Genomic DNA, 57,671 nt, shown 5'->3' with positions numbered 1-57,671 from the left:
CTTTTTTTTATTCAGGAATACTTTTCGATTCTATAAATCAGTTCACGTACAATTCCATCATTATTTGTCTTTTTGACTTTTGAAAGTTTTTGCTGATATTTTGGAAGTCTTTTTAAGAAATTAGATACTCTTTTAGCACTCATAACTTCATGATATTCTCCATAACCTAATTTTTGCACATAAAATCCGTTCAATGTTTGCTCAAAGTTTCCAATTGCCGGAACGGAATATATTGGTTTTTTAAGATGAATTGCTTCGGATATAAAAGTAAATCCTCCGTTGCAGATTACTGCTTTTGCAGAGGCTAAATCGTCATAAAATTCATCTTCATTAAAGTGTTTAAAAGACAAATTGCCATCAGTTTCATCTTTGTCGAATCCGTAAACAATAAATTTCTCATTTTTAAGAGCTTTAAGCCTACCAACAAGTTTTTCACTTTCACGACTTGTCTGGTATACAATGATATGATCTCCATCTTTAGGTTCCAATTTCAATATCTCTTCACGGATGATTGGTGGGTATATCACGGCATTTTTATTGGATCTGACTTTTGGATAAAAGAAGCTTGTTAAAATGTGGAATCTAGGATTTACAACATATGTTTTAATGACTCCTTTTGCCTTAAGCATTTCAATATAATGGCTTTTCGGATAGTCAATTTTGGTCTGTGTAATCATGTGGATATTGTCTAAGCTGATTAATGGAATATTGCGTATTTTGGAAAGCATTGTGGCATATATTTCAAAATCAGTTACTATGATATCTGGTTTTAGTTGCGCCGCTTTTTTATATAAGTTTTCATATCCTACCTTGATATTGGTAGGATTTCTTTTTAAGGCGTCTGATAATGTTTTTAAGTTGTTTACTTTATTGTTGATATAGACTGTGTTAAATCCTCCTATTTCGTAAACATTATCGAATTTGGATTTTAAGTATTCATATGCTCTGTCGCTTGAGAAAAGGTACACATCATATTTTTCTTTGATTTTATCTACGATTACGCCGGTCCTTATTGCATGACCCATTCCTTCGCCGCAAACACAGTAAAATACTACTTTCCTATCTCTTTTTCTGTGGCGTGATTTAATTTGGGAGCGGGTATTGTTAATGCGTTCAATGGATTTGTCGTAACCTTCTTTTATGTCATTAATCTGTTCCACTCTTTTTTCCAGATTTTCAAATCTTTTAGGCGTGATTCTTTCATGGCCGTGATCAAAATTATAGTCAAGTTCACTGGCATCTGTCCTTATTCCTAAAAAGTCATTGACGGTACTTTTACCGTATTGCCTAATCAATGTTGCAATACCTTCCTCTTCAAGCCGCCTAGTTGAAACACCGATTTTTGCATTTCTTAGGACTTTAAACCTTTCCTTTTTGGCCAGTCTTTCAATATAGTCGGTATCTTCACCGAAGGTTAAAGATTCGTCAAAGCCTCCGCATTCATCGTGCAGTTCTTTCCTGGAGATTATTCCATAACAACCGGCACCGTGAGGCTTTATATTTTCAACGCTAATCATGAAGTAATTGGCGAAATCGTGGAACAGTTTGTCTTCAACTTTATTTGACATCGGAAGCATTTGGGTAATGGCTATTCCGAGATGTTCCATTCTGAATTCGTATAAGACATCCCTCAGGTAATCATCAGTAAGTTCCAAATCAGAATCCAGAAACAGCAAATATTCTCCTTTGGCAACTCTGGCACCATTGTTCCTACCTACGCCCGGAAGACCGCCATCAACAACAATACAGCCATATTCTTCAGCGATTTCTCTGGTGTTGTCGGTTGAGTTAGCATCGGCTACAATAACTTCATAGTCAGTAAAACTTTGTTTTTGAATACTATCTAAAAGAACTGGCAGGTATTCTTCCTCATTATAGGTGGGTATGATAATGCTTAAAATCATATGTTAAAATTTAATTTTAGAATTAATAAGTTTTTGTAAAATTTTAAAAAAAGAAAAAATTGGTTAAAATAAAATATTTTAACCTTATTTTGCCATGTTATATGCATCATAAGCAGCATATAAATCGTAAATAAGAGCAACAATGTATGTAATGATTCCCATTCCGAATATCCATCCTAAAATGAAACCTAATACTATTGCAATTACGAAGAATATTACACCTTTTTTAATGTCTCCAGCTAAAGCTTGACCTAAACCTGGGATAAAAAAGGACAATATTGCTGCAAGTATAGCGTTTACCATATTGTTTACCTCCATTTAACTAGTTGTTATTAATTATAATAGAAGTTAGTAATAAATACTTTGGTAGTTTTAGATAATTTTAATGAATTTCGTGTATAATTTGTTGTATTAGGTATTTGTTTTGCTGAGAAATATCATTGCGATTATTGATAACAATAATCCAAAAAACATCAGAATTGATGGAATTTCAGAGTATAATATTAATCCAAAAATTAATGCTGCAAGAGGTTCTGAACCTGATAAGAATATTGATGAAACCCCAGAATCAATATAGTTCAAACTTACTGTTGAGAGGATGTAGGGTAGTGCGAATGAAAATGTGGAGTGTATTGTTAAAAATATTATTGTTAAAATTGGATTAATTGAAACAAAACTTGTAATCTGGCCAAAATTAGTAAATGGAATCAATGAAATTGAAATAAAGATTATTGAGTAAAATAAAATGGTATATGTATGTTTTCCAGTTTCAATTGATTTTTTGGAAGCCATTAGGTAAATTGCCCAAAATAAGCCTGCACCGATGCCCAATAGGATTCCGAATAATGGGATGGATGTCATAATATCTTCTAAAATTCCAGTCATTAATAAACATCCAAAAATGGCCAAAAACATACAAACTAACTTTTTTGAGGTAATTTTTTCTCCAAATAATATATATGCAAAAATTAATACATAAATCGGGGCTAGAGACAGCAATACTGCTGCAAGAGATAATGGTATCATATTCATGGATTCGTTATAGCATAAGTTAAGCCCAATAATGCAAATTGCACATACTAAAAATAGCGGAAAATCCGATAAATCTATTTTAAACAATTCTTTATCGGTCAATATGATGGCCAGCAGGATTGGGATGGTGGCTATTGAAAACCTTAAAAACAGGAGGGTTGTCGAATCAATTCCATTTTGAGTCAATGTGCGCACAAATATTCCGGTTGACCCAAACATGATTCCTGCAAGGATTGGTAAAATTAGGTAGATTTTTTTCATTAGTTAAAGTTTGGTTTAAAAAAATATAATGATTTCTATAAAAATCTATTTTTCACAAATAAGAATAGGCATTCCAGCTTACAGTATAGTACTCGCACGAATTGTTTAAAGGAACTTTCAAATCATTTAACAATGTCATCTCATTGTACTGTGAGTTGACATGATATGTGGTGATGTTATTGTTTTGACTGATTTTTTCCATTGGAATGTTGCCAAAATCAATGTCATCAGCGGAATTTGCGATATTTACAGTATAGTAATCCGGTTCGGCTCCAGCAAATGCGATGGTGAATCTTAAAATTATCATAACAATCACGACAAAGTAAATTAAAAATCGATTAAATAAATATCTGATTTTGCTAAAGTCACGATTCCTATAAACCGGTTGGATAGCTTCATTTTCATTAAGTAATGTTTCATCGCCCAATGCTTTTCCGACAATGTAGTTTAGATAATAACCATTTCTATAAACTAAATATAATCCTAATAATCCTACGTATGATGGTGTTGCAAACATTCCTCCGTCAATGGCTCCAATTATTAGACAGCTTGAAAAGAATGCAATCAAAAGATTTGTAAGCCATGGACATTTTTGCATTGCTAGAACAAGTGTTACAAACAATATTGGGATTAGCAAGATTACTAAAAAACTAAAATCTGGAAGATATTTGTATAGACCAACTCCTGTGTTGATGTCACTTTGAATGAATGGCCCAATAATCTGGGTCAAAACTGCTCCTAAAATGGACTTTAACAGGTGAGTATGCAAGATGCTTGTAGTACTCATTGTGTTTGACATGGATGCAAAAATGGTGTTGAGTTTGATTCCCATTTGCAATCTAAACACAACTTCCAAAAGAATTCCCAATACCAATGTGGCAAAACCGATAATCATTGAGATTTTCAAATATTTGGTGGTGTCAATATCTCTGTCAATTACCTGAGACAATATTAAGAATAATCCTAAAAGACCAAAAAATATTATGTCTTTCCCTTTAGATGATCCCATTAAGAATTGATAAGTAATTGGTCTTATAATTGGGTTAAGAATGTCGCTTACAAATATCACTCCCGCAAGGAGCATAAATATTAATCCAATTATGATAGTTTTATTAACTCTCATTAACAATAATTTAAGTATTAATAGTTTAAATAAATGATGATTATGTTTCCAATTGAATATTTCATAGGCTTGATTTTAATAGGTATCTGCGCCGGTTTTGCATCTGGACTTTTGGGTGTAGGCGGTGGGTTTTTAATAGTTCCTTTACAGTATTTCCTGTTAAAATACATTGGAGTTGAACCTAATCTTGCAATGCTCATATCAATAGGAACAAGTCTGGCCATTATTATTCCGACCGCATTTAGCGGAGCATACAGACACACAAAATCTTTAGATGGAATTGTAAAACCAGGTTTGCAGTTGGGGATATTCGGAATAGTTGGTGGTGCTGTTGGAGGTTTTGTAGCTTCAGGACTTCCGTCACGAACTTTGGAAATAATATTCGGGTGTTTGCTGTTATTTGTTGCAATTAAGAATATTGTTGATTTGAACAAGGAAAGGGAAGAAGCAAAAATTCCATTCAATCTGATTTCCTGTGCTGTCATCGGAATTTTGGTTGGATTCGCATCTGGTCTTTTAGGCATCGGAGGCGGAGTATTCCTAATAGTTATTTTAACAGCGCTTTTAGGTTTTTCATTAATAGAAGCTATTGGAACATCCTCAATATTCATTAGTCTAACTGCCATCGGAGGATTTTTGTCATATATAGTATCCGGTTGGGGCGTTAGCACATTCCCATATTCAATTGGATATGTAAGCATTATTAATTTTATTTTGATAGCTTGTTTTTCAGTACCGTTCGCATCATTTGGAGCTAAAATGGCTCATAAAGTTCCTCAAAAGAAATTAAAAATAGTATTTTCTGTTTTAGTGGTGTACATGGCATTAAAGATGTTGGGTATTCTACCTTAATTCAGTTCAGAATTTTTTAAGGGATATAAAGTCCGATTCCAGTAGCGCTTATATGGAAGTCATCTCCACCAAGTCCAACAAGGCTATAATGAATTTCCAAATTCAGAATCCCGTTTCCACCATGGGATTTAATCTTTTCAGATAGTTTTATTAAACATTCGTCTTTTCCCTGTTTAATATAATTTAGTGTTTTAAGCTCAAATTCTCCAATGTCCGCATGAACCAAATGTGTATCCCTTTTTAAAATCACCTGACTTTGGAAAACTCCAATAATTTCATGTTTTCTATCGACTATATCTGTACTGGTTATAAAGTAAAAATCAAGGCTATTCAGTTTATTGTTACTTTCAACTTCGTCAAATAAAGTTATTTCTTCATCTTCGATTTTTTCAGGAGGACTGTCCCAAAAAAACAGGTGTCGGTTTGCATATGCATCTTCAATTTTTTTAACAAAGTTTTTCAAGCCTTTTAGGAAATTTGAAAAAATTCCTCCAAGTACAACTAGAAGAATATAGTTTATCAATGTTGGAAATGCCGCTTGTAAGATAACAATTATTGATCCGGCAGTTATTAAATTAACTCCTAATGTTGGATTTTTTAGGATAAAACTGTAAAATGTTGTATCTATAAAAAGAATGAATGCACTTATTGCACCTGTATTTTCACCGATAATCCTATTTGCAAGAACAGTTTCAACATAACCTGCAGCCAATGGGGCGAAAATCAAACCTAGATTCCAACCGAAAATGTCGATATGGAAATATAAAAAAATACCATAAACTAAAAGTCCTATTGCAGTACCTGCGCCGATACAGAAAAGTACTCTCAGAGCATGTCTGATGTCAATTTCAGTATTTCTAATTTTCATGTTATTCAAAATGAACGGCAGTACCATAAGCCGTTACAAGGATTGTATTTCCCATAGTGCCGCCAAGATTGTCATAAGATATTTTAAGTCCGATAATTGCATTTGCACCTAAAGCTTCAGCTTTTTCTTCCATACTCTCTAAAGCAATGTCTCTTGCTTTTTTAAGCTCTTCTTCATATTTGGAGGTTCTTCCGCCTACAACATCACGAACTCCTGAAAATAAATCTTTGTAGATATTGGCGCCGATGAGTGACTCTCCGGTAACCAATCCTTTATAATCGATTATCTTTTTATCAGCCAAGGTATTTGATGAGGTTAGAATCATTAATATCACTATTTCATAAAAGTCATTATTGCCCAGATAATTAGGAATATTGCTATAACCACATATAATATTAATCTGGTTCTTTTAGTTTGTGCTAATCTTGCATCCCAGACTTTTTGGCAATCTGGTGAGCATACAAGTTCGTTTAAAGGTATTGGGGTTCCACATATTGGGCAATGTTTGTGAGGTTCTACTGCCATTTTTTCATCTCCTATATTTTAAAAAATTCTTTAGTATTTTTAGTAACCTGAACTGCAAGTTCTTCCTTATCAAGACCCATGCAGAGTGCAATTGTTTCGAGGATATGAGGTAAATATTTCGGTTCGTTCCTATTTTTTTTAGGTTTTACATCAAAGTTTTTTGGTATCAAGAATGGTGCATCAGTTTCAATCATTAATTTTTCGGGCGGAATCGCACTCACAGCTTCTTGCAAGTCTCTTCCTCTTTTCATATCACAAATCCATCCGGTAACTCCAATGTAACATCCTAAATCAACATAATTTTCAGCTTCACTTTTGGTTCCGGTAAAGCAATGGACAACGGATTTCTCGCCTACATCATATTTTTCAAGTATGTTGTACAAATCTTTGTGTGCTTCCCTTTCATGCAAAAACAACGGCATATCTAGTCTTTGTGCAAGTTCTACCTGTGCTTCAAACCATTTTCTTTGCAAATCCTGCGGTGAAAAGTTTCGGTTATAGTCAAGACCACATTCTCCAATTGCTACCACGGAGCCGTTTTTAGACATTTTTTCCAATTCATTAATGGTATGGCCATTGCATGTCTTTGCATCATGGGGATGCACTCCTGATGTTGAAAATAGTGTTTCGGGATATTTTGATGCATATTCCGCTGCCATTTGGCTTGAATGCACATTGGTTCCTGTGATGATGAATTGATTGACTCCAACTTTTTTCGCTTCTTCGATAATTTCTACTCGGTCCTTTCTAAATGATTTGTGCATTAGGTTTAAACCGATATCGATGAGATTATCCACCAAACCACCTATTCGTTTATGATTTTAGTACCTATTTTTTCGCCATTGACGGCTTTAATTAGGTTTTCAGGTTCAAAACCGTTAGTTATAACAGTTTCCAAGTTGGATCTTTTTATCATTTGAACTGCTGTTGTGTCAAAGAATTCATAGGTTCCGGCTTTGACATCCTTACCGCTTAAAAAGTCAAGCAAATCAGTCGCTGTGATTTCAGGGACAAGTTCAGCATCTTCAAATTTGTTAGGGTCTTTTGTATACATTCCGTCAACGGAAGTCAAGTTGATTAATTTATCAGCATTGATATATTCTGCGAGAATCGCTGAAACGGCATCAGTACTGTGTGCAGGTTCAGTTCCTCCCATAACTATTATTTTTCCACTGGCTGAGAATTCTAAAGCTTCCTGGAAATTATGAGGGACCCTTTGATATGCTGTATCACCAAGAGCAGACAACATTAATTTTGCATTGATTCTTGTAACTTCAATTCCAATATCGTCGCATTGTGCCTCTCCAGCGCCCAAGTCACGTACTACTCCAATGTATTCTCTTGCTGGTTTTCCGCCGCCGATTACAACAAACAAATCATGTTCTTTGGATAAATCTTTTAAGATGGCACTGTATTCTTGGAATTTTTTACAGTCATATTCTTTCAATAAAATTGATCCTCCAATTGCTACAACAATTTTCATATATTCACCTTATATATAAATATCCTTTCAATATTATTTATATTTTATATAATCGAAAAATAAATCTAGTATTCATATGGTGGTTTTCAATGAATTTGGCTAATCAGATATATGTTAGAAAATCTTGTCGCAAGTATGTTGAGGATACGATGGATATGACTCCAGTTCATGAATTCATTTCAAATGCAAAGTCTTTAAATGATGGTATAAATTATAGATATGAGATTTTAACAAAAGATAGATTAAATTTAAAAACCCGTTGGAGTGCACCTTACTATCTGGCATTATATAGTGAGAAAAAAGAAAATTATCTTGAAAATATTGGGTTTATTTTTCAGCAAGTTTCTCTTTTTTTACAAAGCAGGGGTATTGGCAGTTGTTGGGTTGGTATGGCTTCAGTTAAAAATAAAGACCCTGAATTTATAATTGCAATCGCTTTTGGAAAATCTAATGATTTAACAAGGGACATATCCAAGTTTAAAAGAAAAAGTCTGGCAAACATTAGTGATTTTGAAGATGATAGATTAAAACCGGCACAGCTTGCGCCTTCAGCTATTAATTCACAGCCTTGGTTTTATAAACATTCTAGCGACGGATTTGATGTTTATCAAATAAAACAAAACATCATTAAGCGCCAAATTCTTAAAAAATGGAATCCGATTGATATTGGAATCAGTTTAGCCCATATGTATGTTGCCAATGAGAAAACATTTGAATTTGAAATAAATGACGATTTTGAAGATATTAGAGGTTATAATTACGTTGGAAGCATTAAAATTTAAAAATAAAAAAAGTTAGAGGATTTAAATATCCTCTGAAGCTAAAGCTTTGAACAATAAACCTGCAATTACAGCACCGACGATTGGGGCCAATATAAATACCCAAACTTGTTGGAGGGCTTGTCCTCCCATGAATAATGCAGGTGCTAAACTACGAGCAGGGTTAACTGAAGTACCGGTTAATGGGATTCCCATTATGTGTACGAATGCTAAAGTTAAACCGATTACAATTCCTGCGATTGTTGCATTTTCTGTTTTTTTGGTAACTCCTAGAACGGTGAATACAAATACAAAAGTTAAGATAATTTCTACAATTATTGCACCTACAACATCAAGGCCAACACTTGATGCAGATCCAAATCCGTTTTGACCTAATCCTGTTGCCAAGTATCCGCCAAGATCAGGAGCAGAGTTGATGATTGCTACAAGCAATGCAATACCTATAATTGCACCGATGCATTGGAATATGATGTACATTATTAAGTCTTTTTCTTCCATTCTCCCATCAATCCACATGCCTATTGAAACAGCCGGATTGATGTGGCATCCTGAGATGTCACCAATTACATAAGCCATTGCCACAATTGATAAGCCGAAGGCCATTGCAATGCCGAGGTTGCCTAAGGCCGCACCGGCTATTGCAGCACTTCCGCATCCGAATAGAACTAAAACCATAGTTCCTATTAATTCTGAAATATATCTCTTCATAATTTTCCTTCCATATCTATTCAGTTAAATAGTAAACAATACATTATTTAAAATACTTAAAATCTTTTTATTTTCTTATATCCCCAATATGCAACAAATAATACGAAAAATATTAAAACAAATGGGAATACGTGCAGTAATACTGAGTCATTCACCTTATCGAAATGATATTCATTTTCAAAGTTCATATGTTTGGCATCAGTATGGTTTTGAGTTATTTTTGCAAAGTTGTACAATAAATCATAATATCCGATATGAGCTCCTTCATATTCAATTGAATCCGGCGCACGTCCGTTCTCATCCATATACTCTTTAACAATTCCAGCCATTTTGAAATAATCATAAATTGAATAAGAATCTCTTGTCATAAATGAAATGCCCATAGGATCTTCAGGTTCGCCATATTTCTTTGGAATGTCAATTCCATCACCATTTAGATATGCGCTTGTTTGGTATAATAATTCGGGACCGGTGTAAGCACCGTATTTTCCGGTAAATTCAGTATCATTGCTGTTTATTAGAGCTTTACTTGCATTTGCCATTCCTTCTGGAGAAATGTGATTTTTAACAACTAACTCATCACTATATACTCTTGTATCGTTTCCATGGGTATTAATGATATCAACAATTTCCTGAGCAATATTTTTACACATTTCATCATCGTAGTGGCTTAAAATGCCATCATGGTAGTTGTCGGGATATTCCTTTGCAGGCTGGATGTAATATATTCCCGCATTTTTCAGGAATGTTCCTGGCGCGCGTAAACCTGCCAGACTTTCATTGGAATAATTGTCGTCCCATGCTCTTCTAAGATAGTCTGAATGATTGTCTAAATCATAATCACCTATATTAACAAAAATAATCTGTTTATCATTATTTGTACTATAATTACTTAATAATTGGAAGTTTCCAGCATCAGCTGCCGCCAAATTTATGCTCACATCACTTGTTACCTGCATTGACCGTGAACCTTCTCCAGGTGCAGGGGCCTGATTATCGATGATGACTTGAAGTTCCCCTCCGCTAATTTCCTGTATATATTTTTTAATGGAATTTAATAAATTCACATCAAAATCATGGTCTACAATATTGTCTGTTGTAATGAAAACAGTTTTGGTTGCAGATACATCCTGGATAACTGGTGCAATTATTAATAATGCCATAATTAGTATCGCAATTTGTTTTTTCATATATCTTACCTTAACTTTTATTAATATTACTTTATTATTTCATGATTAAAATATTTTATTCATTTCAATTAATTAATTTTATTTTTAAATAGAATATTTTTTGATAATATTAAATTTTAGTTATATATAAGAAAAAATTTAAATAAATTGAGGCTAAATACTGATTTTGAGGATTTAAAAAGGTTATCTTTTATTTTAAGTTAAATTTAGCAAGAATTTAAGAAAGTTTAGTTTATGTTGTAAAATTAAAATAACCTACGAATTTGTGCAGTATTTGTTAAAAATATCTTGTGGTAGAAGGCTAAAAAATAGCATTTCTGATGATTCGAAAGTTATTTTTTAAATTTTATAATTATAATCTATTCTTTTTAAAGTTTTAACTAAAGTAAAAAGTTTAATTGCTAGTTAATAGCTTTTGCTAATTAATAGTGGTTATCATCGTCCTCAAAAGGTGATTAAATGTTAAATAAAACTCAAAAGATAGCAATTAGCAAAAATTTCATTATTTCCATGCTATTTATTTGTTTAATATTTGCAGCAGTTGGATTAAATATTGAAGATTCTTATGCGGCAGAGTTAAATGAAAAAGGCAATGGGCCAATAATGGAATTGGATATTAAAGATAAACTAGGAAATTCTCAAGCAAATGAAATTCTGGAGGTAGATAAGAGTAGTGGGAATATTTTGGCTACAGATTATTCTGTTAATGGAAGAACATTTCAGGATATTCAAAATGTAATAAATAATGCACGGGCTGGAGATACAATATATTTAACTGGTGATTATAGTGCAAATGGAAATGAATCAACAATAAATATTGATAAAAGGCTAACAATCACATCCGCATCTTCTGCGACTTTGGATGGTGAAGATGTATCCAGTATTTTTAACATTACGGGTGATGCCCATGGAAGTGTAATATCCAATTTAAGATTTATACATGCTGAAGGGGATGTTGGATCGGCAGTTTATATATTGACGAAAAATGTCATTGTTGACAATTGTATTTTCGAGAATAATCATGCCAATCACGGTGGCGTATTATCATCATTATATGACTTATACACTGCTGAAAATTTAACAATTCAGAATTGCGAATTCAGGAACAATTCGGGATACTTCAAAAGTCTTCAAAACTTCTCCACAGCAGGTGCCGTTGGAGTTTACGGAATGAATTCGAAAGTAATTAATTGTCTTTTTGACTCAAATTGGGTTAAAGGCAGTGGTTCAGTATATGGCGGTGCAATACAGATTGGTTTGGATGTAAATAACTATAAAGCTTTAGTTTATAATTGTACTTTCAACAATAATTATGCAATCAGCATCAATAGAAATTCCCATGGCGGTGCAGGTTGTGTTCGTAATGGAGTAGAATATGTGAATTGCGTATTCACCAATAACCATGCTGACCAAGGCGGAGCTTTAACATTCCATGCATCCGGTAAACTTGAGAACTGTACTTTTAGGGATAACTATGCAAATAAGCTGTATGGAGGTGCGGTTTCCACAGGATATCAATATGATATTATGGATTTTGAAATAGTTAACTGTTATTTTGAATGCAATATTGCCCCTAAAGGAGGAGCTATTCAGGTAGCAGGTGTGAATATAAATATTTTCAATTCTACTTTCTATGATAATTATGCGGATGTTTATGGTGGTGCTTTAAATATTGAAGCACAAAATGTTGAAATCCACAATTCAAATTTTACTTTGAATCTTGCTGAAGTGGATGGCGGAGCAATTTATTCCAAAGGGGAAAATACTCTTGTAGATAATTCATTATTTATCTCTAATGAGGCTCGCCCGGATTATAATAAATTAAACGACGGATTAGGTGGTGCAATTTATATAAACAGTACCAAAGCTAATGTGTGTAATTCAGAGTTCTATTATAATACTGCCAGAAACGGCAGTGCAATTTATTATGACAAATATGGAAATGAATTAATCCTAAATAATAATACATTATTTGAAAATCAGGCTTGGGTTTATTTATTGCCGATTTATGCAAATGACATCTTCTATGGACAAACAGAAGAGTTAAAATCTGTCATTCATGGTGGAAACAACATTGCCAGATATAATAATCTTGCGGTTTCAAATGCAATCTACAATGCTGCGGATTATTCCCATTTGTCAATTGACGGCGAATCCCCTTTAGATGGTGCCACAAATAATGGCAGGTTATATCAGGATGACCGTGAATATAACATGAAAATCTTACTCACTGTCGAAAGGGAGGATGGTCTTTTAATTTATAATGAAACATTAACTTCCAACTATCTTGGTGAGGTTTCAGACGAATTGGATGGTTTGCAGCCGGGAAAATATTATGTGACTGCAAGACATACAGAAGATACCTACTACAAAGCTATTATTAACACTACAACATTCAATGTTATTCCAAAAATTGACAGTCAGGTTAGAAAATTGTCCGCTTCAGAATCTTACAACTATGATGATGTCGTTGTATGGACATTGAATATTACAAACCATGGTCCTAACAAAGCAACAAATGTCACAGTTCATGATATTCTTCCTATCGGATTGGTTTATATTAATGATGATAGTAACGGTTCATATAATCATCAGACAGGCAGTTTGTATATTGGGGATGTTGAAGTCAATCAGACTATAATTGTCAATATCTATGCCAGAATCAATAAAACCGGTGATATAGTTAATGAAGCAAATGTCACCTCCAATGAATTTGATGTAAATTTGTCTAACAACCATGATGAGGCATCGATTACAGTTCCGAAAACCTGTGATTTGGAAGTCGTTAAATTAGTCAACAATTCTAATCCAAGTTATCGCGACTATATTAAATGGACAATTGTCGTTCGGAATAATGGTCCTGATCCGGCACATAATGTTGTAATGACTGATATCCTTCCAAAATCTATGATTTACATTAGCAACAGTGCAAATTACAATAAAAATAATGGAAAATGGGTCATTGGGACTTTAGGTGTTAATGAAGAAGTCACATTGGACATATTCTGCCAGGTAAATGCAACAGGAACCATCAAAAATGACGTTTCCGTTAAAGGAGATGAACGTGACAGGAATGAATCAAATAATTATGACTCCTGCAGTATAAAAGTCAATAACTCTGCAGATTTGGCTATTGAAAAGTCAATAAATGTCTCATCTGCTAATTTCGGTGATGAAATCACTTGGAAAATAGTTATTTCCAATAACGGTCCAAGCAATGCATATGGTGTTAAAGTATCTGATGTATTGCCTGATGGACTAATTCTTGTTCGCCCAATTTTACCAAGGGGAACATACTCAAATGGGGTCATTAATGTAGGGTCTTTAGGAATTGGTGAAAATTTGACCTATGAATTTATTTGCAAAATTAACAAAACAGGATTATTCACTAATGTAGCTAATGTCAGTGGAAAGCAATACGATCCTGATAAATCCAACAATAGGGATGAAGCGTCAATCACTGTTCCGAAAACCTGTGATTTGGAAGTCGTTAAATCAGTTAACAATTCTAATCCGAATTATCGTGACTATATTAAATGGACAATCGTCGTTCGAAATAATGGTCCTGACCCGGCGCATAATGTTGTAATGACTGATATCCTTCCAAAATCTATGATTTACATTGATAACAGTGCAAATTACAATAAAAATACTGGAAAATGGGTCATTGGAACTTTAGATGTTAATGAAGAAGTCACATTGGACATATTCTGCCAGGTAAATGGAACTGGAACCATTAAAAACGATGTTTCCGTTAAAGGAGATGAACGTGACAGGAATGAATCAAATAATAAGGACTCTTGCAGTATTAAAGTCAATAACTCTGCAGATCTGGTTATTGAAAAGTCAATAAATGTTTCATCTGCTAATTTCGGTGATGAAATCACTTGGAAAATAGTTATTTCCAATAACGGTCCGAGCAATGCATATGGTGTTAAAGTATCCGATAAATTGCCTGATGGACTTATTTTGGTTCGCTCAATTTTACCAAGGGGATCATACTCAAATGGGGTCATTAATGTAGGATCTTTAGGAATTGGTGAAAATTTGACCTATGAATTTATTTGCAAAGTCAACAAAACAGGATTATTCACTAATGTAGCTAATGTCAGTGGAAAGCAATATGACCCTGATAAATCCAACAATAGGGATGAAGCGTCAGTTTTCATTAATTCTGCTGCTGATTTGGAAGTTATAAAAACAGTGAATGTTACCAATCCTAATTACGGTGAGGAAATATGTTGGACTATCACTGTTCGAAACAATGGGCCTGATGAAGCAAGTGGTGTTGTAGTTTCCGATTTACTTCCGGATTCACTGGCTTGGGTTAGTGATGATGGCCGTGGAAAATATAACCGTGCTAACGGCAGATGGACAATAGGCAACTTAATTCCTAATGCATCTGTCCGGTTAAATATCATTACTCGTGTAGTTGCTACCGGTTTCACTCAGAATAATGTTTCTGTAAACGGAAGCAAATTCGATCCTGATTTATCCAACAATAAGGATGATTCCTATATAAACGTTTCAAAAACAGCCGATGTAAGTGTATCCAAATTGGTCAATAATTCAAAACCAAAATATGGTGATATCATTAAATGGACAGTAATCGCTAAAAACAATGGTCCCGATAAGGCCACATCCGTTTTTGTAGATGATGTTTTGCCTGATGGATTGATAGTGATGAATGTTACTCTAAGCAAAGGTCTTTATGATAACGGCGTCTGGGGATTGTGTTGTTTGGAAAATGGTGAAGAGCAAATATTGGAAATCACTTGTAAAGTCAATAAGACAGGTACAATTACCAATTTCGCTTCAATTTCTGCTGATGAAGTTGACTTAAACAAATCCAACAACAAGGATAATGAATCAATCAAAGTCCCATCAACCGTTGACTTGGAGGTAACCAAACAGGTATCCGATAAAACACCTTATTTCGGAGATAATATCACATGGTTTATATCCATTAGAAACAACGGTCCGGATAGGGCTACCAATGTTGTAGTTTCTGATGTGTTGGATAGCGGTTTAATTTTAAGGGGTTATTCAAGTACTGTCGGAACATTCAAGAATAACAAATGGAGCATTCCTAGATTGGATAATGGTGATATTGCATACATTAATATCACTTGCAGTGTGAATAAATTGGGTGAGATTCTAAATGAGGCAATAGCCAGATGTTCACAGGTTGACCGGAATGAATCCAACAATAAAGCTAGTGAAAAAATCAATGTTAGTCCAGTGACTGATTTGTCAGTTGAAAAAATTGTCAATAATTCAAATCCTAATTACGGTGATTTAATCAAATGGAGCATCATCGCTCGCAATAACGGTCCTAATGATGCAACAAATGTCACTGTCAGGGACATAATGCCTAACGGTGTTGAATTCGTCAGCTCAAGCGACAACATAACTGCTGATGGTACCTGGCATATTGGTGATTTGGCCTTAAATGAAGTTAAACAGTTAGATATTATTTGCAAAGTGATATCCACTGGTGTTTTTGAAAATATTGCTATAATTTCAGGTGATGAACATGATCCAAATCCGGTTAACAATAGGGATGTTGAAGAGATTGATGTTCCACCGGCCTGCGATTTGTCAATAACAAAAACGGTCTCAAAATATTATTATAAAGTTGGTGATATTGTAGATTATTCCATTAAAATTGTCAATAACGGACCTGATGAAGCCAGAAACGTTAAAGTTAATGAAATTCCGGATAAATCATTGACTTTTAAATCAGCAAGGGCTTCAAAAGGAAGTTATGATGATTCAAACCAGGTATGGAATATCGATTGTCTGGATAATGGGGAGCATGCCGAACTCTACATAAAAGCAATGGCTGCAGGTGCGGACATTGCCAAAAACATGGTTGTTGCAATAAGCGATACATTTGATTATGACAGCGATAACAATCAGGATGAAGTTTTGGTCAATGTCAGTGAAAATGATGAAATTCCCGAAAAACATCTAGATAAAGCAAATTCAACTCCAAATTCATCTGCACTTGATGTTTTAATTGATGAAAATCACATTACTGCCAATCCGTTTGCAGTTTTGCTGATTTCAATAGTGTTCTTGATGATATTTTTGGGTCGCAATTTCTCAAAGAAAAGATAATTTAAAGTAGCTTCAATGCTACTATTTTTTATTTTTTAAAACGATTTTTCAAAATTTTACAAGTATCAAAATTATTAATTTTCCGATTGATTATTTTATATGTTGGCATGAAAACTACTCGAATACTGCTTCAATTCTCTAATTAAATCAATACATTTATATATAACTTTCAATAAATGTTTACTTAGATATTGATGTACCGCCAATTTTTTCTAAAAGATTGCAGGTATGGTCAATATTATTAAAAAATCGAATGAGATGTTATTATGCCTGAAGATGAAATTTTTGATGAAGAAGAAATCGTAGACGAAGATGATGAAAAGTTACCTTTCGCTAAGGCTGAAGTTGTTCGTTTGATGAAAGAAAATCTAGACGATGACAAAATGATTAGGGAAAGAGTAAAAGTCGAAATGAACAAATTTTTAGGTGATGTTTTAAAAAATGTATGTAAACAATTGAATGATTATCCTTACACTACAATAGAATACGAAATGCTTAAGGAATCCACTTACCCATACACTAACATCGAAAGGATTAATCAAGAAAAAGAAAGAATTTTATTACATTTAGAAGCTATTAAAGCTGATTGTAATGCATTAGCTATGGATGTTCAAAAAACCTTAAAATTAAAAGATGTTGTTGAAGAAGATACTTTCACCAATTTCTCAGCAAGTCTTGATGATGAAGAGGAAGGAGAATAATTCTTCCTTCTAATTATCTTCAATATGTGTAAAACCTGTTTTTAAATTTTTTAATTCCTCTTCTGGAATTTCCAGAATTTCTGCTTTTTCACTAACGATATTGCTTTGTCCGAATGGATCCAAAATTATTAATGTAGCAGTTCCGTTTCCTTTTTTTAGCTCATGAATTTCATCTAAAGTTTTTTTAGCATTAGTTTGTGATTCAACATCATCAAACAGATTCAACGCTTTTTTTACAGCGTCTTCAAATCGTGTCAGCATGCCTTCCACATTGGTTACATAACCTTCTGATTTTGGACCTGGTTCCACTTTAACACCGATTTCGGGGATTGAAACGGTTGCGGATTGTGATCTAACAACACGGATGGACAAGTTGTTTCTATTTATTTCAAGAACATATTTTGCAGGGTCGTTCTGTTCAAGTGCTATAATGTCATTATGTTTAAATCCGCATGATGGGCATTGTATGCTTGTCTCTAATACATTTCCAAAATGGGGAATTTCGATTTCCTTCATTATGGATTTGGCGACACCTTCAATTCCGCATGCTGGGCATTTAATAATCATTTCAGTAAGAGTTTCATCATTCATTTAAAACATATCCTTTATCTTTTAATTCAGTTATAATCTTATCCAATTTTTCCTGGTTTGAAGCACAGATTGTTGTATTCCTGTAATCTGACAGGCCATATAATTTATTCAGGTATTCCTTTTTGTCTTCACTTTCATTGATATTTCTTATAAATTTTTCGGCGGAGTTCACATCTGAAACGTTAATGTTTCGAACCAGCGGCTCCTTAAAGCCAGGAATATTGTATGTCACTTTTTCAAGTGATCCGTTGTTTTGCTTAATGATGATGTTTATCACATCCTCAAGCTCTTCAACAGAATTAGTTAACTTAATTGTGCTGCAAGCCTTATTGATAATTGATAAAATCTTATCCAGAGTCTTTTCAATGGTTTCGGCTTTTACGATTTCCACATCATTTTTTTCAGCTTGCCTTAATAAGTGGTCATGGATAATCCTATTCTCTTTAAAGAAATCAAGCTGTTTTCCGCCACGTTGAATTTGAATGGCCCTTTTGACAAATCTTTCTTTGTGGGATTCCTCATCTGAACTTAAAACAAAGAAGTAGATGTTTGCATATTCTCTGAACTGTTCAATATCGATTAATCCCGGAACTAGGTGAACCCCTTCAATAACGATATCGTCATAGTCGGTTATGGCTCGCTGAATTATTTTTTCCAAAGCCGGAATTACATAGGATGCATGTTCATCAAACCCTGCTGAAACCAAATCAGCATAATCTTCATATCGATTTTTGTTTCTCAGATGTTTATAGGCATCATAGGATGAGCTATGGAGTGCTGGCGCATATTCCTTACCAATAATTCCTCGGACAACAGCTCTAATGAAGTCACTTTCAATTAAATGTTTAATGTTGAGTTGTTTGGCAAGTTCTGCGGCTATTGTTGATTTTCCAATTCCGGATGCACTTCCTATCAATATAACATAGGGTTTTCTCATGCTTGATTCTCCTTTTAATTTTTTTTAATTAATATTATATTTATTAATTATTAGTCTTTAAACATTTACATTTATTAATATGAAAAATTATATTTAATAATATAATATTATTTTTATGATTTTTTTCAAAAATGGTAGGATAATAAATTACAGGGATAATTATAAATTATAAGTTATAGGGGTGAAATTGTTGTATTCAATAAAATCAGTTAAAGAGATTCAAGAGTTAAATCCATTCATTGTAGTTGGTTGTGGCGGCGGTGGAGAAAAATTCTCCAACCTTGAAGGTGTTGAAGCTATAGGATTCATTGATGATAATGTTAACAAACAAGGAAAAGAGTTTTGTAAATATAAAGTTACAGGCAGTCTTGAGGAATGTTTAAAAGATGCGCCTGAAGCAAAATCTCTTGTCATAATGCTGCCGATTGGCGCTGAAGGTGCTGCGCTAAAATATGCGGTCCAAGCTATTGATGCTGGATTGAATGTTGTTACTTCATTTAGATCATTGTCAATAAGTGAAAACTTGTCTCTAAAGAAATTTGCAGACTCAAAAAATGTTGTAATAAAAGAAATTGGCCCTAGATTGGACGTTGTTGAAATGATAGCTGGCATAGCTCCTGAAAAATCTTGCGAAGTTTTGCCGAAAATATCTTATGTTCCTAAAGCTCCTGTAATTTTCGTTGGAGGAACTTCCCAGGAATGCGGTAAAAGAACCACAACAAAAAAATTAGGCCTGGCCTGTATGGAAAGAGATTTGACCCCTGCAATAATTTCAACTGATGAAATGGGATTGGAAGAACCGACTGATTTTAATTTTAGGGCTGGAAGTTTATCCGCAATGGATGTTCCGGCAGCCGTATTATCTGCTATTAAATACGTGGAAGAAACAAAAAACCCTGATATTATTTTTATTGAAGGTCAGTCTAGCTTAACTGAAGATGGAAATCCTCACCCAAGAGGATTGTCTGCAGCTATTTTAATTGGTGCCGCTCCTGATGCGGTTATTGTTGGACACAGACCAAATCACCCTTACAGAGAACCAAAAGGCATCGAAGAAGAAATTAAAGCTATTGAGGCTGTTGAACCTACAAAAGTTGTTGGTTTATCTATCAATCTTAAAAATGCTGACGACGATATGACAATTGAATCTTTCGAATCTGAATTTGGATTGCCTGTTGAAGATGTTTATAATAATGGAGCAGCTAAACTGTTGGATGCTATTATTGAATATTTAGAGGAGTAATTTAAATGAGCTTTATGGACACATTAAAAAGAAGTTTAGGCTTCGAAGAAACAAATACAAGTAACGATAAGACAAATGATGAGTCAAGCTTTTATGAAATATTGGATGAGTTGACTAATGATGTGAAGGCTGGAGTCAGCAATTTGCGAGGAATGATACAACAAGATGATTCCCAATCTTCCAGACCTACTCAAAATCCTAATCCTACCTACAATACTAATCCTACTTTTAATCCTAATCCTACTCAAAGTTCTGAGCAAATGCCAAGACCTACTCCGATTCAAGATGATTATGATGATTATGTAATCACTCCTGAACAGTCATATTATGAGATTGTTCTCATTAGGCCGAAATCAATCGATGACGTTAACTATGTTATTGACCAAATTGTTGAAGAGAGAAATCCTGTGATATTGGATTTATCTTTCTTAGAAAAGGATAGTCCCGCTAACTTCAAATTGGCTGGAGAAAAAATTAAACAGATGAGGGCAAAATACGGTGCTCAAGCTTTATTGCTTGCACGCTCTGAAGAAAAGAATCTGATTATCATCTCTCCTAATAAAGTTAGATTAATCAATAAAAGTTAAGTAGATTCATTTCTACTTAAAAATTTTATATATTTTGTTAGAACATACAATACAATAGCTGTAGCTATGACAGTTTCAATGCTTAAAACACCATTTAAAATGATCTTTGATCCTATTTTTGAAATCACTCCTTTTGTTGCAAGTGTGCTTATTACAAATGGAAATGTAAATGCTGAAAAGCTTGGATAAAAGTCTAAGTTTCTATATTCTATGAATTTAGCTAGTGCAAATATGTAGAATATGCATGCAAATAAATACATTATTCCTAAAAACCCAAGGGATATGTGGTTATATGAATTGATGTATCCCACAATCAATATGCTTAAGACTGCATTGAAGATACATATCAATGGCTTGTTTGCATCCGGAATATCACTATATTTCAAGTATCTGTATACTACAAGAGGCAGGGTTATAATCATAGCAATGAATCCGACTAAAAAGAATATGAAACCTAGTCCATCAAGACCATGTGCATTAGCTGTAATTGCTCCCATTGTAATTCCGATAAACACTATCCAGTAGCTTGGATAGACTGTCGAAATATCAAAGTTACGTATGATGAAATGATGGGTGAAGTAAATCATTAGTAAAATATGCAAAGCTACACCAAATATCCACACACCATATGCAATATTTGGCATGAATGGTTGGAGGTATGTAGATAAAAGCATCAAACTCATCGAAAAAGTACCTGAATTACTTGCAATAATCGGATTTTTAAAATCTTCTTTAATATTTTTTGGGTATAAAATAAGTTTTAAAATTATTGAAATCATTAATATTATACCTATTGCAGCACAAATCACTCTTAAATGAGGATGCACATCATTTAAAAGATTTCCAAGTGATAATAATGCAAGAATTAAACCACAAATTGGAATAGGTATTTTTTCAATCATGGTTTTATATTGGTTTTTAAAAATAAAAAAAGCTATGGTTTAACCGCCATAGCCGTAAGTAATTACATATCCGTTTGAATCAACAATCCTAAAGTAACCGTCATCATATTGAATTCTCTGGTTTCCATCACTCAGGGACTGGCGAGATTGTTCGTGTTCACTAGGATTCCACCCGTTAACAACTTCACTTTCATGATTTGGTGTGTACCCTTTGTAATTCGGATCATTTTTAGGCCTGTTTGCTTCAATTGAATTTTCAGAACTACTTGATGAACTTGAAGTTGTTTCGGCGGCACTTTTTACAGTAATTTCCTTTGTAGCGGAAGCCGCATTGTATGTATCATCACCTTCAAAACTGCATGTCAGATTATGGGTTCCGTTGTTTTCTTCAGTTAATGTTAAAGTTGCAATTCCGTTAGAATCTGTTTTAATCACATATTCCTGTGTGTTATTGGGACTTTTAAGGACAACTTTAATGTTTTTATCAGAAATAGGGTTATTTTTTGAATCAGATAGTTTGACGGTGATATTGTCGCCTTCATTTAGAGATTCTGGGTTTGTTATTTCTAACTGGCAATTTTCTTTCATCATTGTTGGAAAAACGGTAGCTCCAATCAAAATAAGTAAAATGGCAATGATTGCAATTAATGCCACTATAATTAATTTGTTGTTTTCCATAGTATTATTTAGTAATTAATAGTATTTAAAATGTGTTTAATCTGAAAAACTTCTCTCCATTTTCATGGGATACTTTGTTAATATTGTTCTTGTCATATCCTAACCTTTCAAGTTCACGCACGGTTTTTGGCACTGAAAGGGGATCGGATGCTTTGTTGCTTATGTCACTGTTTAATAAGAATCTTTCAAACCCGTATTCATCCAAAATTGCTATTGCATCTTCCTTTTCCATTTTTTGAGGTTGCACAGTTAAGCCCAGCATGCAATCGGTATTGACTGCATCTTCAATAACGTGGGGATTAATGTGGTCGATAACTGCTTGAGATTCATCCAAATGTTGGGGTATTATTTCAATTATCTCTTTTAGAACCTCTTTTTTGTTTTTTCGAGGGGTGTGTATTATCACTTTTGATTTTGTCTCATCGGCAATATCCAATTGCTTTTTGAAGATGGCAATTTCATTTTCAGTTAAGTCTTCAAGACCAATTTCGCCAATAGCAACAATCTGTTTAGTTTCAATCCATTCGTATAGATTTTCAAAGATTATTTCCGGATTTATATTGGAATTTGCAGGATGAATGCCTAAGGCTACTTTCAAATCAAGTCCGTATTCGTTTGCTCTTGCGGTGTCCAGCTCCAATATCCTATTTAAATGATTTAAAAGAATCATTTCATGTTCTATTTTATAAGGATAGAAACTGCATGTAATTGCAGTGTTTATTCCTGCAAGATACATTTCCTTAAAGTCTTCACCACTTCTTGAATCTGCATGTATATGTGTATCAATCATATTTATCCCGTTAAATTTTATTTCTTCATGTTTAGTTTGTTTATCTTATTTTAAAAAATTATCTAAAATGTTTAGCTACTTTTATACTTTTTGCAAGTGTTATTTTCTGCGGTTGTTCACTTCAAGAGATTTTATATTTTTAGTAATAAAAATAATAGAATAAGTAATACTAATAGGTGGTCTACTGTGGTTGAAGAAAAAGAAAACTATTTAAAAAGTTATGAATCTATTTCAAAGGATTTAAAATATGTAACAAACTCATTGTCTAGGTTGAAAATTATAGCGACACTATATGATGGTCCTAAAAGCATGAAAGGTTTAACTGAAGATACTGGATTAAGTTACAGCTCTGTATCAAGCACCATGCATAAATTGGAATTGGAAAATTTTGTTTACAGACAATCAAGCAAATATCATTTAACCAATTCCATGAGGATGCAAATAGAAAATGTTTTGGAGTTAAATAAAACCATTGATGTGATAAATAAGTTTTTCAATATTTTGGATAAGCATTTGGTTGACATGATTCCAAACCAATCAATTGCTGAGATATATCTGATAGGACAAGCGAGCCTGATAGAATCAGGGGATATCGATGCATACAGGACTTACAATTACATTGAAAATGCATTGATGGAAGCTAACTGTGTGAAATGCATTTTGCCATTTTATTATGAAAGCTTCACTAATCAATTGGATAATCTGGTTAAAAGCAATAATCCTGTTGAAATGATGGTTTCCAAAGAGATTTTACATATTTTCGAAGAAAAGTCAGAAATTAAAAATTTATCCTCTTTTAAAAAGGAAGATAATCTCCTGCTGATAGTCACCGATAAAGTGATGATTCTGGGATTATTTAAGGAAGATGGCAGTTTCGATCAGAACAGGTTATTGATCTCAAAAAATAGCAATTCATTAAAATGGGCGGTTAATCTGTTTGAAAATTTTAAAAATTTAAATAAATGAGTTTTTTAACTCATTTATAATATTTTTCCAGGTAGTCATTCAACTCATCAATCGGAATTCTTTCCTGATTTTCGGTGTCTCTGTCTCTCACGGTTACTTGTTTGTCTTCAAGACTGTCAAAGTCAACTGTTACGGCAAGAGGAATGCCGATTTCATCAGCTCTAGCATATCTTTTCCCGATTGTTCCAGTTGCATCGTATTCTACTTTAAATCCAGCTATTCTCAAGGTTTCAGTTAAATCCTGAGCGATTTCACGAGGGCCTTCTTTATTGACGAGCGGGAAAACTCCAACTTGTACGGGGGCTACTGATTTGTCAAATTTAAAGTAGTCCTTTTCATCAGTTTCTGTAAATGAATGCAATAAAACTGTATATAGAATACGGTCAATACCGAATGAAGGCTCAATTACATGAGGAATGATTTTTTCACCTGTAATTTCCTCTTCAACATCTTCAAAGAGGAGCAATTCCTTGTCTACTTCATAAACCTTGTCCAGTTCAACAGTGAATTTTCCATCACTTTCAAGTGCAGCTTTGATGTCTTCAGGGTCGGCATCTTCGATTGCTTGTTTAACTTTAGGGGAATCTCCTTTAAATATTGGTCCAAATTTGGATAGATTAGGTTTGACAACGGTTTTTTGAACTTTTTTAGGTTCATCGTATTCAACGAATACATTTAATTCATCATTACTGAATTCGGAATGTGAACTTAGGTCATAATCTCCCCTATCGGCAATTCCGATGATTTCAATCCATCCATATTTGTCGGTTTTCGCTTCAACGTCCCAACAGTCAAGTGCATAGTGGGCCATTTCTCCAGCCAGGTGTTGTCTGAATCTCAATGCATCTTCAGGAATTCCAATTTCTGTTAAAAACTTACGTGCTAAGTATAATTGATAAATAAGCATTTCATTAGCTACAATTCCTTTATCCAGAGCTTCACGTGCAGTAATTTCTAATGGTTCAGTATTATTTTCCTGAACTTCCTGTGAATTTAAGCGCAGGATTTCATTTTCAATCTGTGCGAATTTTGGATGGGTCTTATCTTTAGGGTTTAAGAAAATTTCCGCTTCTGCTTGTGTGAATTCTCTAAGTCTGATAACACCTTGCCTTGGAGATATTTCGTTTCTGTAGGCTTTTCCAAGTTGAACCACTCCGAATGGAAGTTTTCCTCTGAAAAATCTTTCCAAACGTTTGAATAAAATGAAGATTCCTTGAGCGGTTTCAGGTCTCATATAACCTACTTTGTCTCCTTTTGCTCCAATTTCTGTTTTAAACATTAAATTGTAGTTCCAGATGTTTGACAATTTTCCGCCACATTCGGGACATACGATATTATTATCAATGACAATCTGGTCTAGCTCTTCGTTTTCTAAACTTTCCACATCTTCGCCAATCACTTCTTCAATGATATGGTCAGCTCTGAACACTTCACCACATTTTTCACATTTACACATTGGGTCGGTAAAGTTGTCGACATGTCCTGATGCTTTCAGAACTTCTTTTGGCATTACGGTAGGGCCTTCAATTTCGTAAAATCCTTCACCGGAAACGTACTGTTTTCTCCATTTCTGCATGATGTTATTTTTTAAGCTTGCTCCTAGAGGACCATAATCGGTAAAACCGGAAACTCCTGAGTAAATTTCAAAAGATGGCCATAAAAATCCTCTTTTTGCACTAATATTTGTCATTTTATCATGATTCATAAACACTAACTCCTAATCTTTTTTTAATTCATAGTCCAGTTTAACTCTACTGCTTTCAGGGCGAGTTTGACCCATGTATTTACTATTTCTATCGGGGTGTCCGTATGGCACTTCTGCAGGTGTGGTCATGGTTTCAAATACAATCTGGCATACTCTTTGACCTGGATAAAGCGCAACAGGCATTGCGCCGATGTTAGATATTTCTAAAGTAATTTTTCCTTCAAAACCGGGATCGATAAAACCTGCGGTAACATGCATTGTTACACCTAAACGCCCCATACTTGAACGGCCTTCCACTCTTGCCACTAGATTATCAGGTAATTTAACATATTCTAATGTGGTGGCAAGTGCAAATTCATTGGGGTGTATGATAAATGCTTCACCTTCCTCGACAATAGTTGATTCCATGTAGGAGGCTATGTCTTCCTCATCTTTCGGGTCAATATAAGGTTTTCTAATAACTTTAAATACTTTAAATTCATCTCCCAATCTCATATCAACAGAAGATGGCTGTATTTGTTTTTCATCTTTAATGGGTTCGATTACTATCTTCCCATCTTTCAAGTATGCTTTAATATCTTTATCACTCAAAATTGCCATATTTTCACGCAAAATTATTTATAATTCTTTTTCAAATAAATTGTCAATCCTATTAATCACGTTATTAATAGTTTTATCAGTATAATCGATTGTAATTGCATTAAATTTACAGGCATTTACACAAAGTCCGCAGCCTTTACAGTTATCAGCATCAATGTGGATTTTGCCATCTTTCATAGAAATGGCATCAAACATGCATGCTTCAAGACATTTGCGACATTTTTTACAGTTATCTTTATGCAATCTGACTTCAATTCCATCTAATTTTTCTAGCTTATCACTGATTTCGTTGTCTAAGTTAGGATAAACTTTCCATAAACAGCAGCAAGGACAGCAATGACAGATTGTAAGCAATCCTTTTCCTGGTCTAACATTCATCCACACTGTATCAATCTTATTGCGCCCAATAATGTGGCTTAAACCTGCAGCATCGGCTTGGTCCACTTGAGCCAAAGCTTCTTCAACTGTTGCTTCATGGCATATTGCTCTTGGAATCTTTTTGGAAGTCGGCCCCAGGAAAATGCATCCTATGTCATGAGGGTAATCCTTACAATCGTTTGAAGTTCTGCAAAGACATGTATTCATTATAACAATGTCAGGAGTTCTTTTTATCACTTCTTTAATAACATCGGTAGGCAGGAATTCGGAGCCTGCAGATTCTATTTTCTTGTTAACATTGATGGTATTTGGAACAACAACAATCTCATCATTTTCAAAAAGCAGTTTATCAATTACTTTTTTGGCTACTTTTGATTTTTTTGTTAATCCAGCTATCCAAAATCTCCAATTGAAGATTCTGTTAACTATGAATGTACTGATTTCTGCAAAGCTAATTTTTCTCATTCTTCACCAATTTTCACTTTCAATCTTCTTAATATCCCTTTCAGGGTATGTGCTTCCCTACCTGTAATAAAAGCCCTATTAATAATATTTTTAAATGCTTTCAGACCATTCTTCTTTTTATGGTCAGGTATATCCAAGCTTTCAATCAAATCATGCATGTCCTTTAATAGATATTCCTTTTCCAAAGCAGTACTTTCTTCTAGGCCTATAACACTGAAATCGTGTTTATTCTTGAATAATTCATAGAATATTATTGCGGCTGCATGAGATATGTTCATGATTGGATATGTGGGGTCTGTTGGAATGGAAACGCAAATATCAGATTCTTCAATCTCTTTATTTGTAAGTCCATTGCCTTCCCGTCCAAATAAAATGGCTATTTTATTTGAAGCATTCAAGCGTTTTCCTAACTCGTCGGGAGTGACAGGAATTCTTGATAGATTATAACTTCCTCCGGCCATGCCTGTTGAGGCAACTTTAAAGTCAATTCTTTGAGACTGATAGAATTCATCTAAAGAGCCATAGATTTTTGCATTTTCAACTATGTATTTTCCATGTGTGGCCTGATAATATGCCTCGTTAGTCAATTTCGGAGGATTTATAAGTATTAAATTTTTCAATCCGAAGTTGGCCATTGTTCTTGCAAGAAAACCAACGTTTCCCGGAGTCTCGCACTCAACAAAAACAATGTATATATTTTCTTTAAAGTGATTTACTTCATTTTCTTCTTGTTCTCTTGTAAGCTTAACTCTGCCGGTGCCTCTGGATTGAGTTTTAGGTTTTGATTTTTTTGTGGAGGTTGATTTTTTTTCTGCTTCGGGTTTTTCCTCGTTTTTCGGTGAACTCATTGCTGCTGTATCCACAACCTGTTGTTCACTTACGGCAGTATCTCCTATCTCAATCAACTCCTAATCTATTTATTCATAAGCTTTTGTCAATAATTCAAGTAAATGCATAGATTTGATATTTCCACAACCTATCTCATTCAAACCATCCTGCAAGTTCAGTTCACAAAACGGACAGATTGTAACCACTGCATCGGATCCAGTATCCTTAATCATTTCTGCTTTTGATTTGGACAGGTCTAGTGCGATTTCAGGTTTTCCGGATTTTATTCCTCCACCAGCTCCGCAGCATTGGCAAGGATACTTCATTTCTTCAAATTTAATGCCCGGAATCTTTTCAATAATGTCACGCGGAGCATCTTTAATGCCCTGGCCTCTTCCCAAATGACATGGGTCGTGATATGTAACGGTCATGTCAACTTCTTTTAGTTTGCTTTCATCAAGCTTATCCACTAAAAATTCGCTTATGTCCATTACGTGCAATCTGGAACCGAATTCCGGATGATTATTTTTTAAAGTGGATCCGCAGCCTGAACAGACTGTAATTACAGTGTCATAATCTTTAAAGACTTCTTTGTTTTTATCAACAAGCTCCTGCACAATGTCAGTTTGGCCGGTTCTCAAAAGCGGAGAACCGCAACATACTTGACCTTCAGGAACATCAACATCAATGCCGTTTTCTTTTAAAACATTTACCAGCATATGTCCAATTTCAGGGAATTTATAATCAACCATACATCCAGTAAAGAAGGCAACTTTGGATCCGGTATAATTTTCAGCTTCCTCGATAAATGGTGTTTTATCGGTTTTTATGGATCTTCCTGTTTTTAAGATATTCTCTTTAAACGCCACATGTTCTGGAAGTGGGCCTGAACCGTTTGCAACAGCAAGGGCTCTCATTTTTTCAATTGCATCTCCGAAGGTGTTGATGTTTTTAGGACAAACAGCTAAACATTTGCCGCAGCTGGTACAATTGTAAAGTCCTTCGTCCAAGGCCTCTTTTAACCTGTCGAAGTTCTCTCTTGGATCAGTTTCAAACTTATTGATGTATCTCATAAGGTATGGTCCGCCGAATTCTTCTGTTGCAATATTGACAACAGGGCAAGTTGAAAGACAGGAATAACATTCTATACAGCTTCTTACCTTTTTGGTATCTTTTGTGTCTTCTTTTGTAATGGAAGTATCAAGCTCGCTGCATTCATGGTCACATTGGAGGGATAATTCTAAATCTTTCACTTTGGCTTCGATACTTGATTTGTCGACAATAAGGTCTTTGATAACAGGGAAATTAAGCGGTTCGATAATTGCTCCGTCCTTAATTTCTTTTTGACATGCGAGAGCTCCATTTCCTTTAAATAGAATTCCGCATGATCCGCATTGTCCAGCTCTGCATGAGCTTCTAAAACTGATATTCGCATCATATTTTTCGTTGATGGCTTGAAGCGCATCCAATACCTTCATTTGAGGTGTTTTTTCAATTTCATAACACTCCAAATGAGGCTCTGCATCTTTTTCACTGTCAAACCTTGAAACATAAACTTTAATCATCATTCCCCTCCAATTTCTAAAAGCTTATAAAATATTATAATATAATATTTATACATCAAACTATTATATAATAATTAGTATTAATGATTATTTTGAGGAAAATATAATGAATTTAAAAGAATTAGTTACAGGGGTTCAAGGTGAAAAACAATTTTTACTTGGTAATGAAGCTGCTGTAAGGGGAGTAATAGAGGCAGGAGTTTCTATTGCAGCCACTTATCCAGGAACTCCTTCATCAGAAATTGGAAATGTATTATCGCTGCTGGCTAAAGAAGCCAATATTTATTTTGAGTTTTCTACAAATGAAAAGGTGGCCATGGAAGTTGCAGCTACTGCTGCCGCATCAGGCTTACGTTCATTTACTTTTATGAAGCATGTGGGTATGAATGTGGCCAGCGACTCATTCATGACAACTGCATATTCAGGCGTTAAAGGAGGTATGGTTATTCTATCCGCTGATGATCCTTCACTTTTCTCATCTCAAAATGAACAGGACACACGTAATTATGCAAGATTGGCCAATGTTCCTGTTTTGGAACCATCAAATTGTCAAGAAGTAAAGGATATGGTTAAATATGCATTTGAACTGTCTGAGCAATTCGGTCTTCCGGTAATCGTCAGAACAACCACTCGCGTATCTCATATGAGAGGAGTTGTTGAATTTGGAGATATAAAAGATAACTCTTCAAACAACGATAACCATTGGAAGAGAGGGCATTTCGATAAAGACCCATCCAAATTTGTTCCGGTTCCCGCTTTTGCCGGTGACATGCATGTTAGGTTATGGGATAAGATACATAAAATCGAAGAGATTACAAATAAAAGCGATTTAAATACTGAAATTGAGTTTTCAAGTGATAAGAAGTATGGTGTAATAGCTTCAAGCAGTGCCTATAATTATGCTCATGACGTTGTCAAATTCAATGGTTTGGATGCAGACATTTTAAAATTAGGATTTTCATATCCGTTTCCACGCGAAAAGGTCGCTGAATTTTTAAGCGATTTGGATGAAGTGTTCATTGTTGAGGAAGTTGACCCGATTATGGAAAGGGATACTCTGGCCACTGTCGGAGCTAAAAACTTGGACGTTATCGTTCACGGTAAATTGGATGGCACATTCCCGCTTTATCATGAGTTCAATTCAGATGTTGTCGCAGATGGATTTAATAAAGTTTTAAACTTTAAGGAGGATAAACTTACTTCCTATTCCTCAAGCTTGGAAAAACTGTCTGAGGATATCCCTTCAAGAGCACCTGTTTTATGTGCGGGATGCCCTCACAGAGCAATGTATTATGGAATAAACAAGGCTATTGAAGAGCTTGGATTGAAAGCTGAAGATGTAGTGTTTGCATCTGATATCGGATGTTATACTTTAGGGATTAATCCGCCATACAATGCTGCAGATTACTTATTGTCAATGGGTTCCAGTGTCGGTGACGGATGCGGATTTTCAGTTTCCACTGACCAGAAGGTAGCAAGCTTCATTGGGGATTCAACATTTTTCCATAGCGGTGTTTCACCTTTAATCAATGCCGTTCACAACAAACATAATTTTGTCCTGACAGTTCTTGATAACAGAATCACTGCAATGACTGGAGGTCAGCCAAACCCGGGCATTCCGGTTGATGGTATGGGCGATGACGCTCCTGAAGTCTCTATTCGCAAACTTGCTTTGGCTTGCGGATGCGATTATGTGCGTGTAATCAATCCGTTTAACTTGGAACAGGTTGTTAAAACTTATAAAGAAGCGTTTGAAAGAGATGATACTGCAGTAATTATATCAAAAGCGCCATGTACTTTAATTAAAGGCTTGGCTAAAAAGCCTCCTGTCAAATTCATTGAATCAAACTGTAATTATTGTGATAAATGTGTAAATGAACTTGCATGTCCTGCAATTTCAAAGATTGACGGAAAAATTACAATTGATGAGGCTCAATGTGACGGATGCAACGTATGTATTCAGGTTTGTAAATATGGAGCTTTACAGGCAGGTAGGGAGTGAGAAAATGGATAATCATTATAATATTTATATTTGTGGTGTTGGGGGTCAAGGAATTATTAAAACCTCAACTATCATTGGTGAAGCTGCAATGAACCAAGGTTTGGATGTGGTAATGAGTGAAATTCATGGAATGTCTCAAAGAGGTGGATCTGTTTCTACTGAATTAAAAATTGGAGGATATAACTCTTCAATCATCCCGAATAAGGGGGCAGACATGTTACTTTCTTTTGAACCGATTGAAACAATAAGGGGATTGGATAAAGTAAACGGCGAAACTAAAATAGTTTACAATACTCAACCTATCATTCCATCTTCTTCCGATAAGGCTTACCCGAGTGTTGATAGTATAACTAATATATTGAAGGAAAATTTCAAGCATGTTCTTCCAATTGATGGAACCAAGCTCGCCATTGAAGCAGGAAGCGTTTTGGCTTTAAACATGGTTTTATTGGGTGCGGTTACTGCAGATGATAACTTTCCATTGTCAAAGGAATCTGTCATTGATGCAATGAAAAATAATCTGAAACCTAAATTCCATGACATGAATTTAAAAGCTATCGAAAGTGGATATAAATCAATCAAAGGTTAAAAATTTAAATAGTATTTCGAATAAACTTTTAAATAGATAATGAGTTGTGGTATTATGGCTTACAAAATAGAAAATGCAATTGTTAAAAAAGAGATAAGTGGGAAAATTTCCCTAATCGATCCAGATAATGTTTTCGCTGATGAAGATGCATTTATTGCTATTAAAAGTGATGATTTAATTACTATTCAACTTTTAATCAATGGAATAATGAAAAACGATTTTAAAAATTGGAAGGAATTGGGTGTTATTCCGGATAATGAACCTCTTAAAACTCTTTTCGTTCGCTTAGGATATTCCAGAGAAGATATAGCTAGAATGATTAAGGAATTCTAGTTAATTTTTTTTACTTTTTTTTTAAAAATTTTTATAAATTGCTCTTATTTTTCAATATTGCTCTAATTTTGGAATATTTATTTGAAAAAACCAAATTATTTAAGTTAATATGTTTTAAATCAAATGTAAATCCTTTTAAATTATATTTTAAAGATTATTAACCATATTAAGAGGTGTCCTATTATGGCAGAATTTCAAGAAGACATGCTTTTTAAAAATGTTTCTGATGAAGATGCGGGTATTCTTTTGGATATAATTGGTAAAAAGTCCAAAAAGACAAAGGTATGGACTAAAGAGCTAAGGCATATTGACCCTACTAACTACAAACCAGATTTGATTTTAGAATTGGATGATGAAAATCTAATTCTTGAATTTCAAAGTACTGTTGTTAATGATAACTTTTCACGAAGGGCTCATTCTTATGTTGCAATCACTGACCAAAACAAAAATAATGATAAGGAAGTAAATTTATCGGTTTTAAGCACTGCTGAGAATTCGAAAATTGTTCAATATAAATATAATAAATTAAATGTATTTAGTTATGAAATTGAGGGATTGAATAATTTAAACGGTGAAGAAATTATAAACAATGTAAAAAATAAACTTAAAAACAGGAAAAAACCTAATGGTAAAGATATTATTTTGTTGTCTCTGGTTCCATTAAGTAATAAAGGTAATAATATTGTTGAATATATCTACCGAGTCATAAGAATTCTATTCAAATTGAAAGACTTAACAATATCTCAAAAAGACTTGGCATTTGGGATAATGTTGTTAACAACAGATAAATTCGTTGAGGATTCTTTAGAAAGAAATATTATTTGTGATTTGTTGGGTGGTAGAATGAGTTTAATTCATGAATACGGTGAAAACAAGTATAAAGATGGCAAAGATGAAGGTATTGAGCAAGGTATTGAGCAAGGTATTGAGAAAATAATTTTAGATTTGTTGAAATCTGGAGATAAACCCGAAGAAATTGCTGAGAAAACTTCTGTTTCATTAGAAAAAATAATTGAAATTAAAAATAAAAATAATTTGTAGAAAAGAGGTTAATCTTTTCTATAAATCTTTAATGTCTTCTTCATCTAAAATTTTAATATTTCTTTCATTTAAAGCAGCAATAGCATCTTCCATATTTTCAAATTTCATAACCACTATGGCTTCATCCACTTTAGAGCTTACAAATGCGTACACATATTCTAAATTAATTTTTTTCTCTTCAAAAATAGACAATGCGGAATTCAATCCATTAGGTTCATCTGGAATAGCTAAAATGATTACTTCGTTTTCTTTTACAATAAAACCGTCCTTTTCAAGTGCTTCAATTGCTTTTTCATTGTCTGAGACAATTAATCTTAATATTCCGTATTTTGCAGTATCTGCTATTGAAAGAGCACGAATATTAATGTTTTCTTTAGCTAATGTGTCAATAGCTTTTTTAATTCTTCCTTCTTTGTTTTCTACAAAAATTGAAATTTGTTTTACTGCCATTTTATCACCTATTCAAATTTCCTTTCATCGATTACACGAACAGCTTTACCTTCACTTCTCGGTAGGGATTCCGGTTCACATATTGTTACATCCACTCTCAAACCGGTTTCTGATCTAATTGATGCTTGAATTTGTTTTTCTACTTTTTCCATTTCTTTCATTTCATCTGAGAACAGCTCTTTTGATGCTTCTACCTTAACTTCGACTTCATCTAAAATATCCGGTCTTGTTACATGAATCATGTAATTAGGGCTAATGCCCTCGATTTTAAGCAATGCCTTTTCAATTTGTGATGGGAATACCATAACTCCTTTGATTTTTAGCATATCATCGCTTCTTCCGGTGATTCTAGTCATTCTAACGGTTGTTCTTCCACATTCACATTTTTCCCCGATGAGTGAAGTTAAATCTTTTGTTCTGAATCTTAAAATAGGCATTCCAGTTTTGGTAAGGGATGTTAGAACAAGCTCTCCTTTTTCACCATATTCCAGGGTTTCACCTGTTTGCGAGTTGATGATTTCCGGATAGAAGTGGTCATCCTGAATGTGCATTCCGTTTTGTTGAGCGCATTCTTGAGCAACGCCTGGACCCATCACTTCTGTTAATCCATAAATGTTATGTGTTTTGATACCAAGTGAGGATTCGATTCTTTTTCTCATTTCGTCAGTCCACATTTCGGCTCCATGAATTCCTATTTTTAAGTTGATGTCCTCTAGCGGAATTCCTGCCTTTTCTCTTGATTCTCCCAAATACATTGCATAAGATGGAGTACAGGTTAAGATTTCACTTTGGAAATCTACCATTGTATCGAGCTGTCTTTTGGTGTTTCCTGCTGAAATAGGTATTGTAATTGCGCCCATCTTATTTCCGCCGTGGTGAATACCGAATCCTCCTGTGAACAAGCCATAACCGTAGGCATTTTGGATAATGTATTCTTTTTCAGCGCCAGCCATTTTTAGTCCGCGCGCAATACATTCTCCCCATATGTCTAAGTCATTTTGTGTGTATGCGGTTACAGTCGGTTTTCCGGTTGTTCCAGAAGATGCATGAACTTCTACAATCTCTTCACGGGGAACCGCAAGCAATCCTAACGGATAAGCTTCTCTCAAATCACTTTTTGTTGTAAATGGTATTTTTTCAATATCTTTTAAAGTTTTAATGTCTTCGGGTTTTATTCCTGCTTCATCAAATCTTTTTTTGTAAAACTCAACATTTTCATATGCCAGTTTTACAGTTTCCTGAAGCCTTTTAAGCTGTAAAGCCTCTTTTTCTTCTTTTTCCATACATTCTGCTTCTTCATTCCAAAACATAGTATCCCTATTTCATACTTTTTCTTAATGTGTTTAGTTATTTCTGTTTTTTCATATAAAAGTTTATAATTTTGTTTAACTAAAATATGTACTGGAGTAAATTATTAATATTGATTTTAAAAATATACTGAATGTACTTTATTGTACATCAATGTATATTTATGCTAATATTTATATATTTATTCATTAATAAATTTAATTGTAATATTAATTCTTTAATATTTAGAGGTAATTATTTATGGACGTAATGATTTTAGCGATTGTATTTATAGTCTACATATTTGCGTTAGTATTTGTAGGTTATTATGCATATAAGAAAACTAATTCCTCTGAAGACTTTATGATTGCTGGGAAAGATACGCACCCGTTCATTATGGCAATGAGTTATGGGGCAACATTTATTTCGACAGCAGCTATCGTTGGATTTGGAGGAGTTGCTGGTGAATATGGTATGAGTGTTTTATGGCTCGCATTCTTAAATATTATTATCGGTGTGTTCATAGCATTCGTATTCTTGGGAAAAAGAACTCGTAGGATGGGTCACTCTTTAGGATCATTAACATTCCCTGAGTTTTTAGGAAAACGTTTTGACAGTAAGTTTATTCAATATGCTTCCGGTTTAATTATTTTCTGTGCAATGCCTATCTATGCGGCGGTTGTATTGATTGGGGCTGCAAGATTTTTGGAATCTTCACTGTTGATTGACTTCAGTATTGCACTTTTAATCTTATCAATAATTATTACATTTTATGTACTGTTTGGTGGAATTCGTGGAGTAATGTATACCGATGCGCTTCAAGGAACAATCATGGTTGTTGCAATGGTATTCCTGCTTGTATTTGTATACTGGTTGCTTGGAGGCGTAAGCACTGCAAACAGTGCACTTTCAGGTATGGTTAACCTATACCCTGCCGATGCGATAGCAACGGGCGGTACGGGTTGGACTTCATTTCCGGAATTTGGAACTCCGTTCTGGTGGTCTTTAGTTTCATCCACTTTAATCGGTGTGGGTATTGGAGTGTTGGCACAACCTTCCCTGATTGTAAGATTCATGACAGTCAAATCCGATAAGGAATTAAACAGGTCAGTTCTGATTGGAGGTATTTTCATTGCAATCATGCCGACCACTGCATATATCGTGGGATCCCTTTCAAATGTATATTTCATGGATACACTAGGTAAGATTGCAGTGGATGTGGTTGGCGGAAACATCGATAAGATTATTCCGACATTCATTACAATGGCTCTTCCCGAATGGTTTGTATATATTTTCCTGCTTTCATTGATTGCAGCGGCAATGTCTACAATATCTTCACAGCTTCACACTCAAGGAACTGCATTCGGTGTAGATATTTATTCAACATTAAGGGAAAAATCAAAAAGAAGATTGGATGAAGTTTCTATTTCAAGAGTGGGTATTCTGATAGCTATCATTTTAGCTTTGATAATGGCATTTTCCCTTCCTGGAAGTGTGGTTGCTTTAGGTACCAGCTTATTCTTTGAAATCTGTGCAGCAGCATTCCTTCCTGTTTTCTTAGGTGCCCTTTATTGGAAGGGAATCACAAGGCTTGGAGCTATTGCAGGAATTCTATCCGGAACATTCGTGAGTCTGTTCTGGTTAATGTTCGTATTCAAAAAGACTGCAGTCGGTCTTGGAATATGCAAATTCCTTCTTGGCGTTGAGACAATATTGCCCGCAGCGCCATGGCCGTTTATTGATGTGATGCTGATAGCAGTTCCGGTCTCAGCAATATTTACAATTGTCGTAAGTTTACTTACCAAACCTCCAGCTCAAGAGGTAATCGATAAGGCATTTGAAAACATAGATACAAAAGGAAGTGATGCATAATGATGATTTTAGGAATTGAGGACCCATGGATTTGGGGAGTATATCTTGGAATTATTTTATCCACACTTTTATGTATTGTGTATGGTATTGTAAACTGGAATAAAGGAGATTAATCTCCTTAACCTTTTCTTTTTTTAGATATGACTATTTTTTTATGTGTTGATTTTTTGATATGCATGTTACTTTTTTGATAGGTGATTTTTCGATTAATCTTTCTTTAATTAGTTGGGATGTTTAATTATATTGATGGTAATGTTTTTTGTCATGTTTAATTTTCTGGCTTTGTGAAAGTATTCATCACGAAAAATAGAAGGTTATTTAAATTATGTTGATTTAAAAAAATAAAAAAATGGAATCGCAAACATTTAGTTAAAAATGTCGGATTCTTCTAATTTTTCTTCGAAATATTTTGTACGTTTGTCAAATCTCTGTTTTAGAATAATTGATACCAGAGTTACAATTACTCCTGCTGCCAATAGGAATATGAATGAAGGGATATAATTGCTCCAGATTAAACCGAGCTGTGATTCACGCACTATGTTTATTGCATGAGTCATCGGCAGATAAGGTGACATTACTGCAAAGATTTTGTGCATGATTTCAACAGGATATATTCCTCCTGTACCTGATATTTGGAATACCAGCAAGATTATTGCAATACCATCTCCCACCTTTCCGAATAATGATATTAAGGAGTATATTATTGTCATGAATATTATTGCAACAAAATAACACGAAAAGATGAACATTACTGGATTATGAACATCAATTCCAAGGAAGAATGCTCCGATTAAGGTTACTGTAGTCTGCAATATTGCCATTATGTTGAATAACAGCATTTTACCGAAATACATTTCATGAGGTTTATATGGGGTACCGATGCTTGTTCCAACAGATAAAATTACAGTAGTAATCAATCCACCAACCCACATTGATAAAACTAGATAAAATGCTGCAACTTGGGAACCGAAATTGTTGGTTTCAAATTCCGCATGTCTGTCCAATTTCACAGGTGCATAGAAATAGTCTCCTACCTGAGTATCGTTCAATCCGGTTACGTCAGCCAGTGAACCTGCAGCAGAAGCCAATGAACTGGATGCGGTAAATAATGCTGAGGCAGCAGAATTTGCAAGTAATTGTGCACCCGCAGCCAAACTTATTGATCCTTGAGATAATTCATCTACGCCTCCTTTAAGCTTGCCGGTATTTGTTGCTAAAGATGCGGAACCGCTTGCTACCTGGCCTGCACCATCATTCAACTGCTGAACTTTTCCTGTAACATTATCTGCTTTATTGTCAACATCATCCATCCATTCATTAATAAGCTCAGATTCAGGGTGGTTTTCTCTAACAAAGTTAGTAACCTCATGAACGGCACCGTTATAAGTATTTACTTTATCATACGCCTGTTGGGTACCTCCAGCCACTTGACTTGCACCATCAGCCAATTGATTGGCACCATCAGCCAATTGGCCTGCACCATCGGATAATTGTGCTGCACCGCTTGAAACCTGACTCGCACCACTGCCCACTTGTCCAGCTCCGTTAGATAATAGAACTGCTCCGCTTGACATTTGTGCTGCTCCGGAAGCCAGTCCGGATTCCAATTCTCCAAGTTTATCATAAGCTGCTAAGTTAATAAAAGTAACGATTTCAGCATTGATATTATTGTACACTGCCTTTGCAGCAGCATCTGACAATTTGGCCGCTACAGGATATTTTTCATTAACAATATACTCTAATCTGGCTGAATGAGGATCATCCGTTGTTATGGATACAATCGATTCACTAAAATTGGCGGGAACTATCATCCCCGCATAATATTTTCCATCATGCACGCCCTGCCGCAGTTCATCCGAGCTGACGAATACCCAATCAAAATCAGTATTATTTTTAAGCATTTCAACCAAATCGGCACCAGCATTTATAGTCACATTTTCGTAGGTTGCTCCTTCATCTTCATTAGCTATTGCAAATTGGACGTGGTCTGTATTTTCATAAGGATCCCAACATGCATAAATGTTAATTAGTCCATATAATGAAGGCAATATGATGATTGCTATTAAAAGAAGAATTGCAATTGGATTAACAAATGCTGATTTGGCGTCATTTTGTATTATTTCCCGTATATTATGTCTACTGTTCAATATTCGGTTAATTAAATCAACCATCTTTAAATCCACCTTTCAAATATTTAAAAATAACTTTAAAGTTTAACTAATATTTATTTTTAAAATTATTAATATAAAAATGTATATATTCATTTTAATTTTGATAATTTAGTTTCAATCAATGAAAAAAGTTGTACGGGGAAAATATTTGTAAATAAGTTTTTTTTATAATAAAAACATAAACTACCTTATGAATGATTTGTTTAGCAATTTTGGAAGAATTCAAAAAAACGACCCGGAATTTCATGAAATCTTTAAAAACTTTGCCTTTAGTGAAGTGTTCGAATATTCCTCTTTAAGTGAAAAGGACTCCATTTTGGTGATATTGGCTTCTCTAATAGCAGCTCAATCTCCTAAGGCATTTAAAAAAATCTTAATGTCAGCTTTAGATAAGGATATTGCACCTGAAGAAGTCAAGGAACTTCTGTATCAATCTGTTCCTTATGTCGGATTTGCAAGGGCGCATAATTTTTTTGGAGTAGTCATTAAAGTTTTTGACAAAAAAGGAATAGAATCACCTTTGGAAAATAGGTCCAACACCAATCCTGAGACCCGATATGACAAAGGCCGTGAAATTCAGGAAAGCTATTTCGGTTTTGAAAATATAGAAATGATGAGAAACCAAACTCCTGATGGCCAAAAGCATTTTAACACTTTCCTTGAAGGCTTTTGCTTTGGCGATTTTTACACAAGAGATGGTTTGGATGACCAACAGAGGGAACTAATAACATTTACATTCATTACAACTTTAGGAGGTTGTGAAAATCAGCTGAGAGGTCACACTCAAGGAAATCTGGCGGTAGGAAATACAAAGGAAAAATTAATTTCAGCCGTTACCCTGATTGTGCCTTATATTGGTTTTCCAAGGGCTCTTAATGCATTAGCCATTATCAATGAAATTTGTGAATAGATTGAATCAAAGTATTTAATGTCCTAATTTATATTAATAATAAAGGTGATTGTATGATTTACAAATGCACTATTTGTGGCCATATTCATAATGAAGAAGCAACAGGAATTTTATTGAATGAATTGGATGTGTGTCCAATCTGTAAGCAGGATATCTCAAATTTTGTAGAGGTCGAAAACTCTAAATCAACAGAAGCTAAAGAAATTAAAAATACTGATTTGGCTTATGATAAAGATTATGCTAAAAGCGATAAGGACATAAGGCAGATGGATGCAATTCATCAAATGGCGATTACCGGTGAATCTATTGTCGCGGCGATGTATACAGAGCTCCCAATGCCTGATTGGGATGATATTTTAATATTAGGAAACCAGTTAAATCCACAACCTTTGGAAGGCGATGTTGAAGTCAGCACTCAAACAGTCATCGGCAGGAATGCAAAAAAACCGTTAGTCATTGAGTCTCCGATTTACATAACTCACATGTCCTTCGGAGCATTGTCAAGAGAGACAAAAATAGCTCTAGCTAAAGGCAGTGCAGCCATTAAAACCGCCCAGTGTAGTGGTGAAGGAGGAATATTGGCAGATGAGATGGAAAATGCATACAAATACATTTTCGAATATGTTCCAAACAAGTATTCTGTAACAGATGAGAATCTAAAAAATGCCGATGCAATTGAAATCAAGATTGGCCAGTCTACAAAGCCGGGTCTTGGAGGGCAACTTCAAGGCGAAAAGGTAACTGATGAAATTGCACAGGTTAGGGGAAAACCGGTTGGTGAGAGCATTCACTCCCCTGCAACAATACCTGAGGTCAATTCAAAAGAAGATTTGAAAGCCTTAGTCGATGAGCTGAGAGAAAAATCTGACGGTAGGCCGATAGGACTTAAATTTGCCGCTGGGCGAATTGAAGATGACTTGGAATATGTTTTATATGCCGGACCTGATTTCATTACAATTGACGGGCGCGGTGGATCAACCGGAGCAAGTCCGAAATTAATCAGGGATTCAACATCTGTTCCAACAATATATGCTCTTGCAAGAGCTCGCAAGTTTTTGGATGAACATGATAGCGATATTGATTTAACAATTACCGGCGGTTTAAGGGTTTCATCTGATTTTGCAAAGGCATTGGCAATGGGTGCAAATGCAGTAGCTATTGGAACTGCCGCAATGATTGCAACAGCCTGTCAGCAATATAAGATTTGTGATACGGGGGACTGTCCTGTTGGTGTTGCAACTCAAGATGAAGAGTTAAGAAAAAGACTTAAAATCGAGACTGCAGCAAAAAGAGTAGAAAATTACTTAAAAGTTTCAACAGAAGAGTTGAAAACATTCGCAAGAATCACAGGACATGATGATGTGCATGACTTAAACATCAATGATTTGTGCACAGTCAACTCGGAAATATCTGATTATACTGATATTAGGCATGTTTAAAAAAAGTTAGAGTATTAATGTTTTTAACATTAATACTTAAATTCATATGATTCTTCAATCGCAAACATATTTCTAATTTCTGCAGTTGCATTGTTAAGGTAGAAAACACCCATTTCCCATCCATTAGCTTCGTAAGCTTCTTTTATTTCAGGCATGAGTTCAAATGCTTTTTGAACAACCGCTTCATTTTTGCTTAGGTCTGCAACACCATAATACCTTAAAAAGTGTTCCCCATCCCATGCAGCTATCTCAACATTCTGATTAGCTTCCAATTGTTTATATACTTCTTTAAAAGTTCCTACTCCAAAGTATATTTTGTCTTCAAATAGCAAATGAAAACCGAGAGGTCTTACTTTTGGTTTATCGCCATTTACAGTTGCAAGGTAAAATACTTCTGCTTTTGTTAAAATTTCATCTATTTTTGCAATATCTGACATGTTACACCTCAATTTAATCTATTTGTTCAATTTATATTTAAATGTTGTATGTTATTTATCTTCATTTCGTTTTTGAACTAATGATTGTAAGGTTATTTACTTTTGTAATTAGTTAAAATTATTTATTTTTTTTAATTTTAACGGATTTCTAACAAAAATATATTTTTCGATATTACGTTCACTAATACAAATTTTTTCTAATTATGGTGTATCGTTATGAAAAAATATATATGTCATTGTTAACTTAATTATAATTACTAATCATGATAATTGAATTGTAATTTAAGGTTGGAAAATTAGGGTGTGAAAAAAATATCATGAACTTGAATTTATATTCAGTTTATTAATGTTATTTTTTTATTTGTGTAAGTTTATTGGTTGAGGTCTTATGGCACAATGCATTTGATTAATTGGATGTGCAATAAACTTTATCGTAATTTTTGTTAATCTTTGATTATTGTATTTGATGTCTGATAGGTATTTTTGTATATATTATTTCAAAGGAGGAAAACCATGAAATCTATGAAAAAGGTGTTAATTATTGCCGTTATAGCAATGATAGCAATTGTTTGTGCAAGTTCAGCAGTTAGTGCTGGATGGTTTGATTTTTTAGGCGGCAGCTCTACCGATGATAGTTTAAACGGTACAGAAGTTCATTTAGCTGCTGCAGCAAGTTTAAAAAATGCTTATGATGATAAGTTAATCCCAATGTTTGAAGAAAAATATCCTGGTGTAAAAGTAGTTCCTACTTACGCTTCAAGTGGAGATTTACAAACCCAAATTGAAAACGGATTGGAAACAGATGTATTCATGTCTGCTGCTAATAAACAAATGAACAAATTAATCAATGAAAGTTTAATTGACAATGATACCAATGTTCAACTTTTAGAAAACAAAGTTGTTTTAATTGTACCTAAAGATTCAACTCTCAATATAACTTCATTTGATGATTTGAAAGATGTAAATGGTACCATTGCTATCGGTGATCCTGAATCCGTACCTGCAGGCCAATACGCTCAAGAAGCATTAAACAACACTGGTATTTGGGATTCCATTGAATCTAAATTATCCTTAGGTACTGACGTAACTGCTGTATTAAACCAAGTAGCTCAAGGATCTGCTGACTGTGGTATTGTATATGCTACTGATGCAAAATCCAATGATGGTGTTAAAGTAGTTTGTGAAGCTCCTGATGATGCTTTAAAAACCCCTGTTATTTACCCTGTAGCTATTACTAAAAACGCTACTAACCCAGATGGTGCAAAAGCATTCTTAGAATTCTTACAAACTCAAGAAGCTAAAGACATATTCGTTGAATATGGTTTTACCATTAATGAAAAATAGATTTTCTAATATGTGAATTAATAATTAAGATTAAAGGAGATAAAGACATGGCGGTTGATTGGTCACCTGTTTTCATTTCTATGAAAACCGCAAGTTTGTCAATTTTCATAACCTTTTTTGTAGGTTTGTTTGTTGCATACGGTCTTGTTAAGATTAAAAATGACACGCTAAAAATTATTTTAGATGGTATTTTTACACTCCCAATTGTATTGCCTCCTACTGTAGTAGGGTTCTTTTTATTATATATTTTTGGTGTTAGGGGACCAATCGGTAGCTTTTTTATAGACTTTTTCGCTATGAAAATAGCTTTCTCATGGCCTGCAACAGTTATTGCTGCAGTTGTCATGTCTTTTCCTTTAATGTATCGTTCCGCTAGGGGCGCATTTGAACAAGTTGATTCAAATTTATTGGATGCCGGCCGTACCTTAGGCATGTCCGAATGGAGAATTTTCTGGAAAGTCTTATTTGCAAATGCATTGCCTGGAATTATTAGTGGAGGAATTCTTGCTTATGCTCGTGGTTTAGGAGAATTCGGTGCTACAGCTATGCTTGCAGGTAATATTGCCGGACAAACAAGAACTCTCCCAATGGCGGTTTACTCAGAAGTGGCTGCTGGTAATATGGGAGAAGCTTTTAATTATGTAATAGTAATTGTTGTCATATCGTTTATAGCTATTTTTATCATGGATTATATTTCTATACGCAAGGAAAAACAATGGAAAAGATAATGGAAATATGCTTTTATAGTTGAGGGGGAGAAAATTATGAGTGATAAGTTATTGAAAGTAGATATCCAAATGGAACTTAAAGAATTTGACTTGGATGTTGATTTTGAATTGAAAAGTGGACGTTTGGGTATTCTTGGTCCTTCAGGTTGCGGTAAAAGTATGACATTGAAATCCATTGCAGGTATTGTAACTCCAGATGAAGGTATTGTTAGTGTAAAAACAGATGTGAATGATACTTATTTTGATTCAAGTAAAAAAATTAATTTAAAACCTCAAAAAAGAAATGTAGGTTACTTATTTCAAAATTATGCTCTATTCCCTAATATGACAGTTGAAGAGAATATTGCTATTGGTTTGCCTAAAGATTATGAGGAATCAATAGTGGCTCAAATGATTAAACGTTTTCATTTGGATGGTTTGGAAAAAAGATATCCTCGGCAATTGTCTGGAGGTCAACAACAAAGAGTAGCCTTAGCCAGGATAATGGCATATGGTCCTGACGTTATATTGTTGGATGAACCGTTCAGTGCTATGGATACTTTTTTAAAAGAGCAATTGCGTATTGAACTTGCCAATTCGCTAAAGGACTTTAAGGGATTTTCTATCATGGTTACTCATGATCGTGATGAGGCATTCCAGTTCTGTGACGAACTTATAGTATTGGATAAAGGTAAAATTATAGCAAAGGGAGACACTTATGATATTTTTGAAAATCCAAGAAGAGTTCAGGTCGCCAGACTTACAGGTTGTAAAAATATTTCTAAAGTTGAAATCATAGATGATTCTCATCTCAAATCTTTGGATTGGGGAGTTACATTTGAAGTGTCTGAAAAGATTTCGGCCAATATTAACCATATAGGAATAAGGGCACATGATTTTGCCGCCGCCGAAAAGGATGATGTCAATGCGATTGACACACAAAATTCAACAGTAATGGAAATGCCTTTTGAATGGGAAATAACTTTGGAAAATGGTTTGTGGTGGAAATGCGATAAACAGATTGATGAGCATGAATTTGTAGTTCCGGAATATATAAAAATAGACCCTAAAGACATAATTTTATTGGAAGATTAATTCTATTTTTTTAGGTATTGATAAGAATTACATTAACAATCGTAAAGTTACCTATTATTTTTAATTTTTAATTTTCAAGCTTTATACTTGATATTTTATTTTTCGATATAATTTATTAGGTTTGTTTTCATAACAAAGCTTTTATATTTTCTATTTTAAAGTTTATAACACATTTGAATATCAATTCATAACGTTTTTTTTAAATTTTGGAGTAATTTTAATGAAAAATAAAACTTTGTTTGCAATTGCAATAATTGTTTTAATCATGGCAATATTATGCATGTCATTTACATCTGCGTCTGATAGTGTTAATAAAGACAAATCTGGATCTATCATTGTTTATGCTGGAGCAGGATTTTCTGAGTTAGGTGATGACTTGGTAAAAACTTTTAATGAGAAATATCCCAATATTGAAGTCAATATGAGATATGGTGGAAGTGGAGAGCTTTTCACCACAATGGAAACTCAAAAGAAAGGTGATGTTTTCTTCCCTGCAGCTTATAAATATATGGGTGATGCTATTGAAAATGGATATGTTAAAAATGATACAGTTAAAAATGTAACAAAAAATATTCCGGTTATTATTGTACAGCCGGGAAACCCTAAAAATATCACAGGTGTAGAAGATTTAGCACGGGATGATGTTAAAGTAGGTTTAGGAGAATCAAAAGGACCTGCTATTGGTAAATCTTCTCAGGAAATATTAAACAAAAGTAATGTAACTGTAAACCCAATTGTTACAACTACAACTGTAAATCAATTAGTTACTTATCTTATTTCTGGTGAAATTGATGCAACTATTATATGGAAAGCGATGACTTCCTGGGCAGATAATCAAGGTAAGTTTGATGTAATTGAAATTCCGGACAATCAAAATAAAATAAGCACTATTCCAATTGCTGTTACTACATTTACTGAGGACAGCGACTCAGCACAAACATTCGTAAACTTTGTCACGGAAGATGATGATGCACACAAATTATTTGAAAAATGGGGATATGAATTATTATAAATAATTCCTTTTTTCTTTTTTTTATTTTAACAAGGGAAATGAGATAATGCGTTCTAAATTCGAAATTTTGTTTATTTCTATAACTGTTATTATTACTTTAATATTATTTTTAGTAATTGGAAGCATGGTATTCGTGACAACACCTGAAGGTTTCTTAGAATCCATTTTCTCTTCTGAATTTGCATATTCTATTTGGTTGACCATTTACACTTCATTAATTTCTTCAACTTTAGTTGTTCTCTGTTGCATTCCAATGGCATATAGTTTGTCACGCTTGGAATTTCCTGGAAAATGGTTTTTTAGAGTAATTTTAGATATTCCAATGGCACTGCCTGAAATCGTAGTGGGCATTGCTCTTTTAATGTTTTTAGGAAATTATGGCCTTGGTGGAATTTTGGATTCAATTGGAATAAACTTTGTTTTTAATACTTTAGGAATTATAATTGCCGAATTTTTTATTGCTCTTCCGTATGCTATTAAAATGTTGCATTCAACATTTAATTACATTGACACAAGATATGAATTTGTTTCAAGAAGTTTGGGTTATAGTGATGTTGCAACATTTTTTAATATTACTCTTCCATTATCAAAACAAGGTTTATTTGCAACAATTATTATTACTTTAGCACGCTGTATGGGCACATTTGCTGCCGTACTGTTTGTGGGTGGAGGAATTTTACATAAAACAGATACATTATCAATCACAATGTATTTACATTTATCCACTGGGAATATGGACATGGCAATTACGGCGGGTATAGTATTAGTCTTAATATCTATAATCACGATAACCATTATGGAGAAATACGCTCCCAAAACTTATAATCAATAGGTGAAATCATGTATCTGGAAGTTAAAAATTTAAATGTTAATCTTGGCGAATTTCATCTAAAAGATATTAGTCTTGAAATAGAAAGGGGGGAATATGTTGTTTTAATAGGCCCAACAGGTTCCGGTAAATCAGTTTTACTAGAAACTATTATTGGTTTTTATCAACCAAATTCAGGAACAATTAAGCTAGATGGGAAAGTTTTAAATGATGTTGCTCCTGAAGAAAGAAATATTGGAATTGTCTATCAGGATCATGTGTTGTTCCCAAATATGAATGTTTATGATAATATAGCATATGGTTTAAAAAGAGATAAATCGCTCTCAAAAGAGGAAATTGATAAAAAAGTTAGAAATATAGCAGAAACCATGAATATTTCACATATTTTGCATAGGGATGTTTTAACGTTAAGTGGTGGGGAATCTCAGCGCACTGCTCTTGCTCGCGCAATTATTGTTGGACCAGATATAATTCTAATGGATGAACCTTTCTCAGCATTAGATGTAACAACACAAGCTAAATTAACCTCTTTGATTAAAGAGATAGGTGTGGAGTATAAAACAACATTTCTACATGTAACTCATAACTTTAATGATGTTTGGAACCTAGCAGATAAAGTGGGTGTTATGAAAAATGGTGTTTTGCATCAGTTGGACTATATCAATAAAGTATTTTCAAAACCGGCAAATGATTTTGTAGCCAGTTTTGTAGGTGTAAACAATATTTTTGATGGTGAAATCGTAAATACAAAGCAAAACTCCGTAACAGTTAAACTAAATGAAAATATTCAGATACAGAGTACTGATGACGAATATTGCAACCTTGCATCTCATGAAGTTATTGGGGAGAATGTTTTGGTTGCAATAAGGCCTGAAAACATTATCTTTGCAAAATCCACATTCGAATCTTCTGCAAGAAATCAGCTTAAAGGTAAAATAATTAAAATAGAAGAATCTGGACCTATTGTTAATGTTGAAACAGATGTTGAAGGAATTATTTTTAAAGGAATTTTAACTAGAAATTCATTTGAAAATCTAGATTTAAAATTAAATCGTGAAGTTTATTTAATTTTTAAATCTGTAAATGTTAATATCTTGGATAGTTATAATACCTTCAAATTATAATAAAGCATTTTTCGAATTAAACTGTAATTTATGAGTTAAGGTTAATATTTAAAACAATTTTTCTCATGATTGTCAATCACACCAATGGACTCGAGGTATGAATAAATGATTGTCGGGCCCACGAATTTCATTCCTCGCTTTTTTAAGTCTTTAGAAATTTCTTTAGATAAATATGATTCGGTTAAAAATTCTCCTTTTATAATTTTTCCATCTGTAAACGACCAAATATATTTATCAAAGCTGTCAAATTCATTTTGAATTTCAATAAATATCTTTGCGTTGTTAATGGCTGAAGTAATCTTTCCTTTGTGGCGAATGATTCCCTCATTTTCCAAAAGTTCACTAACTTTGTCTTCATCATAGGTAGCCACTTTCTCAACATCAAAATTGTCAAATGCCTTTTTGAAGTTTTCACGCTTTTTTAAAATTGTAATCCATGAAAGGCCTGCCTGAAATGATTCTAAAACAAGCATTTCAAATAATTCTGCATCATCATGTGTTGGAATTCCCCATTCATTGTCGTGGTATTTAATATAGATTTCATCATCGCTAACCCAGCTACATCTATTTTTTTTCATAAAAATAGTTATTATGAACTTAATTTAAATATATTTTTAATGAAAATCAGTCCTAAACGAATTTTATATTTAGACGAAATAAGATCCCTTGCTATTATCCTGGTTGTTTTAGGACATATCATAAGAATGTATTCAAAAGATTTCACAACCTGGCTAATAGGTTCCGGAATCTTTAGTTTAACCCGTATAGGTGTTCCTTTATTTTTCACTGTAAGTGGAGCACTGCTTTTAACTAGAAAACATGATATAATGCAATTTTTAGAAAAACGTTTTAAACGTGTAGTGCTGCCATTCGCTTTTTGGATATTTGTCTATATGCTATTGGGTGTATTAATCTGGAATTGCACTTTTACTGGTGAATATTGTTTGGGAATAATTTTAGGATCTCATGGTTTGGCATCCCCATTTTGGTTTATATGGTCTTTAATTGGAATCTATTTGTTAATTCCAATGCTCAGCAGTTTTATTCGTGAATATGGCGATTTTGCATTTAAATATCTGATTGTAATAACAATTGTTTTGTCTTTATTTTCAACTGTCGGATTTTTCAAAATCGAGCAGGCCAAATATGAATTCAGAGTAATCTATAATTTCTTTTCTGTTATGGGATACTTTATATTAGGGTCCTATGTCCACAACTATGAATTTCGCTGGTCAAAAGTCAAATCCTTTTTATTTGGTGTTGCTTTGTTTGCAATTGGAATTACAGGTCACTTCATTCAAATATACTATCTTGGATTGGGCGGAACTACTTTAGCTCCTGTGGATTTCTTCAATATATTTGTTTTAGCCGAAACTGTTGGTTTGTTCATTGCATTTAAATATGCTAATGTTAACATGATTTCATCTAAAATTAAACCTATTAAAGAGCAGAAATTAGGCGAACTGGTATTGTTATTCAGCAGTTGCAGTTTCGGGATATACTTCTCACATTATATACTGACATTGTATTTATTCAAGTTTGGATTTATGCATTCATGGACAAGAAACTTTTATAATTTCCCATTGTCCTGCGTAATTATTATCGGATTTTGTTGGGCGTTAATTTTAGCCATGAGCAAAATTCCAATTTTAAAAGTAGGCAGTGGTGTGAAATAATTATAGTCAAGAATGATTTAAGTCATAATGGTGAAATTTGCATTAATTCGGTTCAAGATGTAGATGTTAAAAAGATAATTTAATAATAATCATTGATAAAAATAATAATGTTGATGATATTTTAAACGTTAGAAAAAATTCATTGATTATATCATGGCTATTTAATGTGTTCGTTTGACAAAAAAAGATTAAGGATGAGATAACATGGTTGAATTAGGAATGGGGATGATGAGGTTACCTCTTTTAAATGAGGATGATTTTAAAAGCATTGATTATGAACAGGTAAACAAGATGGTTGACTTATATATGGAAAGCGGATATAACCATTTTGACACTGCATATATTTATCATGATGGATTAGGAGAGATAGCTTTCAGAAAGTCTGTTGTTGAAAGATACCCTCGAGAATCATTTAAAATTGCAACTAAAATGCCATTGTTTGTGATTAGTGAAGAATCACAACTTGAACCTATATTTTCCGAACAGCTTGAAAATTGTGGTGTCGAGTACTTTGATTATTATATGTTGCATAATGTAAGCGGATATACTGAAACCGCCTGGAAAAATGTTGATTTGTATTCATTCATTCAAAAGAAAAAAGAGGAAGGATTTATTAAACACATTGGTTTATCAACCCACGGCAATGCAGAATTTTTGGAGGAATTGCTGTTTGACCATCCTGAAATAGAGTTTGTATTATTGCAAATCAACTATCTTGATTGGGAAGATGAAGGCATAGAATCCAGAAAATGTTTTGAGATTGCAAAAAAATACAATAAGCCCGTAATGGTTATGGAACCCTATAAAGGAGGTTTTCTTGCAGATGTGCCTGAAGAAGCTGAAAATATCATGAAAGAGTATAATCCTGATAGATCAGTGGTTTCCTGGGCAATGAGATTTGTAGCCAATTTGGATGTTTGTGTTGTACTTACAGGAGCAAGCAGTTTGGAACAACTTCAAGATAATATTGATGAATTTAACAATGCAGATCCGTTGAATGATGAGGAACTGAAGCTGCTTGAAGAGGTTTCACAAATCATTAACAGCAACATTACTGTGGACTGTACAAAATGCAGATACTGTGTTGATGTTTGCTCTGAAGAAATAAACATTTCAAAACTCTTTGATTTATATAACAAACATAAGATTCTTGGCAGAGATGATTGGACACAGTTCGGAAATGCTTATTTGAACTATTCAAAGCTTCCCGATGTTGGAATAGCATCAGACTGTATTGAATGTGAAAACTGCATTGAAGAGTGTCCGCAGGAGATTAATATTCCTGAAGTGTTAAAGGATGTTGCGAAAACATTTGAAACAGAGATATATGGATTTGAAAAGTAATCCATATTATTTTTTTTAAAAAATTAAGCAAGTTTTAATAATAATTAAAAATATATTTATAAATAGTTATTTTATTGAGGATTTTTTATGATGCCTGGAATGAATAAGAAACAAATGAAACAAATGGAAAGACAAATGAAAAAGATGGGAATGAAAATGGAAGAGCTTGAAGGCGTCCGTGAAGTAATTATCCGTTTCGATGATAAAGAGTTAATTATCGATAATCCTAGTGTAAGTTTAATGAATGTGATGGGTCAGGAAACTTATCAAATTGATGGTAAAGCACGTGAAGTAGAGCTTGAATATGAAATTGAAATTCCTGATGAAGATGTGGAAATGGTGGCTAACAGTGCGAACGTTTCACAAGATGAAGCAAGAGCAGCTTTAGAAGAATGTAAAGGTGATTTGGCAGAAGCTATCATGAAATTAAGCCAATAGATACTATGACAGTCATTGCCCATATCTCCGATTTGCATGTTTCCAGGTCTGATTTCGATGAGGAAACATTCATGCAAGCAGCAGCTGAAGTTAATCAGTTAAATCCAGACATGATTATATTGACAGGCGATTTGACCGATAATGGATATTATAAAGAATTCGAACAAGTTGCAAAATATTTGGAAGTGTTCGATGCACCTTTGTTTGCAGTTCCAGGTAACCATGATGCCCGTAATTTGGGATATCAAACTTTTGAAGAGTTGATTGGTGAGAGAAGTTGGAAATTAACTATGGGGGATGATTTAACTGTCATTGGACTTGACAGCAGCACACCTGATGAAAATAGGGGCCATATCGGAAGGCCTCAGCACATGTGGCTGGAACACCAATTGGATGATTGCGTAATTAATGAAAATTTTTCCATTGTCGCTTTTCACCATCATCTTATTCCTATTCCTCAAACAGGACGTGAACGCAATATTTTATCAGATTCCGGTGATATTCTAAACACATTAACAACACATGAAGTCGATTTAGTCTTATGTGGGCATAAACATGTTCCCAATATTTGGAAAATAAATGAGACAATTATTGTCAATGCGGGATCTTTCTCTTCCTATAAACTCAGAGGAAAAAACTTGAATTCTTACATTGTTTATATTATTTCTGAAGATGAAATAGAGATTTATCTTAATAATGTTGGTGGAGAAAGGTTTTTATTTGGAAAATACCCAAGAAATAAAATCTAATTTTTCTTTAAAAATTAACTTTAAATATTAGAATTATACTTATATAATATACTGAACAAACTTTATAATAATAGATTTTTTTAGGTGATATTGTGAAAGTTGTTGTAGATGCTTCAAATGTAGCACACTATATAAAAAATGAAAACGGACAACCTCAAATGTCCAATATCCTTGCTGCCGTTAAAGCTTTGGAAGAAAGTGAGGATGAGTTTGTAATTATTGCTGACGCATCACTTCGCCATGATATTGACGATAAAGAAAAATTTGAAAGATTGCTGGAAAGTGAAAATGTAGAAGAAGTTCCGGCAGGCAATGATGCGGATCATTTTATTCTTGATATTGCCACAACTGAAAGAGCAAAAATATTATCTAATGATAAATTCAGAGATTATGCTGCTGAATTTAGAAATATATCATCTATGAGAATTCCATTCGTTATAGAAAATGGAAGATTAACCTTTGGAAAACCTAAAAAGCCAAAAAAAGATAAAAATATCTTGCAACATATCTGTGATGAGATTATTAAAGAATTAAACTTCAAAAAATGGGAAATCTATACTGGAAAAGAAGGTCTGGAAATTTCACCATTAAATATAGCCAAACAAGCTATTATACGTATTGATAATGAAAACAATGCGGGTTCTAAACTTGAAAGTGTCTTTTCCAAAATTCCAATGTTTAACAAGATTGTAGAAATGGTAGATGATGTTGAAGTCGCAGCGCCTTATGTTATTTTTGTATTGGTGCATCCTAAAGATTATAAAATTGCTGTTAAAAATGCAGGCAATATTTCTGTCACTGTTGCAGATAGGCTGGGCCTTGAGAAAAAACCGTTGATTGCTGTGCGCAATGACTTGTTTACAAGACCGGGCACCTTTGAGTTGAATATCCTATTGGCTGATGAAGTGACTGAAAATGCCCCATATAATATTTTAATTCGTGTAAGTGAACATGATGAAATTTTCATCAAAAGAAACTCCAGAAACATTGCAAGCACTATTGCAGGTAGATTGGGGTCTTGGAAATTTCCATTTGTTTCAGTTAAACCTGATATGCTTTTAGAAAATCCTGGAGAGTTTGAAATAGAACTTGAGAAAGGTGGAGGTTTGGATGGCTAATAGTTTGACCAAGTCTTTTATTAAGCTTACTACCAAGCTTAATCCTATTGCTGTTGGGACTAAATTTTTTCCAACAAATTCTCTTGAAACGGAATATGTAGAGTTATTCAACTATACTCAGACTATTCTTTTCGAGCTTGAAAAGGCAGAAATTACTTCAGATACTATTTTGCAGAATCTTATTCGTGACGTGGGTGCAGAAAATATTCCTAATGAATATACTTTCCATGAGTTGTCTCCTGCGGAGAATAAAATAGAGGAATATGCTTTAGTCAGTAATATAATCATGGGAAGTGACCGTTATTTTTATATTGAGATTCCTCATCCTTCCAACATGATTAACATTTTTGTTAAAATCATTGAAAATGAAGCTGGAGAAATTATTGAAAAAACCGACACAGAACTTGTTGCAAAAATGTTAAGTAAAAATGATGCAATCAGAGTCGCAATTGAACTTATCGGAATTGGTTTATCTGAAGGGATTCAAGTGATATCTGCTGTTGGAATGACAGGTGCAGCAGCTATTGAAAGAGCTATTCATTACACTCAGAATGTTGGAATGTTTCCTGGAATTGCATTCACTAAATTGGGTGGCGAATATGCATTAGTATTTGATTCTCCATTTTTACTTAGGGAATCACACCCTATTGATTTGGAAAATTATTTGTTCATTGATTTAATAGATTCTACAAAATTTATTAGCAAACATGGTAGAAACCAGCTTGTAGAGCTAATGAATGGAATTAAAAATTTCATAGAAAGTGAATGTGAAGGTGAACTTGAAGGTTATAGGGAAGGTGGAGATGACTTTATTGCAAGATTCCCATCAAAAGATTTGGCCATAAGGGCAGGACTTGACGCTGCTTGGTTTGCGCTTGATAATGGTGCAAAAATAAGGGCAGGTATTGGAAGAAGCAGGAGGGAAGCTGGCGAGAGAGCTCAATTGGTTGATGATTTGCCAACTACATCCCCGTTATCATTAGTTGTTTTTGAACTGGCTAATGGATTATACGCTTATAATATTCCATCCGAATTTACAAGAACTTTAATCAATTTGGTCGAAAACGAAAAGCCGAAATTAATTGGAGTATTTGCATTCGTGTTTATTTTCGTTTATTTGATGCATATTTTAGGGCTTGGATTATTCGGATTTGTTGGAGTTATTTTAGCTTTAGTTTATGCATTTGTTGTTTAATCAATTAAAAAGAGAAATAATATGGCGAGACGAAAGAAAGATGATAAGAGGGTGTTAAAATCTAGGTATAATTCTCCCCCTCCGCAAAATAGGAGAAGAGGTAGAAAAAGACAAAATAATATCCCTAAAAAAACTAGAAAACCTAGGAAAACTAGTAAAACTACTATGCTTTTTATCATTCTTGTGTTGGTTGCATTTGTTGTTGGTGCAGGCATTGGCGTTTCACTAGCTCTTGGTATTGGTGAGGATGACGGACCACAGTATGAAAATGTAACTGTAGAGATGACCAATAATGTAACCAAAAATAGCACAGATTTCGATTACGTATATGATGCAATTGATTATAATAATATTAGCGACAGGGAAGAATTTAATATTACGTATAAGGGTCATCCAGATTATTAACTTATTTCATATGTGATTTTTATGGATTTTATTAGAAATATTGATGGAGGATTTTCAAATATTGAAAATCTTGAAGTATCAGGGGCGCGTGAAGGCAAATATGGTGTTACCATTATCGTATCTCCAAACAGTACTGCATCTGCAGTTTTCACTTCAAATAAAGTTGTTGCAGCTCCAGTAACATATACAAAAAAAGCTATAAAAAACGGATTTTTATCAGCGGTTTTTGTAAATAGTGGAAATGCTAATTGTTTTACAGGAAGTCAGGGTTTCAAAGATTGTGAAACTTTGGTGGAACTTGTTTCCCGTGATTTGGAAATACCAAAGGATGAAATAGCTATCGCATCAACAGGTGTTATAGGCCGTGAAATGCCAATTGACACCATTTCTAAAGTGGCTTATGATTCTCTTTCTAAATTGGGAAATAAACCTGAAGATTCCCTTGCGGCTGCTCGTGCAATCATGACAACCGATACATTTCCGAAGGAATGTGCCGTTGAAGTAACTTTGACCACTGGGGAAACAGTTAAAATTGCAGGAATTACAAAAGGCAGCGGAATGATTGCTCCAAATATGGGGACAATGCTGTCATTCATTGTTAGTGATGCGGTTATTCCAGCCAAAAGCATTAATGAAGCATTAAAGAAGGCAGCAGACATAAGTTTCAACATGATTGTTGTCGATGGTGATGAAAGCACCAACGATACCTGTCTGATGATGGCAAATGGCGCATCAGGCATTGAAGTTGTTCGCGATGGGGAAATTGATTCTAATTTCCAGGAAGCTCTAAATTATCTATGCATTGATTTGGCTAAAAAAATGGCCCGTGATGGAGAAGGGGCTACCAAATTCATAGAAGCTAATGTATGCGGCGCTAAAAACTTGGAAGATGCAAAGCTTGCTGCAAAATCAATTGTTTCATCAAGCTTATTCAAATCAGCTGTTTTTGGTGGTGATCCAAATTGGGGAAGAATCGTTTCAGCAATCGGATATTCCGGATGTGATTTAAATCCTGACATTGTCACTATTGCCATAGCTGATGATGAAGATGAGGTTGATCTTGTAAGAAAAGGTGAAATCTTGGCATTTGAAGACACACCTTACCTTGAGCGAGCTGAAAAGATTATGCAATCCAAAAATGTGATTGTAAATATTGACATGGATTTGGGTGATGGCGAAGCTACTGCATGGGGTTGTGATTTAACTTATGATTATGTTAAAATTAATGCAGAATACACCACTTAAAGAAAAGCTTTAAATATATTAAAAACAAATATTTTTTTGTTATATATAATTCTAATTTTATAATTATTGATTTTAAGGAGGGAAGATTATGGCTAAAGTTAAAGGAACTAACAGAAGAACCAGACCAAAAAGAAGTTATACTAAACCTGGTAGTAAAAGAGGAAGAGGAGTAAAACAAACTTGGAAAAAATAATCCTCTTATAACTTTTTTTATTTATTTTAACTATTTTTAACTGATATTCATTTCACGTCATATTGATAATAATTAAATACTATTTTTTAAAGATTATAACTTAGGTGAAATTATGATGTTACCTGCAAATGGACATAGGGCTCATGGATTTTCAAGTGCACATTTCCTGGATTCAGATGAGATTATTCAAGAATTGAATTTAAAGGGCGATGAGACTTTTATGGATGCTGGTTGTGGTGATGGTCACAATGCAATCAAGGTTCTTGAAGATTATAATCATAAAGGAACTGTTTATGCAGTGGATATATATGATGCTTCTATTGAAGATATGGAAAAATATAAAAATGAAAACAATGTTGAAAATTTAATTAATATTGAAGCGGACATTACTGAAGGCATTCCTGGTGTTGAAGATTGCTCTGTTGATGTCATTTTAATGGTTAACGTATTCCACGGATTCAAGGCTTCAAGAAAAATGGATGAGGCTGTAGATGAATTGGCAAGAATAGTTAAAAATGATGGAAAAATAGCCATCATGGATTATAAGGCATGGGACGTTCCAAAAGGTCCGCCAACACCTGTCAGAAGTTCACCTCAAGACTTGGAAGAATTGTTTAACAGCCATGGTCTTAAGATGACTTATTTGAATGAGGAAATAGGTGAAGATATTCCTGAAGGAAAATCCCATTATTTGATAATGTTTGAAAAAGAATAATTTTTAACTCAAACATTTCTCTTTTTTTTGAGTCTGTAAAATTTTATAGGCTTATTTGATTTTTATGTGATTTTGTGTCCAATTTTGCATTTGGAAGTCTAAAAATGTCAGAATTCCATTTTTAGTTTTGTATAATTTCTTTATTATTTCGGGATTGGTTTGTCTGT

General features: G+C 33.9%; 56 protein-coding genes. 30 read left to right on the top strand and 26 right to left on the bottom strand.

The window, feature by feature from the left end; translation table 11 throughout:
- Positions 1-11: 11 nt before the first annotated feature.
- From IJI93_RS00925 to IJI93_RS00910, 4 genes are all read right to left on the bottom strand, one after another.
- Complete coding sequence (locus IJI93_RS00925; RefSeq protein ID WP_292818562.1) at positions 12-1,904, bottom strand: MJ1255/VC2487 family glycosyltransferase; 1,893 nt, start codon at positions 1,902-1,904, stop codon at positions 12-14.
- A gap of 84 nt (positions 1,905-1,988) precedes the next feature.
- Positions 1,989-2,207, bottom strand: a complete 219-nt coding sequence (locus tag IJI93_RS00920) for a hypothetical protein (protein WP_292818560.1) — start codon at positions 2,205-2,207, stop codon at positions 1,989-1,991.
- 108 nt (positions 2,208-2,315) lie between these two features.
- Positions 2,316-3,197 (bottom strand): DMT family transporter, encoded by an 882-nt coding sequence (locus IJI93_RS00915; RefSeq protein ID WP_292818557.1) that lies wholly within the window; start codon positions 3,195-3,197, stop codon positions 2,316-2,318.
- A gap of 52 nt (positions 3,198-3,249) precedes the next feature.
- Entirely contained in the window at positions 3,250-4,320 is a 1,071-nt protein-coding gene (locus IJI93_RS00910; protein ID WP_292818554.1) for a hypothetical protein, read from the bottom strand.
- Between the two features lie 39 nt (positions 4,321-4,359).
- On the opposite strand from IJI93_RS00910, the gene IJI93_RS00905 reads away from it, so the two are divergent.
- Positions 4,360-5,172, top strand: a complete 813-nt coding sequence (locus tag IJI93_RS00905) for a sulfite exporter TauE/SafE family protein (RefSeq protein ID WP_366513261.1) — start codon at positions 4,360-4,362, stop codon at positions 5,170-5,172.
- Between the two features lie 16 nt (positions 5,173-5,188).
- On the opposite strand, the gene IJI93_RS00900 is transcribed toward IJI93_RS00905, so the two are convergent.
- The 5 genes from IJI93_RS00900 to pyrH are packed head-to-tail and all read right to left on the bottom strand — an operon-like array spanning position 5,189 to position 8,048.
- Positions 5,189-6,040: a hypothetical protein gene (locus tag IJI93_RS00900; RefSeq protein WP_292818549.1), complete on the bottom strand. Its 852-nt coding sequence runs from the start codon at positions 6,038-6,040 to the stop codon at positions 5,189-5,191.
- Position 6,041: 1 nt separating this feature from the next.
- The gene (locus IJI93_RS00895; protein ID WP_292818547.1) at positions 6,042-6,365 is read right to left on the bottom strand and encodes a YbjQ family protein; all 324 of its coding nucleotides are present in this window, start codon (positions 6,363-6,365) and stop codon (positions 6,042-6,044) included.
- A gap of 8 nt (positions 6,366-6,373) precedes the next feature.
- On the bottom strand, positions 6,374-6,565 hold the full coding sequence (locus IJI93_RS00890) for a DUF2116 family Zn-ribbon domain-containing protein (protein WP_292818544.1): 192 nt from the start codon (positions 6,563-6,565) through the stop codon (positions 6,374-6,376).
- An 11-nt stretch (positions 6,566-6,576) separates the two neighbouring features.
- Positions 6,577-7,362, bottom strand: a complete 786-nt coding sequence (locus tag IJI93_RS00885) for a TatD family hydrolase (RefSeq protein ID WP_292818541.1) — start codon at positions 7,360-7,362, stop codon at positions 6,577-6,579.
- 8 nt (positions 7,363-7,370) lie between these two features.
- On the bottom strand, positions 7,371-8,048 hold the full coding sequence (gene pyrH, locus IJI93_RS00880; RefSeq protein WP_292818538.1) for a UMP kinase: 678 nt from the start codon (positions 8,046-8,048) through the stop codon (positions 7,371-7,373).
- 89 nt (positions 8,049-8,137) lie between these two features.
- Here pyrH and IJI93_RS00875 point away from each other — a divergent pair, with 89 nt between their 5' ends.
- Positions 8,138-8,830 (top strand): nitroreductase family protein, encoded by a 693-nt coding sequence (locus IJI93_RS00875; protein ID WP_292818535.1) that lies wholly within the window; start codon positions 8,138-8,140, stop codon positions 8,828-8,830.
- 21 nt (positions 8,831-8,851) lie between these two features.
- On the opposite strand, the gene IJI93_RS00870 is transcribed toward IJI93_RS00875, so the two are convergent.
- Positions 8,852-9,535, bottom strand: coding sequence for an MIP family channel protein (locus IJI93_RS00870; RefSeq protein WP_292818532.1), 684 nt, complete (start codon positions 9,533-9,535; stop codon positions 8,852-8,854).
- Positions 9,536-9,591: 56 nt separating this feature from the next.
- A complete protein-coding gene (locus IJI93_RS00865; protein ID WP_292818529.1) occupies positions 9,592-10,725 on the bottom strand; it encodes an adhesin in 1,134 nt (377 codons plus the stop codon).
- Positions 10,726-11,184: 459 nt separating this feature from the next.
- On the opposite strand from IJI93_RS00865, the gene IJI93_RS00860 reads away from it, so the two are divergent.
- Together IJI93_RS00860 and IJI93_RS00855 are read left to right on the top strand one after the other, a co-directional pair.
- Complete coding sequence (locus IJI93_RS00860) at positions 11,185-16,848, top strand: hypothetical protein (protein ID WP_292818526.1); 5,664 nt, start codon at positions 11,185-11,187, stop codon at positions 16,846-16,848.
- 266 nt (positions 16,849-17,114) lie between these two features.
- The gene (locus tag IJI93_RS00855) at positions 17,115-17,549 is read left to right on the top strand and encodes a hypothetical protein (RefSeq protein ID WP_292818523.1); all 435 of its coding nucleotides are present in this window, start codon (positions 17,115-17,117) and stop codon (positions 17,547-17,549) included.
- 9 nt (positions 17,550-17,558) lie between these two features.
- On the opposite strand, the gene IJI93_RS00850 is transcribed toward IJI93_RS00855, so the two are convergent.
- Positions 17,559-18,140: a ZPR1 zinc finger domain-containing protein gene (locus tag IJI93_RS00850; protein WP_292818520.1), complete on the bottom strand. Its 582-nt coding sequence runs from the start codon at positions 18,138-18,140 to the stop codon at positions 17,559-17,561.
- Positions 18,133-19,077: a 3H domain-containing protein gene (locus tag IJI93_RS00845; RefSeq protein ID WP_292818517.1), complete on the bottom strand. Its 945-nt coding sequence runs from the start codon at positions 19,075-19,077 to the stop codon at positions 18,133-18,135. Before IJI93_RS00845 ends, IJI93_RS00850 begins: the two co-directional genes overlap by 8 nt.
- A gap of 190 nt (positions 19,078-19,267) precedes the next feature.
- Here IJI93_RS00845 and IJI93_RS00840 point away from each other — a divergent pair, with 190 nt between their 5' ends.
- The gene (locus tag IJI93_RS00840) at positions 19,268-20,320 is read left to right on the top strand and encodes a DUF1611 domain-containing protein (RefSeq protein ID WP_292818514.1); all 1,053 of its coding nucleotides are present in this window, start codon (positions 19,268-19,270) and stop codon (positions 20,318-20,320) included.
- 5 nt (positions 20,321-20,325) lie between these two features.
- Positions 20,326-20,907 carry a cell division protein SepF gene (locus tag IJI93_RS00835; protein WP_292818511.1) on the top strand — a complete coding sequence of 194 codons (582 nt, stop codon included), beginning with the start codon at positions 20,326-20,328 and terminating at the stop codon, positions 20,905-20,907.
- Here the strand turns inward: IJI93_RS00835 and IJI93_RS00830 are convergent.
- From IJI93_RS00830 to IJI93_RS00820, 3 genes are read right to left on the bottom strand one after another with little or no spacing between them, the layout of a single operon-like run.
- The gene (locus IJI93_RS00830) at positions 20,904-21,809 is read right to left on the bottom strand and encodes a TDT family transporter (RefSeq protein ID WP_292818508.1); all 906 of its coding nucleotides are present in this window, start codon (positions 21,807-21,809) and stop codon (positions 20,904-20,906) included. The two genes, IJI93_RS00835 and IJI93_RS00830, sit on opposite strands and share 4 nt — an antisense overlap.
- Positions 21,810-21,848: 39 nt before the next feature.
- On the bottom strand, positions 21,849-22,487 hold the full coding sequence (locus IJI93_RS00825) for an Ig-like domain-containing protein (RefSeq protein ID WP_292818505.1): 639 nt from the start codon (positions 22,485-22,487) through the stop codon (positions 21,849-21,851).
- A 25-nt stretch (positions 22,488-22,512) separates the two neighbouring features.
- A complete protein-coding gene (locus IJI93_RS00820) occupies positions 22,513-23,277 on the bottom strand; it encodes a TatD family hydrolase (protein WP_292818502.1) in 765 nt (254 codons plus the stop codon).
- A gap of 186 nt (positions 23,278-23,463) precedes the next feature.
- Between IJI93_RS00820 and IJI93_RS00815 the strand changes: the two genes are divergently transcribed.
- Positions 23,464-24,243: a winged helix-turn-helix domain-containing protein gene (locus IJI93_RS00815; protein WP_292818499.1), complete on the top strand. Its 780-nt coding sequence runs from the start codon at positions 23,464-23,466 to the stop codon at positions 24,241-24,243.
- A 10-nt stretch (positions 24,244-24,253) separates the two neighbouring features.
- Here the strand turns inward: IJI93_RS00815 and glyS are convergent, their stop codons facing one another.
- Genes glyS through tfrB form a run of 5 tightly spaced genes read right to left on the bottom strand, consistent with a single transcriptional unit; the run spans position 24,254 to position 29,784 of the window.
- Complete coding sequence (glyS, locus tag IJI93_RS00810) at positions 24,254-25,948, bottom strand: glycine--tRNA ligase (RefSeq protein ID WP_292818496.1); 1,695 nt, start codon at positions 25,946-25,948, stop codon at positions 24,254-24,256.
- A 12-nt stretch (positions 25,949-25,960) separates the two neighbouring features.
- Positions 25,961-26,548 (bottom strand): dCTP deaminase, encoded by a 588-nt coding sequence (gene dcd / locus IJI93_RS00805; protein ID WP_292818493.1) that lies wholly within the window; start codon positions 26,546-26,548, stop codon positions 25,961-25,963.
- Positions 26,549-26,566: 18 nt separating this feature from the next.
- The gene (locus IJI93_RS00800; RefSeq protein WP_292818490.1) at positions 26,567-27,391 is read right to left on the bottom strand and encodes a DUF362 domain-containing protein; all 825 of its coding nucleotides are present in this window, start codon (positions 27,389-27,391) and stop codon (positions 26,567-26,569) included.
- Entirely contained in the window at positions 27,388-28,296 is a 909-nt protein-coding gene (locus tag IJI93_RS00795; RefSeq protein ID WP_292818488.1) for a TrmJ/YjtD family RNA methyltransferase, read from the bottom strand. Before IJI93_RS00795 ends, IJI93_RS00800 begins: the two co-directional genes overlap by 4 nt.
- A 12-nt stretch (positions 28,297-28,308) precedes the next feature.
- Positions 28,309-29,784 (bottom strand): fumarate reductase (CoM/CoB) subunit TfrB, encoded by a 1,476-nt coding sequence (tfrB, locus tag IJI93_RS00790; protein WP_292818485.1) that lies wholly within the window; start codon positions 29,782-29,784, stop codon positions 28,309-28,311.
- Between the two features lie 106 nt (positions 29,785-29,890).
- Between tfrB and iorA the strand changes: the two genes are divergently transcribed.
- The 4 genes from iorA to IJI93_RS00770 all read left to right on the top strand — a co-directional run bounded on the left by iorA (position 29,891) and on the right by IJI93_RS00770 (position 33,749).
- A complete protein-coding gene (gene iorA, locus IJI93_RS00785) occupies positions 29,891-31,786 on the top strand; it encodes an indolepyruvate ferredoxin oxidoreductase subunit alpha (RefSeq protein WP_292818482.1) in 1,896 nt (631 codons plus the stop codon).
- Positions 31,787-31,790: 4 nt separating this feature from the next.
- A complete protein-coding gene (locus tag IJI93_RS00780) occupies positions 31,791-32,375 on the top strand; it encodes an indolepyruvate oxidoreductase subunit beta (protein WP_292818480.1) in 585 nt (194 codons plus the stop codon).
- Between the two features lie 54 nt (positions 32,376-32,429).
- Positions 32,430-32,708 (top strand): hypothetical protein, encoded by a 279-nt coding sequence (locus IJI93_RS00775; protein ID WP_292818478.1) that lies wholly within the window; start codon positions 32,430-32,432, stop codon positions 32,706-32,708.
- Between the two features lie 183 nt (positions 32,709-32,891).
- Entirely contained in the window at positions 32,892-33,749 is an 858-nt protein-coding gene (locus IJI93_RS00770; protein ID WP_292818475.1) for a hypothetical protein, read from the top strand.
- Between the two features lie 18 nt (positions 33,750-33,767).
- Here the strand turns inward: IJI93_RS00770 and IJI93_RS00765 are convergent, their stop codons facing one another.
- On the bottom strand, positions 33,768-34,199 hold the full coding sequence (locus IJI93_RS00765; protein ID WP_292818472.1) for an amino acid-binding protein: 432 nt from the start codon (positions 34,197-34,199) through the stop codon (positions 33,768-33,770).
- Positions 34,200-34,207: 8 nt separating this feature from the next.
- Positions 34,208-35,509: a phenylacetate--CoA ligase family protein gene (locus IJI93_RS00760; RefSeq protein ID WP_292818469.1), complete on the bottom strand. Its 1,302-nt coding sequence runs from the start codon at positions 35,507-35,509 to the stop codon at positions 34,208-34,210.
- Positions 35,510-35,747: 238 nt separating this feature from the next.
- Between IJI93_RS00760 and IJI93_RS00755 the strand changes: the two genes are divergently transcribed.
- Positions 35,748-37,358, top strand: a complete 1,611-nt coding sequence (locus IJI93_RS00755) for a sodium:solute symporter (RefSeq protein WP_292818466.1) — start codon at positions 35,748-35,750, stop codon at positions 37,356-37,358.
- Positions 37,358-37,471 carry a symporter small accessory protein gene (locus IJI93_RS10495; protein ID WP_366513260.1) on the top strand — a complete coding sequence of 38 codons (114 nt, stop codon included), beginning with the start codon at positions 37,358-37,360 and terminating at the stop codon, positions 37,469-37,471. Before IJI93_RS00755 ends, IJI93_RS10495 begins: the two co-directional genes overlap by 1 nt.
- Positions 37,472-37,723: 252 nt before the next feature.
- On the opposite strand, the gene IJI93_RS00750 is transcribed toward IJI93_RS10495, so the two are convergent.
- The gene (locus IJI93_RS00750; protein WP_292818463.1) at positions 37,724-39,529 is read right to left on the bottom strand and encodes a YhgE/Pip domain-containing protein; all 1,806 of its coding nucleotides are present in this window, start codon (positions 39,527-39,529) and stop codon (positions 37,724-37,726) included.
- Between the two features lie 190 nt (positions 39,530-39,719).
- Here IJI93_RS00750 and IJI93_RS00745 point away from each other — a divergent pair, with 190 nt between their 5' ends.
- Both IJI93_RS00745 and IJI93_RS00740 read left to right on the top strand, forming a co-directional pair.
- The gene (locus tag IJI93_RS00745) at positions 39,720-40,439 is read left to right on the top strand and encodes a carboxymuconolactone decarboxylase family protein (RefSeq protein ID WP_292818461.1); all 720 of its coding nucleotides are present in this window, start codon (positions 39,720-39,722) and stop codon (positions 40,437-40,439) included.
- Positions 40,440-40,492: 53 nt separating this feature from the next.
- Positions 40,493-41,878, top strand: coding sequence for a glutamate synthase-related protein (locus IJI93_RS00740; protein WP_292818459.1), 1,386 nt, complete (start codon positions 40,493-40,495; stop codon positions 41,876-41,878).
- A 29-nt stretch (positions 41,879-41,907) separates the two neighbouring features.
- On the opposite strand, the gene IJI93_RS00735 is transcribed toward IJI93_RS00740, so the two are convergent.
- Positions 41,908-42,327, bottom strand: coding sequence for a pyridoxamine 5'-phosphate oxidase family protein (locus IJI93_RS00735; RefSeq protein WP_292818456.1), 420 nt, complete (start codon positions 42,325-42,327; stop codon positions 41,908-41,910).
- Positions 42,328-42,828: 501 nt separating this feature from the next.
- On the opposite strand from IJI93_RS00735, the gene modA (IJI93_RS00730) reads away from it, so the two are divergent.
- From modA (IJI93_RS00730) to IJI93_RS00705, 6 genes are all read left to right on the top strand, one after another.
- On the top strand, positions 42,829-43,659 hold the full coding sequence (modA, locus tag IJI93_RS00730) for a molybdate ABC transporter substrate-binding protein (RefSeq protein WP_292818453.1): 831 nt from the start codon (positions 42,829-42,831) through the stop codon (positions 43,657-43,659).
- A gap of 47 nt (positions 43,660-43,706) precedes the next feature.
- The gene (modB, locus tag IJI93_RS00725) at positions 43,707-44,387 is read left to right on the top strand and encodes a molybdate ABC transporter permease subunit (RefSeq protein ID WP_292818450.1); all 681 of its coding nucleotides are present in this window, start codon (positions 43,707-43,709) and stop codon (positions 44,385-44,387) included.
- A 36-nt stretch (positions 44,388-44,423) separates the two neighbouring features.
- On the top strand, positions 44,424-45,461 hold the full coding sequence (locus tag IJI93_RS00720) for a sulfate/molybdate ABC transporter ATP-binding protein (protein ID WP_292818447.1): 1,038 nt from the start codon (positions 44,424-44,426) through the stop codon (positions 45,459-45,461).
- Positions 45,462-45,681: 220 nt separating this feature from the next.
- The gene (gene modA / locus IJI93_RS00715) at positions 45,682-46,473 is read left to right on the top strand and encodes a molybdate ABC transporter substrate-binding protein (RefSeq protein ID WP_292818444.1); all 792 of its coding nucleotides are present in this window, start codon (positions 45,682-45,684) and stop codon (positions 46,471-46,473) included.
- A gap of 124 nt (positions 46,474-46,597) precedes the next feature.
- Positions 46,598-47,305 carry an ABC transporter permease gene (locus tag IJI93_RS00710; RefSeq protein WP_292818441.1) on the top strand — a complete coding sequence of 236 codons (708 nt, stop codon included), beginning with the start codon at positions 46,598-46,600 and terminating at the stop codon, positions 47,303-47,305.
- Positions 47,306-47,313: 8 nt separating this feature from the next.
- Positions 47,314-48,426: an ATP-binding cassette domain-containing protein gene (locus IJI93_RS00705; protein ID WP_292818438.1), complete on the top strand. Its 1,113-nt coding sequence runs from the start codon at positions 47,314-47,316 to the stop codon at positions 48,424-48,426.
- 41 nt (positions 48,427-48,467) lie between these two features.
- On the opposite strand, the gene IJI93_RS00700 is transcribed toward IJI93_RS00705, so the two are convergent.
- Complete coding sequence (locus IJI93_RS00700; protein WP_292818435.1) at positions 48,468-49,004, bottom strand: DNA-3-methyladenine glycosylase I; 537 nt, start codon at positions 49,002-49,004, stop codon at positions 48,468-48,470.
- A 39-nt stretch (positions 49,005-49,043) separates the two neighbouring features.
- Here IJI93_RS00700 and IJI93_RS00695 point away from each other — a divergent pair, with 39 nt between their 5' ends.
- The 9 genes from IJI93_RS00695 to IJI93_RS00655 all read left to right on the top strand — a co-directional run bounded on the left by IJI93_RS00695 (position 49,044) and on the right by IJI93_RS00655 (position 57,504).
- On the top strand, positions 49,044-50,102 hold the full coding sequence (locus tag IJI93_RS00695) for an acyltransferase (protein ID WP_292818432.1): 1,059 nt from the start codon (positions 49,044-49,046) through the stop codon (positions 50,100-50,102).
- Positions 50,103-50,306: 204 nt separating this feature from the next.
- Entirely contained in the window at positions 50,307-51,446 is a 1,140-nt protein-coding gene (locus tag IJI93_RS00690; protein WP_292818429.1) for an aldo/keto reductase, read from the top strand.
- Positions 51,447-51,533: 87 nt separating this feature from the next.
- Complete coding sequence (locus tag IJI93_RS00685; protein WP_292818426.1) at positions 51,534-51,884, top strand: nascent polypeptide-associated complex protein; 351 nt, start codon at positions 51,534-51,536, stop codon at positions 51,882-51,884.
- 5 nt (positions 51,885-51,889) lie between these two features.
- Positions 51,890-52,633 (top strand): metallophosphoesterase, encoded by a 744-nt coding sequence (locus IJI93_RS00680; RefSeq protein ID WP_292818423.1) that lies wholly within the window; start codon positions 51,890-51,892, stop codon positions 52,631-52,633.
- 92 nt (positions 52,634-52,725) lie between these two features.
- Positions 52,726-53,751 carry a Zc3h12a-like ribonuclease gene (locus IJI93_RS00675; RefSeq protein ID WP_292818420.1) on the top strand — a complete coding sequence of 342 codons (1,026 nt, stop codon included), beginning with the start codon at positions 52,726-52,728 and terminating at the stop codon, positions 53,749-53,751.
- Positions 53,744-54,946, top strand: a complete 1,203-nt coding sequence (locus IJI93_RS00670) for a hypothetical protein (RefSeq protein WP_292818417.1) — start codon at positions 53,744-53,746, stop codon at positions 54,944-54,946. Before IJI93_RS00675 ends, IJI93_RS00670 begins: the two co-directional genes overlap by 8 nt.
- A gap of 165 nt (positions 54,947-55,111) precedes the next feature.
- Complete coding sequence (locus tag IJI93_RS00665) at positions 55,112-55,351, top strand: hypothetical protein (protein WP_292818414.1); 240 nt, start codon at positions 55,112-55,114, stop codon at positions 55,349-55,351.
- A 21-nt stretch (positions 55,352-55,372) separates the two neighbouring features.
- Entirely contained in the window at positions 55,373-56,596 is a 1,224-nt protein-coding gene (argJ, locus tag IJI93_RS00660) for a bifunctional ornithine acetyltransferase/N-acetylglutamate synthase (RefSeq protein ID WP_292818411.1), read from the top strand.
- Positions 56,597-56,901: 305 nt separating this feature from the next.
- The gene (locus IJI93_RS00655) at positions 56,902-57,504 is read left to right on the top strand and encodes a class I SAM-dependent methyltransferase (protein ID WP_292818408.1); all 603 of its coding nucleotides are present in this window, start codon (positions 56,902-56,904) and stop codon (positions 57,502-57,504) included.
- Positions 57,505-57,671 lie beyond the last annotated feature (167 nt).

Origin of the sequence: Methanobrevibacter sp. (assembly GCF_017431965.1) — an archaeon.
In the GTDB taxonomy this organism is placed as follows: Archaea; Methanobacteriota; Methanobacteria; order Methanobacteriales; family Methanobacteriaceae; genus Methanocatella.
This window is presented reverse-complemented; position numbering and strand designations above follow the sequence as displayed.

Bases quoted from the DNA above. Each gene is read 5' to 3' on its own strand.
- IJI93_RS00925 (WP_292818562.1), bottom strand. From the start codon at position 1,904: ATGATTTTAAGCATTATCATACCCACCTATAATGAGGAAGAATACCTG.
- IJI93_RS00920 (WP_292818560.1), bottom strand. From the start codon at position 2,207: ATGGTAAACGCTATACTTGCAGCAATATTGTCCTTTTTTATCCCAGGT.
- IJI93_RS00915 (WP_292818557.1), bottom strand. From the start codon at position 3,197: ATGAAAAAAATCTACCTAATTTTACCAATCCTTGCAGGAATCATGTTT.
- IJI93_RS00910 (WP_292818554.1), bottom strand. From the start codon at position 4,320: ATGAGAGTTAATAAAACTATCATAATTGGATTAATATTTATGCTCCTT.
- IJI93_RS00900 (WP_292818549.1), bottom strand. From the start codon at position 6,040: ATGAAAATTAGAAATACTGAAATTGACATCAGACATGCTCTGAGAGTA.
- IJI93_RS00895 (WP_292818547.1), bottom strand. From the start codon at position 6,365: ATGATTCTAACCTCATCAAATACCTTGGCTGATAAAAAGATAATCGAT.
- IJI93_RS00890 (WP_292818544.1), bottom strand. From the start codon at position 6,565: ATGGCAGTAGAACCTCACAAACATTGCCCAATATGTGGAACCCCAATA.
- pyrH (WP_292818538.1), bottom strand. From the start codon at position 8,048: ATGAAAATTGTTGTAGCAATTGGAGGATCAATTTTATTGAAAGAATAT.
- IJI93_RS00875 (WP_292818535.1), top strand. From the start codon at position 8,138: ATGAATTTGGCTAATCAGATATATGTTAGAAAATCTTGTCGCAAGTAT.
- IJI93_RS00870 (WP_292818532.1), bottom strand. From the start codon at position 9,535: ATGAAGAGATATATTTCAGAATTAATAGGAACTATGGTTTTAGTTCTA.
- IJI93_RS00865 (WP_292818529.1), bottom strand. From the start codon at position 10,725: ATGAAAAAACAAATTGCGATACTAATTATGGCATTATTAATAATTGCA.
- IJI93_RS00860 (WP_292818526.1), top strand. From the start codon at position 11,185: ATGTTAAATAAAACTCAAAAGATAGCAATTAGCAAAAATTTCATTATT.
- IJI93_RS00855 (WP_292818523.1), top strand. From the start codon at position 17,115: ATGCCTGAAGATGAAATTTTTGATGAAGAAGAAATCGTAGACGAAGAT.
- IJI93_RS00850 (WP_292818520.1), bottom strand. From the start codon at position 18,140: ATGAATGATGAAACTCTTACTGAAATGATTATTAAATGCCCAGCATGC.
- IJI93_RS00845 (WP_292818517.1), bottom strand. From the start codon at position 19,077: ATGAGAAAACCCTATGTTATATTGATAGGAAGTGCATCCGGAATTGGA.
- IJI93_RS00835 (WP_292818511.1), top strand. From the start codon at position 20,326: ATGAGCTTTATGGACACATTAAAAAGAAGTTTAGGCTTCGAAGAAACA.
- IJI93_RS00830 (WP_292818508.1), bottom strand. From the start codon at position 21,809: ATGATTGAAAAAATACCTATTCCAATTTGTGGTTTAATTCTTGCATTA.
- IJI93_RS00825 (WP_292818505.1), bottom strand. From the start codon at position 22,487: ATGGAAAACAACAAATTAATTATAGTGGCATTAATTGCAATCATTGCC.
- IJI93_RS00820 (WP_292818502.1), bottom strand. From the start codon at position 23,277: ATGATTGATACACATATACATGCAGATTCAAGAAGTGGTGAAGACTTT.
- glyS (WP_292818496.1), bottom strand. From the start codon at position 25,948: ATGAATCATGATAAAATGACAAATATTAGTGCAAAAAGAGGATTTTTA.
- dcd (WP_292818493.1), bottom strand. From the start codon at position 26,548: ATGGCAATTTTGAGTGATAAAGATATTAAAGCATACTTGAAAGATGGG.
- IJI93_RS00800 (WP_292818490.1), bottom strand. From the start codon at position 27,391: ATGAGAAAAATTAGCTTTGCAGAAATCAGTACATTCATAGTTAACAGA.
- tfrB (WP_292818485.1), bottom strand. From the start codon at position 29,784: ATGATTAAAGTTTATGTTTCAAGGTTTGACAGTGAAAAAGATGCAGAG.
- iorA (WP_292818482.1), top strand. From the start codon at position 29,891: ATGAATTTAAAAGAATTAGTTACAGGGGTTCAAGGTGAAAAACAATTT.
- IJI93_RS00780 (WP_292818480.1), top strand. From the start codon at position 31,791: ATGGATAATCATTATAATATTTATATTTGTGGTGTTGGGGGTCAAGGA.
- IJI93_RS00775 (WP_292818478.1), top strand. From the start codon at position 32,430: ATGGCTTACAAAATAGAAAATGCAATTGTTAAAAAAGAGATAAGTGGG.
- IJI93_RS00770 (WP_292818475.1), top strand. From the start codon at position 32,892: ATGGCAGAATTTCAAGAAGACATGCTTTTTAAAAATGTTTCTGATGAA.
- IJI93_RS00765 (WP_292818472.1), bottom strand. From the start codon at position 34,199: ATGGCAGTAAAACAAATTTCAATTTTTGTAGAAAACAAAGAAGGAAGA.
- IJI93_RS00760 (WP_292818469.1), bottom strand. From the start codon at position 35,509: ATGTTTTGGAATGAAGAAGCAGAATGTATGGAAAAAGAAGAAAAAGAG.
- IJI93_RS00755 (WP_292818466.1), top strand. From the start codon at position 35,748: ATGGACGTAATGATTTTAGCGATTGTATTTATAGTCTACATATTTGCG.
- IJI93_RS10495 (WP_366513260.1), top strand. From the start codon at position 37,358: ATGATGATTTTAGGAATTGAGGACCCATGGATTTGGGGAGTATATCTT.
- IJI93_RS00750 (WP_292818463.1), bottom strand. From the start codon at position 39,529: ATGGTTGATTTAATTAACCGAATATTGAACAGTAGACATAATATACGG.
- IJI93_RS00745 (WP_292818461.1), top strand. From the start codon at position 39,720: ATGAATGATTTGTTTAGCAATTTTGGAAGAATTCAAAAAAACGACCCG.
- IJI93_RS00740 (WP_292818459.1), top strand. From the start codon at position 40,493: ATGATTTACAAATGCACTATTTGTGGCCATATTCATAATGAAGAAGCA.
- modA (WP_292818453.1), top strand. From the start codon at position 42,829: ATGAAATCTATGAAAAAGGTGTTAATTATTGCCGTTATAGCAATGATA.
- modB (WP_292818450.1), top strand. From the start codon at position 43,707: ATGGCGGTTGATTGGTCACCTGTTTTCATTTCTATGAAAACCGCAAGT.
- IJI93_RS00720 (WP_292818447.1), top strand. From the start codon at position 44,424: ATGAGTGATAAGTTATTGAAAGTAGATATCCAAATGGAACTTAAAGAA.
- modA (WP_292818444.1), top strand. From the start codon at position 45,682: ATGAAAAATAAAACTTTGTTTGCAATTGCAATAATTGTTTTAATCATG.
- IJI93_RS00710 (WP_292818441.1), top strand. From the start codon at position 46,598: ATGGTATTCGTGACAACACCTGAAGGTTTCTTAGAATCCATTTTCTCT.
- IJI93_RS00705 (WP_292818438.1), top strand. From the start codon at position 47,314: ATGTATCTGGAAGTTAAAAATTTAAATGTTAATCTTGGCGAATTTCAT.
- IJI93_RS00700 (WP_292818435.1), bottom strand. From the start codon at position 49,004: ATGAAAAAAAATAGATGTAGCTGGGTTAGCGATGATGAAATCTATATT.
- IJI93_RS00695 (WP_292818432.1), top strand. From the start codon at position 49,044: ATGAAAATCAGTCCTAAACGAATTTTATATTTAGACGAAATAAGATCC.
- IJI93_RS00690 (WP_292818429.1), top strand. From the start codon at position 50,307: ATGGTTGAATTAGGAATGGGGATGATGAGGTTACCTCTTTTAAATGAG.
- IJI93_RS00685 (WP_292818426.1), top strand. From the start codon at position 51,534: ATGATGCCTGGAATGAATAAGAAACAAATGAAACAAATGGAAAGACAA.
- IJI93_RS00680 (WP_292818423.1), top strand. From the start codon at position 51,890: ATGACAGTCATTGCCCATATCTCCGATTTGCATGTTTCCAGGTCTGAT.
- IJI93_RS00670 (WP_292818417.1), top strand. From the start codon at position 53,744: ATGGCTAATAGTTTGACCAAGTCTTTTATTAAGCTTACTACCAAGCTT.
- IJI93_RS00665 (WP_292818414.1), top strand. From the start codon at position 55,112: ATGCTTTTTATCATTCTTGTGTTGGTTGCATTTGTTGTTGGTGCAGGC.
- argJ (WP_292818411.1), top strand. From the start codon at position 55,373: ATGGATTTTATTAGAAATATTGATGGAGGATTTTCAAATATTGAAAAT.
- IJI93_RS00655 (WP_292818408.1), top strand. From the start codon at position 56,902: ATGATGTTACCTGCAAATGGACATAGGGCTCATGGATTTTCAAGTGCA.